Genomic DNA, 57671 nt, shown 5'->3' on the forward strand with positions numbered 1-57671 from the left:
ACCGCCGTAAGGGCGGAACCATAGGAGGCCGTTACCGCAGCAACGGATATACACCCACCCCCCTAAAACCCTAAGCCATATCCGGATCCCGAGCAGCCCGCAAAGAATTACTCTCCAACTCATACCGCAACTCATCCACGAACGCCGCCACCGACTCAGGCGTACGCAACGCATCAAGCTTCAACCCGCTGATCACCAGATCCACCTGCCCCGAATCCGGGTGATACAACTTCACTGTCAGCGAATGATCCCCATCCACTGAACACTCGCACGCCAAGGGCGAAAAACTCTGTTCGAGGCTGGCGCGCAACTGCGCAAGATTCATCATGGAGCCTGTTCCTTTAGCTGTTTCGAAGGGAGACGATCCCAAGCCGACAGGCTCGTATCGCACCCCAACAGACTAAGAACTGCCCCACCGTACCAAAACATCCATTTGCACCGTATCAACTAGTGCATTTGCACCTAACGTTGGCCCTTTCCGCTCCACTCTCCGGAGAACAGGCCACGCTCCCGCGCCCAGACAATCGCCTCGCTGCGACTGTGCACATCGAGCTTGGAATACACCGTCGCCACATGATTGCGCACCGTGTTCGGCGCCAGCTTCAGGCGTGCGGCGATCTCCTTGTCGGCCAGCCCTTCACAGATCAGCCCCAGCACATCGCGCTCACGCGCCGTCAGGTCAGTGAACGACACGCTCGGCAGTTGCGGCGAGTTGACCTTCTTCACGTTGGCCAGTTTTTCGATCAGCGTCCGGCTGAACCACGAAGCATCCTTCATCACCTCTTCAATCGCCGCCACCAGCTCCAGCTCGGTGCGCTTGCGTTCGGTGATGTCCATCAGCACCAGCAGATAGCACGGCGTGTCCTGGATATTCACGGTGTCGGCAGACACCGCGCACTCCAGCAGATCCGCATCCTTCTTGCGCACCCGGACGTCGACCCGATCAACCCGACCGCTTTTCGCCAGGGCGGTCAGCAGTCGGGCCCGCGCGCCATCGTCGTCGATGAAACTCAATTGAGTCACGGTTTTACCGACGACATCGTCACTCTCGTACGCCAGAGCGTCGAGGAACGCCTGATTGACATCGATCACCTGCTGCTCTTCGGCGGTGCAGATCAGAATCGGCACCGGCGTCAGGCGGAACGCCTTGGCAAAACGCTCTTCACTCTGACGCAGCGCCACCTCGGCCTTGTGGCGCAGCTCCATGTCGACGAAGGAAAACAACATGCAATCCTCATCATTGAGCACCAACGGTTGCCCGGCAACGATCACTTGCTTGCTGCCGCCATCGGGCAGGCGCAGTTGAGCCTGCATCTGCGGAATGGTCGCCACATCGCGCAGACGCTGGATCGCCAGATCCCTTTGCTCGGCCTGCTCGAAAATATCGATCTCATAGGCCGAAGTGCCGATCACCTGCTCGCGGGTGTAGCCGGTCATTTCCAGAAACCCCGGATTGACCTTGATGTAGCGCAAATCGCTGAGACGGCAGATGACCGCGGGCGCCGGGTTGGCGTTGAAGGTTTTCTCGAAGCGCTGCTCGGCGTTGGCCCAATCGGTGACATCGCTCATGATCAAGACCAGCGACTCCGGCTGCCCTTCGCGGTCGGTCAGCACCATGCTGCGCACGCTGTGCACCCAGACATGCTCGGGATCCTCCACGGCGCTCAGCTCGATCAACAGATCACTGAAGACTTCGCAACGGGCGACGCGGCTGATCGGATAGTTTTCCGGGGGGATCACGTGATTGTTGCGATAACGCAGAGTGAAACGCTTGGCATACTCATCGGCATTTACGCCCAGCTCACCGATCCGGCTGACACCGTGCATCGCCAGCGCCGCCTCGTTGGCCCAGAGGATGCTCTGATCGAGCTCCAGCAGAATCACCCCGTCGGACAGCCCGGCGATGATCTGCTGCAGCTGGCGACGGTTGGTTTCAGTGGTCAGGACTTCCTGGCTCATTGGATCTCCACAGGGAATGCACGTGTGAAGATTACGACCGCAGGCAATCGTGATCGTGCCGAACATAAATTCCCGCACCACCACAGTCCCCCTGTGGGAGCGGGCTTGCTCGCGAATGCGGTATTTCATTCAAATAATTTGTCGGCTGACACACCGCCTTCGCGAGCAAGCTCGCTCCCACAAGAGGGATCAAGGTTGGCCCGACATTTCCACCAACTCCCGCAACGTATCGAGAAACAGCCTGAGCACCGGCGAAGCATCATCAGCGCGGTAAGTCGCATACAACGGCACCTCCGGCAGCGCCGGCGTCAGCTTGCGGAACACCAGCCCCGCCGGAGCCAACTGCTCGATAGAAGCAGGCAGCAGCGCCACCCCGAAACCGGCCCGCACCAGACTGAGCAAGGTCTGCACCTCGATCACCTGCTGGCGGATCTGCGGGGTGAATCCGGCCTGAATGCAGCACTGATAAAGGAAGTTGGCGAACCGCGACTGCTTCAGTTCCAGCGCGACAAACGGCTCCTGCGCCAGATCCGTCGGGGCCAGCACCGCGCGCCTGGCTAACGGATGATCGGCCGGCATCACCACATGAATCGGCTCGTAGATCAGCAGTTCATTGCGCAACAGCGGATCGTCATAACCGACGCGGAACACGCAAGCGTCGATACGTTTTTCCTTCAGCGCCTTGACCTGCGCCGCCGGGGTCATTTCATGCAGCCGCCAGTTCACCTGCGGATAGCGCTCGCGAAACAGGTGCAGGGCCTTGGGCAGCACACCGACCATCACCGAACTGATCATGCCGATCTCCAGCTCACCGAGCTGCCCGCGCCCGGTCTGACGAGTGAGGTCCAGCGCCCGTTCCAGCTGTTCGAACACCAGCGGCGCCTGCTCCTTGAGCATCTGCCCCGCCGCTGTCAGCTCGACCCGATGGTGACTGCGCTCGAACAGCGGCGTGCCGAGTTCTTCTTCCAGCAGACGAATCTGCTGGCTCAGCGGCGGCTGGCAGATGTGCAAACGCTCGGCGGCGCGACCGAAATGCAGCTCATCGGCCAGGGCCATGAAATAGCGCAGCAGACGCAGGTCCATGGCGGCTTACCCCAGAGTCAGCGGCGTTGAACGCTGGCGCACGCCGGTCAGCGCGAACAAGGCGTTGGCAATCGCGGGTGCCACCGACGGACTGCCTAACTCGCCGACGCCACCGGGTTTGCCTGGCTCACCGTCCAGCACCACGATGTCCGTGGCGGGCATGTCCGACATGCGCGTCACGCGATAATCATGGAAATTGCTCTGCACCACCCTGCCCTGTTGAATGTCGAGCCGATCAAACAACGCATGGCCGAGGCCCCACATCAGGCCGCCGTAGATCTGCTCTTCGACGCCGCCAGGTGACACCGCCAGACCGCAATCGACCACGCAGGTCAGCTTCTCGACTTTCGGCTTGCCATCGACCGTCGCGACCCGCGCCACCACCGCGATAAAACTGGTGTAACCCTGATTGGTCGCAATCCCCAACGCAGTGCCCGGTGGCAGCGGCTGGCCCCAACCGGCGCGCTCGGCGGCCTGTTTCAGCACTGCCACATGCCGTGGCCGTTCCTGCATATTCGCCAGCCTGAACGCCAGCGGATCGGCGCCCGCTGCGTGGGCCAGTTCGTCCATGAAGCTCTCGATGGCGAACACGTTGGGAATGAAACTCACCGAGCGATACCAGCCACTGGGCACGTTGCTTTCGTGCTTGACCCAGTTCAACTGCAGATGCGGCGGACGGTAGGCGAAATCCCACGCGGTGATCGCTTCGGTGGTGCTGTAATCCATGTGATCCGGGCGCTCGAAATAGCCCGGCTCCCACTGCTCCGGCGAGGCCGGTGACACCGCGTGCAGTTGTAGCGCGCTGAGTTGGCCGTGGGCATCCAGCGCGCCTTTGACCCGGTGCAGCGTCGCCGGGTGATTGAACAGTGCGTGCATCTCGTCTTCGCGGCTGTTGAGCAATTTCACCGGCACGCCGGTCTGCTGCGCCAGATACGCCACCTCGAACAACCAGTATTTGGCCTCCCGCGCACCGAAGCTGCCACCGGACACCAGTTCGTTGATGGTGACCTTGCCATTGTCGATGCCGCACACGGTTTGCGCGGCTTCCAGCGCCGAGGACGGCACCTGCACGCCGCCCCAATAGGTGATTGCACTGTCCTTGACGTGCGCGGTGATGCAGATCGGCTCCAGTGGGTTCTGCACCTTGTACGGCATGCGGTAATCGGCTTCGAGCAGTTGCGCCGCGTGCGGCCATTGCGCGTCGACATCGCCATGCGTCATGGCCGTGACGCTTTGGCTGTGCGGGTCGGAAATAGCCGCAGCCTGGGCCTTGGTCAGTTCCGCGCTGTCGAACCCGGCCAGTGGCGAGTCGCTCCATTTGATCTCCAGCACCTTGCGGCCCTGCTGCGCCGCCCAGAACGTGTCGGCCAGCACCGCCACGCCTTCCAGGTTGCCGCCGAGTACATCGGGCCGCCCCGGAATCGCAAGCACCTGGCGCACGCCCGGCACCTGCAATGCCGCCGCCGAATCCACGCTGAGCACTTTCGCCCCGACTACCGGCGCGCGCTGAATCACTGCCACCAGCATCCCCGGCAACTGCACGTCGATGCTGTACTTGAAGCGCCCGCAGACCTTGGCCGCCGCGTCACGTTTGTGCCGCAGTTTGCCGATGTACTTGAACTGCGCCGGATCCTTCAGCGTGACATTGGCCGGCGCCGGCAAATGCGCCGCCACGCCGACCAGTTCGCCGTAGCCGAGGCTGCGTTTGCTGGACAGATGAACCACCCGACCTTCTTCGGAGCTGCAGCTGTCGGGGCCGACCTTCCATTGCTTCGCTGCCGCTGCGATCAACAACGCACGGGCGGTGGCCCCAGCCATGCGCAAGCGCTCGTATTCCAGCGACACACTGGTGCTGCCGCCAGTGGAGAAGACTTTCCAGACCGGGTGAATGTAGGTGTCGAAAAACGGATCTTCCGGGGTGATCACCTGCACGGTCATCGGGTTCACATCCAGCTCTTCGGCCACACACGCGGCCAGCGCTGTTTGCGTGCCGGTGCCGGAATCGTGTTTGTGCACCACCAGTTTCACCGTGCCGTCGGGGAAGATTCGCACCCAGGCGTTGGGCTCGAATTCCGTGGCCGGGGCCGGGGCTTTCGGGTCGCTGGCGGCGCTGCCGGATGGCAGGTACAAGGCAATCGCCAGACCCGAAGCCACCGTCGCTGCTTGCTTGAGAAACACCCGCCGGGACGGTTCGAGCAAGGTGTCGTCGCGCAGGCTCATCACGCCTCCTTCGGCGCGTTCGCCGCACGTTTGATCGCTTTGTTGATCCGCCCGTAAGTGCCGCAGCGGCAAATGTTGCCGGACATCGCATTGCGGATCGAATCGTCGCTCACCGCTGCGCCGGTGTTGAGCAGCGCGGCGGCGGACATGATCTGCCCGGATTGACAGTAGCCGCATTGCGGCACATCTTCGGCGACCCAGGCCAGTTGCAGCGGATGGCTTTCGTTCGGCGACAAACCTTCGATGGTGGTGATGCTGTGGCCCGCGACGGCGGCCAGCGGCAACTGGCAGGAACGCACCGCGACGCCGTCCAGATGCACGGTGCAGGCACCGCACAGGCCCATGCCGCAGCCGAATTTGGTGCCGGTGAGTTTCAGTTGGTCACGCAGTACCCATAACAAGGGCATGGAGGGGGACGCTTCATCCAGCTCGCGTCGTTCGCCGTTAACCGTGAATGCGATCATTGTCAGGCTCCAAAAGAGCGGCCCGTCTTTGTGCGGGCCTGGTCACCGATTATTGGAACCCCGGGCAAATCGCGGCCAGCGACGATTTCTGCCAACCGCTGTTAGCAGGACTAACAACATGTACAAGCGATACCCGTCAGTGCAGTCCATGAGTGCGTTCATCCACGCGGCGCGCAGTGGCAGTTTTTCCAGCGCGGCGCGCAAACTTGATCTGACTCACAGCGCGATCAGCCAGCAGATTCGCGCACTGGAAGATTTCATCGGTCAGCCGTTGTTTGTGCGTGAAGGCGGCGGCAGCAACCTCACCGACGCCGGGCAGCTGTTTGCCAGCGTGCTGGCGGACGGTCTGGCGCAGATCGACCGCGCACTGTCCTCGGTGAAAAACCGCAGCGTGGCGCAGCGCCTGACCCTGGATGTGGACAGCGAGCTGGCGCAGAGCTGGCTCAATCCGCGCCTGCCGCAGTTGCTCGATCAATTGCCGGATTACGAAGTGACGCTGCTGTCGATGCCGCGCAGTGATCGCAGCACGTTCGAGCGCGTGGACCTGGCGTTGCGTTACGGTTATGGCGATTGGGATGACTGCGAGATGACGCAGATCTGTGGTGATCGGGTGCTGGCGGTGGCTTCGCCGGCGCTGCTTGAGCGCTATGGTTTGCAGTTGCCGTTGAGTCCGGCGCAGATTCTGCAGTTGCCCTTGTTGGGCTATACGCGACGCTCGTGGATTCCGTGGCTGGACGCAGCTGGAATGCCGCCCGAGGAGCCACCGGCGCGGGTGATTTTCGATAATGCGGCGAACCTGATAGCGGCGGCTGAAGCGGGTGTCGGTGCAGGGCTGGTGCGTGGATTGCTGGCTGCCGATGCGTTGCGCAATGGGCGGCTGGTGGCGCTGAACGAGGCGCAGATTACCGCGCATTACAACCTCTACGCCGTGTGGCCGCACGGGCAGGCGGAGCGGGTGGCGCCGGTGGTTGAGGTGATCAGGCAGTTGGCTGCGCGTACACAGTCCTGACGCCATCGCTGGCAAGCCAGCTCCCACAGGTTTTTGTGGTGTGACACAGATCGGATCAACACTTCGATCACTGTGGGAGCTGGCTTGCCAGCGATGGGGCCGGCACATTCACCAAAAGACCAAAACCAAAACCATATCGCCCAAGTATCACCACCGCGCCCAATTAATATTGTACGAACCCTCCCCCGCCTTCCAATACTCGCCCTCAGCAACCACCCACCCGGGCCGGATGCGAACAGGCGAGGGAATGCGCGAGTGCTGCGCATAGAAATGGCCGATAGCCCGGGGCGTGGATGCCGAGAGCCGCAAGGCTCCCTTCCCCGCTATCAGGAGATCGACTTCAATGATCATCGATATCAGCTGCTATCCCACGGATCTCGTGGACCTCGCCTGGAGGCATGACGGTGACCCGTTCACCGGCGAGCGTTTGCTGGAGATGATGGATGGCCCGTACATGGTCAACGGCAAACCTCGCCGTATCGACAAAGCCTTCATCCAGCCGCCGCAGGGCAACACCATCTACACCTGGACCGATGGCGAACTCTCGGGCCGTGAATCCATCGACGCCTACATGGCCTACACCCTGAAAATGGTCCAGACCTACCCGGATCGTTTCATCGGCTGCTTCGTCTACAACCCGCGCTGCGGGGTGGAAAACGGCGTCGAGGCGATCGAGCGCTACGTCAAGGAGCACGGTTTCAAGATGGTGCAGATGCAGGCCAACATGCACGCCTACCGGCCTGACCGGGCGCTGGACTGGGTGCGCCCGTGCTTCGAGAAATGCGCCGAGCTGGGCATTCCGGTCAAGCTGCACACCGGCGACGGGCCGTACAGCATCCCGTCGGAATGGGTGCCGATGATCAAGGAATTCCCCAACGTGAATTTCATCATGGCCCACTTCGGCGTGCAGACCGGCGGCGTCTACGTGTTCGAACCGATGCAATGGGCGATGGAGCTGCCCAACGTCTATTGCGAATCGGGCTGGTGCCTGCAATCGCGGATCGTCGAGTTCGCCAAGGTCTTGCCAACGCACAAGATCCTGTTCGGCACCGACACCCCGCCGAACGAACCGGGCATGTGGCTGCGCCTGCTCGAAGTGCTCTGCCACGAACCGCCGCAAGGCCTGAACCTCGACGAAGACACGCTCGAGGAGTACCTGGGCAACAACACCGCGCGGATGATCGGCCTCGAACCGACCCCGCCGCCGCGTTCCGTTTCCGAAGCAGAGGCGCAACTCAAGCGCCCCGTCACCACGCAACTGGCCAGGAGCTGAACCGATGATCATCGACACCCATCTGCACCCCACCAACCTGGTCGACGAGGCCTGGCGCCACACCGGCGAACCGTTCACCGGCGAGCGCATGCTCAAACTGATGGACGGCCCGTACATGATCAACGGCAAACCACGCCGCATCGACATGGGTTTCATCCAGCCACCACCGGGCAACACCGGTTATCGCGACGGCAACCGCCGGGGCCGCGAGGGCGTGCGTGACTACATGTCGTATGTCGCCGAACTCTGTGTGAAGTACCCGGATCGCTTCATCGGCAACTTCAACTTCAACCCGCGCTGGGGACCGGAAAACGGTGCGGCGGAGCTGGAATTCCACATCAAGGAATACGGCTTCAAGATGCTCAAGCTGCACGCCAACATGCACGGCTATCGCCCGGACCGGGCGCTGGATTGGTTGCGCCCGGCGATGAAAGTCTGCGCCAAGTACAACATCGTCGTGCTGATCCACACCGGCGACGGCCCGTACACCATTCCGACGATGTTCTACCCGATCATCCGCGAGTTCCCAATGGTCAATTTCATCATCGGCCACTTCGGCATCCAGACCGGCGGCAACTACTCGTTCGAGGCCTTCTGGATGGCGATGGACACGCCTAACGTGTACTGCGAATCCGGCTGGTGCTTCCAGTCGAGGATCGTCGAGTTCGCCAAGGAACTGCCGCGCAACAAGATCGTGTTCGGCACCGACTCGCCGCCGAACGAACCGGGCATGTGGCTGCGCGAGCTGGAGGTGTTGTGCTCACCGGCACCGCAGGGCCTGGGCATCGACGAGGATCATCTCGAAGACTACCTGGGCAACAACATCGCCCGGTTGTGCGGGATCGAACCGACGCCACCGCCCAAGGATCTGGTTGAGGCCGACATACGCCTGACCACCACGTATCTCTGATACCGCTGTTCGCTGAAGCCATGCTGAACCCTTGTGGCGAGGGAGCTTGCTCCCGCTGGGTGGCGAAGCCGCCCCCAAAGAACAAGGCCTGCTGCGCAGTCCAGCGGGAGCAAGCTCCCTCGCCACAGGGATCTGCTCAGCACCTGAGTGAACAGTAGAGGCAACACAGCGACTTTACAGGCACGAAGATGACCCGGCGCTCCCTCGACCGGCAGGCCAACGGCTGCTCGATCGAACGCCTTCTCACCCCTGCGTGCCTGCTTTTTACGAGGTGAAACCATGACCCGTTCGACGCTCGGCGATTCTCAGGATTTTCACGTGTTCATCGACGCCTATCGCCGTGAGTACCCGGACGATGTGCTGACCATCACCCAACCCGTTTCTGCCGATCAGGACATCACCGCCCTGGTCGATGCCCTCGCCGCACAGGGCCGCGATCCGCTACTGATCTGCGAACACGTCGGCGGCCTCAAGGTGCCGGTGGCGACCAATCTGTTCGCCTCCCGCACCCGCATTGCCCGGTTGTTCGGCGTAACGCCTGCACAACTGCACGAAACCTTCCAGCGCCGCGCCAACCAGCCCATCGCCCCGCGCTACGTGGAAAGCGGCCCGGTGTTCGATGAAGTGTTCGAAGGCGAAGCCGTGGATCTGGCGCTGCTGCCGATGCTCAAGCATTTCGACAGCGACCGCGGCCCGTACATCACCAACGCGATCATCATCGCCGAGGACCCGCAGACCGGCATTGCCAACATGAGCTACCACCGCTCGATGCGCCACGCCCGCCAGTCCCTTGCGACCAGCCTGCACTCGCGTGGACACCTGTGGCGGATGCTGCAGACCGCCCGCGAGCGCGGCGAAGAATTGCGCGTGGCGATGGTGGTCGGCGCGCATCCGCTGTTCATGCTCGCCGCCGCTGCACGCCTGCCGTATGGCAGCGATGAACGTGCGGTGGCCGGCGGGCTGTTCGGTGCGCCGCTGGAACTGGTCAAGACCCCGCGCTACGGCATCGGCGTACCGGCTCACGCCGAATTTGTCCTGGAAGGCGCCATCGACCCGACGGCCTACGCCGAGGAAGGCCCGTTCGGTGAGTTCAGCGGTTATTCCTCGGATCGCTCGACCAACAACGTGCTGCGCGTCGACACCCTGTTGCGGCGCAAGGACGCCTGGCTGGTGGACGTGATGGGCGGCCGCTACGCCGAGCATCTGACCCTCGCCCGGCTGCCGCGCGAAGCGGAAATGAGCGAGAAGCTCAAGGCGCGTTTCCCCGCCGTCACCGCCGTGCACTACCCGAACTCCGGCACGCACTTTCATTGCTACGTGGCGCTGGATCAGAGCCGCGACGGCGAAGCGCGACAGATCATGCTGGCCCTGCTCGGCTGGGACCCGTACCTGAAAAACGTGATTGCTGTGGACAGCGATATCGACATCACCGACGACAGCCAGGTGTTGTGGGCGCTGGCCACGCACTTCCAGCCGCATCTGGATATTTTCGTGATCGATGGCTTGCCCGGCAGTCCGCTGGATCCGTCGTCATCGGTCAACGGCACCACTTCGCGCATGGGCCTTGATGCAACACGTGGCTCGGGCTTCGACGGGATCAAGGCGCAGCTGGATCAGGATGTGCTCGAACGTGCGCGGGTGTTGCTCAAAGGCCTGGCATCGTGAACCGCCAGCGGATGGTGGTGGGCATCAGCGGTGCGTCCGGCTTCATCTACGGCGTGCGTCTGCTGCAATTGCTCGCCGAGCTGAATATCGAAAGCCACCTGATCATCAGCCGTGCCGCGCTGCTGACCATGGCCCACGAGACCGATTACAAACTGGCCGATGTCACTGCGCTCGCCAGCCACTACCACCGCGCCGATGACGTCGCCGCCGGGATCGCCAGTGGCTCGTTCCGTTGCCTGGGCATGGTGGTCGCGCCGTGTTCGATGAGGACCCTGGCGGAGATCGCCACCGGCACGTCTTCCGGGCTGATCGGCCGCGCCGCCGACGTCACCCTCAAGGAACGCCGCACCCTGGTGCTGATGGCCCGCGAAACCCCGCTGACCCTCGCCCACCTGCGCAACATGACCGCCGTCACCGAAATGGGCGGGATCATCGCGCCGCCGGTGCCGGCGTTTTACGCGCGGCCCGAGAGTCTTGGGCAAATGGTCGATCACAGCCTCGGCCGGGTGCTCGATCTGTTCGGCCTCGACTCTGGCACCGCACAACGATGGCGAGAACACCAAGGATCCTGTGGGAGCGAGCTTGCTCGCGAAAGCGGTGGAACAGTCGCTATCACTGCTGAATGACACACCGCATTCGCGAGCAAGCTCGCTCCCACAATGAAGCAGCATCACCCGAATTCAGTGTGCACCGGTCAATCAAAGGAGCCTCATCATGAACACCCCCTTCAACGCCCCAACCCCCAACACCAAAATCCCCGTGACCATCCTCACCGGCTTCCTCGGTGCCGGCAAAACCACCCTGCTCAACTACATCCTCAAGGAAAATCACGGCCGCAAGATCGCCGTGATCGAAAACGAGTTCGGCGAGGTCGGTATCGACGGCGATCTGGTGCTCAGCTCCGAGACCGAAGAAATCTACGAAATGGTCAACGGCTGCGTGTGCTGCACCGCCGAGGTACGCGAGGATCTGGTGCGCATCGTCCGCGAACTGGTGGCGCGCCCGGTGCGCCTCGATCACATCCTGATCGAGACCAGCGGTCTGGCCGATCCATATCCGGTGGCACAGAGCTTTTTCATCAATGACCCGATTGCCGAGGAAGTCGAACTCGACGCGATCGTGACCATGGTCGACGCCAAGCACATCGCCCAGCACCTGGAGGACCTGCAACTGGATGGCGTCGACAATCAGGCGGTGGACCAGATCGTCTGCGCCGACCGCATCGTCATCAACAAGGTCGATCTGGTCAGCAGCGACGAGGTGGAAATCCTGCGCGGCAAGATCCGTGGTTTGAACGCCACCGCAGATCTGGTGACCTCCACCCATGCACAGATCGATCTGACGAAAATCCTCGGCATCGGCGCGTTCGAGTGCACGCAGAAGCTCATGGAAATCGGCGCCGAGCCTGAGCATCACGAGCATGACCACCACCATGAATCAGCAGACCACGAACACGACCCGAGCGTGTCATCGGTGGGCATCGCCGTGGACGGCGCCGTCAACCTGATGGCGTTCCACCGCTGGATCAGCGAGCTGCGCTCGTCCCAGGCCGACAACCTCTATCGCATGAAAGGCGTGCTCGCCGTGGCCAACGAGGACCAGCGCTACGTGCTGCAGGGCGTGCACAGCCTGGTGGAATTCCGCGCCTCGACCGCCTGGGGCACGGAGCCGCGTTCGAGCAAGATCGTGTTCATCGGCCGCGACCTGGACCGCGCGGCGCTGAACCAGGGCTTTGCCGCCTGCCTGGCAGGCTGAGCAAGGCACCGGAGCCGGTGGATGGCGGCTTCGCAGCACGAATGACTGAGACCACTCAATTGACGGTGACACCGAACCTGTGGCGAGGGAGCTTGCTCCCGCTGGGTCGCGAAGCGGCCCCTGAACAGCATGGGCCTGCTGCGCAGTCCAGCGGGAGCAAGCTCCCTCGCCACAGGTGTTTCATCACGGCGTCAATCAATTGATCGGCATCAGACGAATACCCCTCTGTACCGAATAACAACAGCTAGAGGTGATTCCCCATGTCGTCAGCCACTCCTTCCTCCACCGTGCACCCCGTCGACCGCATTCTGCCGGTACGACAGATGCTCACCCTCGGCCTGCAACACATGGCCGTCTCGTACATCGGCGCCATCGCCGTGCCGTTGATTGTTGCCAGCGCGCTGAAAATGTCCCACGCCGACACCGTGGTGCTGATCAGCACCACACTGTTCTGCTCCGGAATCGCCACTCTGTTGCAAACCGTTGGTTTCTGGAAATTCGGTGTACGTCTGCCGATTCTGCAAGGCGTGGCGTTCAGCAGCGTCGGCCCGGTGATCGCCATCGGCAGCGATCCCCAGGTGGGGTTTGCCGGGGTCTGTGGGGCGGTGATCGGCGCCGGGATCTTCACCATGCTGATGGCGCCGTTCGTGGGCCGATTGCGGCGGTTTTTCCCGCCGGTGGTCACCGGCTGCATCGTCACGGTGATCGGTTTGCAGCTGTTCCCGATTGCCTATGAGTGGGTCGGTGGCGGGCGTAACGCGAGCAACTTCGGCGCCCCGGCGTTTCTCGGTGTGGCGGTGGTGGTGTTGCTGACCATTTTGCTGGTCAATCGCTACGGCAGCCCGTTATTGCGCAACATGGCGGTGCTGGTGGGGATGCTGGTCGGTGCCGGTCTGGCCTACGGTCTGGGCATGGGCAATTTTCACAGCGTCGAAGAGGCGCCGTGGCTGACCGTGCCCTACCCGTTCTACTTCGGCCTGCCGACGTTCAGCCTGATCCCCATCGCGACCATGGTGGTGGTGATGATCGTGCAGATGGTCGAGTCGATGGGGCTATTTGTGGCCATTGGAGACATTGTCGACAAACCGGTGGAAGACCAGCAAGTAGTCAATGGCCTGCGCGCCAATGGCCTGGCCAGCACCATCGCCGGGATGTTCGCGGCATTCCCGTTTATCGCCTTCATGGAAAACGTCGGCCTGGTGATCCTGACTGGCGTGCGCAGCCGTTGGGTGGTGGCGGTCAGCGGCCTGCTGATGTGCTCGATTGCGCTGGTGCCCAAGGCCGGGGCGATCATCGCTTCGATGCCCACCGCAGCTTTGGGCGGTGCCGGCATTGCGATGTTCGGCGTGGTCGCGGCAGCGGGCATCCAGACCCTCGCCAAGGTCGATTACGAGCGCAATCGCTACAACGTCTTGATCGTCGGTTTCACCATCGCCGCCGCGCTGGTACCGGTGCTCGCGCCCACCCTGTTCAAACAAATGCCCGAGTGGTCACAGCCGTTCCTGCACAGCAGCGTGGTCATCGCCTGCCTGGTGTCGGTGCTGCTCAACGCGGCGCTCAACGGCGTCAGCGTGCCAGAAACCACACCCGGCAAATCCGCTTCGCACATTCTCTGACTGGAGCCTGCCCATGACTCAACTTCAAACCATCCTGATCAAAACCCCCGTAGCGGTGATGACCGGCCTGCGCGGCCCGCGTGCCCGTGCCGGGGCGGTGGACATTCGCGTGGTCAACGGACGCATCGCGGAAATGGCCGTCGACCTCCAGGCGCAACCCGGCGAGCGGGTGATCGATGCGCGCAACTGCGTGGTCTATCCGGGCTGGATCAACACCCACCATCACCTGTTTCAGAACCTGCTCAAAGCCGTGCCCGAAGGTTTGAATCAGGATCTGCAGGGCTGGCTGGCGAGCGTGCCCTACCCGCGTCTGAACCGCTTCACCCCGCAACTGGCACGGATCGCCGCCCGCCTGGGCATGGTCGAATTGCTGCTGTCCGGAGTGACGACGTGCGCCGATCACCACTACCTCTACCACGCCCACGGCAGCACCGAGACCGGCGACTTGCTGTTCGACCTCGCCGAGGAATTCGGCCTGCGCTTTGTGCTGTGTCGCGGTGGCGCGCTGGAATCCGCCAGCGCGCACCCGGGCTTCTCGAAAACCGCGCTGCAACCGGAAAGCCTCGAGCAAATGGTCGGCGACATCGAGCGGCTGAAATCGCTGTATCACCAGGACATCCCGGACGCCTTGCGCCGGGTGGTCGTCGCGCCCACCACGCCGACCTTTTCGCTGCCGCCGACCCTGCTGCGCGAACTGGCGCACACCGCCCGCGGCCTCGGTTTGCGTCTGCACACGCACCTGTCGGAAACGCAGAACTACGTGAATTTCTGCCGCGAGAAATACAACTGCCTGCCGGTGGAGTTCGTCGCCGAACACGAATGGCTCGGCCCGGACGTCTGGTTCGCCCACGCCGTGCACCTGCAACCCGGCGAAATCCGCATGCTCGCCCAGACCGGCACCGGCGTCTCGCATTGCCCGGTGAGCAACGCGCGCCTGGGCAGCGGCGTCGCGCCAGTGCCGCAAATGTATGAAGCCGGCGTACCGATTTCCCTCGGCGTCGACGGCGTCGCGTCCAACGAATCCGGGAGCATGGTCGGCGAAGCCAACACTGCGTGGCTGATCCACCGCGCCGAACAAGGCGCTTCGGCCACCACCGCCGAAGACGTGATCCACTGGGGCACGGCGGGCGGCGCGCAGGTATTGGGACTGGGCGCGGTCGGAACACTGGAAATCGGCCAAGCGGCGGATCTGGTGATCTACAGCCTTGATCATCCACGGTTCTTCGGTTTCCACGATCGCGCAGTTGCCCCGGTGGTCGCGGGGGAACCGATCACGGTGAAATACAGCCTGGTGGGCGGCCGGGTTGTGGTCGATAACGGCGTGATTCCGGGGCTGGATATCGAACGGATGCGCGCCGAAGCGTGGGAAGGAGTGCAGGCGATGATGAATATCGACGATTAATCCGCAGGCGATGCAAAACCCTGTGGGAGCTGGCTTGCCAGCGATGGCGGGCTTTCAGTCGACTGAGTAATAACGGGCAATAAAAAGGAGAGCTGGCAACCGCCATGCTCTCCTTTCGTTGTAGTGCTTTAAAAAATCACAAATCTGACATCGACTTAATTGCTAGCTCTATCCTTTCACGCGCGGCACTGGTCAGACGCTTAACGCCGAAAGTTTTGGCGATCTCCAAAGGCATGTCGCCAGCAGAGATTAAAGAGGCAACCATCAGCAGCTCTTCCGTGGCTATCTCCTCAACCGAACGGCCGTCACCCAAGGTCGCAGGTATTCGATATTTGTTCCAACCAGCAATATCATTTTCAGAATGCCAAACAAATTGACCATCCACAGGATCACTTTTCAAATGATGGTTTTGTTCTGTCAGATCAAGAACCCGCTCTCGAATGAGGCGCCCAGAGCGTTGAAAACCATGTGCGCGGGCTACGCGCTGTACCAACACTGAATCGAGGACAGGAGCCTCTTGCAACAACACATGTGCAATCAATTCAGCAAGAACTGAATCATATTCAGGAGAGTAAAACGCCTCTGCATTGATTCTGTCACCCACGCTTGTGAAGTCGGTGACACGATATTCATCTTTGATTGCTGGCGAGACCTGCAATGCAAACGACTTCGCTATCTTGAGGTCGGGAGGTAGTTCGCCAGAAGCCTCACCCTCGGATGCAGCAGCGATTTCCTCTTTTTCTAAGTCATTTGCCAATGGAGCGCTATGCACTAATGACAAATGAGGTATTGCAGATTCCTGCTCAACCGTTTTGCTAACAAGAGCAGATGCACGCGACTCTTCCAAAAGAGCTTCAAGCGATCCATGCAACCGATCCAGTGCACCAGACTTATCAATCCACCACTCTGTAGACCAGAGCCGAACCAGCTTCCAACCCAACCCTTGCAGGATTGCGCTACGAACCTTGTCACGATCTCGGGCGGTCGCCGCACTGTGATAGGTAGCACCATCACATTCAACACCAACCAGATAATCGCCAGGTCTGTCAGGATGGACAATACCTAGATCAATTCGGAAACGAGACACGCCTATTTGCGGTACGACTTGCCAACCTTTTCGTCTCAGCTCTTGAGCAACAGCTTCCTCAAAAGGCGAGTCATAACCGCCCACTGAACCCTGCACTGCCTCGGCAAGAGCCCTTGGCCCTCTCTGGGCAAATTCAATGAAGTGCTTCAAATCGCGAACAGCTCGAGCGTTGGTGCGATTCAAATCAATCATCGAAGAATCAAAAGAGGAGAAAACCATCATCTCCCTGCGTGCACGGGTTATCGCCACGTTCAAACGACGCCATCCGCCTTCTTTGTTCAATGGACCGAAGTTCATCGACATAACCTGCGCACCAGGGTCGGTTGGACCATATCCGATACCTAGCATGATCAAATCGCGCTCATCGCCCTGAACTGTCTCCAGGTTTTTTACGACGACGGGTTCGGCAATGTCATGCTGGAAGAACGGCTCAATCTGCGGAAACTGTTGCCGTGCCCTATCCAGCAGATCGTTGATCAGTCTTTGCTGGTCGCTATTGAGTGTGATGATCCCAATAGTATGACCGCTCGCTACAAACGCCGGATCCATCAATCGCTTCACAGTCTCGGTAACGATGGCCTCGGCCTCGGCCTGATTGTGCCTGCCCTTGCCTTTTGCGTAGACGCCATCAATACGTCGCCACTCCACAGCGCTGGCACGCGTTTCAGCCGCAGGGAAGGTGATGAGATTGCTGTCGTAGTAGCGATGGTTCGAGAATGCAATCAAGCTTTCATGGCGACTCCGGTAGTGCCAACTGAGGCTATGACTTGGGATACCTGCGCCCAGACACTCATCCAAAATGCTCTCCATATCCTCAGCAGTATCATCTTCTGCGGCAGACGCGGCGCGATTGAAAAAATTGGTTGGAGGCATCTGACGGGGATCACCCGCAATGACCACCTGCTTCCCCCTCGCGATTGACCCGATTGCATCCCATGGCGCAATTTGCGATGCCTCATCGAATATCACCAAGTCAAAAAGCGCGAGATCTGTTGGTAGATACTGCGCAATCGATAGAGGGCTCATCAGCATGCAAGGAGCGAGTTTCGACATGGCATCGCCCATCTCAACAGCAAGCTGTCGCACGGGTTTGTGCCGACGTGATTTTTGCAGCTCGTGCTTCAAGATGCCGAAACCACCTTGCTTGCCGATCTCGTTTTTCGACGGGATCAATCCACACAGCTTCGCTCGTATGTATCGGACAGTAAGCTTTGAAAGCTCCTCATCCAGACGTACAAACGCCTCAATATCGCTAGTGTGCTCTGCCGGCACGAAATTACGAAGCAGCGGTTCCGCGTCGATCATCACCCTTGCAAACCACCGTGCATAAGATGTTTCGAATGCGTCTACAGTCCCGCCCTCTGGCAACCCTTTGGTTGCCAATGCATCACTTAGCGGTTGAAGCCCGGACGCTATAGCCTCTTCACGCACCCGACACCAATCGCACCAGGCTTTCAGCTTCGTCTCATGCCGAGAAATAGCACTGGCCGCATCGAGCAATGACTCAATGGTCAATTTGCTCTCTACCGGGCGATTACTCAGTTCATTGAAGCGTTTGCTCATTTGACTAAACGTTTCCAATGCATCTTTCAACTGGTGAAGCGCTGCTGCGATAAAACCACCCCCGCCCAATAGCTCATTGGCTTCAGTGACCAGCTTTTGCGTGGCCCCCCGCAGTGCAATAAGATCTTCAGGGGATTCTGCGTTCGAGCTGATCAAGGTCCGCAGGCGTTCAGCGAGGTCCCAGGCTACTGCCATCGCGGATTGATCACTAGAAACTCCGCTCCATCCAGGCACAGCGTTTATATCTGCAGACAAGCTGTCCAGCGATATGAGCAGATCACGCATTTCGAAGAGTCTGGCAAGATCCTGCTCAACGTTTGGAAGTCCAACCGCTCCGCCCTGCCCCGCAAGGTTCTTAGCCACCTTTTTCTTGGCCAAAGTAGCGAGGAACCAAAACTTGGTCTTGCCCGTTTCCCAGTCGCTTTTGAGTTGTTCGAGATTGATGGTGCGGCAGGCTTCTGAGGCGTAACGCACCGACAGCGAGTGTTCAATTTCTTGGTAATTTGTGAGGATCTGCACAGCTTTCTTGGCTGCAACGATCTTGGCACTTGCATTCATCGTGAATGCAAAAGAGAGATCGATACCGTGCGTATCTACCAAAAGTGCAACAAACTGGCAAAGACGCTCGATGTCCTCCCCACTCGTAAAGGCTAGGGGAAGATCGGTGGCTCTCAACAAGTTGTTACAGGCAACCTTCAGCCGCTCAATGACGCCCGGCAGCTCCCTGGATACTGCAGCGATCGACTCTTGCCAGCCGTTTGACCATTCGGTGGGAGCGATGAGTGAGAAGTCACCTGACAGATCGCGGGCAGCCTGACTATTCAAGTCGAGACGCCGGGCAAGATCACGCAGGCGCGCGTAATCCTCCGCGTCGTGAGACGTTCCCTCTGGCCATGCAATACGCGGCAACGCAGCGTCCCCATCTCGAACGACACGACCTATAGCCTGATGGACTGTTAATCCATTAGGTTGCCGACGATGCAAGGTTTCCACGACTTCGTTCAATCGATTTCGTAGCTTGTGCAGTTTTGCCGTTTCTACGGCCCACTCTTCAGTGGTCAACGCATCGCGAACATCCCAAGCCCGCTCAAGTTGTTTAAGTACTTCAACTTTGGATGTTTTGCTGGAGTGCAGCTCAAGACAGAATTCGCCTAGCCCCTTTTCTTCTAGCCGACGATAGACAACATCCAAAGCGGCCATTTTTTCTGCTACGAACAAGACCCTGCGACCCAGGGCCAGGTTGTGAGCGATCATATTGGCGATAGTTTGGGACTTACCGGTACCGGGAGGTCCATCAAGAACGAAATCACAGCCACTGGCGGAGGCAACGACTGCAGCCAATTGGGAGGAGTCTGCCGGCAACGGTGTGAACAGATCGGCCGGGCTGACTTTTCTATCCAACTCGTGAGGCTGTGGAAACTCCCCCGATGTAGCAAAGCCCTCACCGCCGACACTTCTTTCCAACAAATGTTTGACCATCGGGCTCTTCAAAAGCTGCTCTGAGCGAGCAGCCAAATCCTGCCACATCAAATACTTCGCGAAGGAGAACGTTCCCAACACGAGTTCGGTGGTGACCTCGAAGCCCGGCACATCTCTGATGGCACGGCGCACTGTATTCCAGATTCCAGTGACATCAATGCCACTGTCGTCGGTCGGAAGCTCACCTTCAAGCCCAGGAATAACGAGTTCAAAGTCATGTCGTAACAGTTCGAGCAGGGTCAAATTGAAGCGAGGCTCGTCCTCAAGCAATGTCATCGTCACGCCGGACAACGCACTTTTACGATCAAGTTTTACGGGGAGCAAAATTAAAGGTGCGGAATAGGTTTTTGGGTCGTCTGCCGACTTTTTCCACTTTAAAAACCCGAGTGCAAGAAAGAGAGTATTGGCTCCGCCTTCATCGAGATCACTTCGAGCCTTCCGGTACAGGTCAATGAGCGCTACTTCGAGCTTAGTTTTCTCAAGGGTGGCCAGTACCTCACCACGAGACAATGCACTGCGAGCATATTCATCTCTGAGTGACTCGCGATTTTGTTGCTCATAGAGTGCCGCATCTCTACCTCCAGCCTCCAGATCCGGTATAGACACGATCCTGATGCGCTTGCCGCTGGCCAGTTGGTCTTCTAGCTCAGCGGGTTCAGGACAAATCAAGCGAACGCCTTTAGCACTATCCGGCAGATGTAGAAGTCGATTTCGAGTAGTCAGATCGAGAAGCTTGCGTTGCCACAGCGTCAGCTTACCGGTGGGAGTTTCTGACTCAGTAAGAGTCTCTACGTCAAAGCCCGGCAATTGTGGCGCAATCTCCAGTGCCTCGAGTGGTGCCTCCGACTCTTGAATCACATCTGATTTCGACACGGGGATTGACGTTGCCAAAGGACGGATGCGCTGCATGCGTGCTCGATGCATATCAATGGCCATGATGAAATCATCATCGTTGACCTGCCTTTCAGCTGTACTGATGGCCTGACTGAAACCTGGCACAGGAAATTGCGTTGCCAGAGTGGTTTCGAATACGAGAGCCTCTTTCAGGTCGATACGCTTTCGTACCGCGGAAGCCTCATCTGTAATCAGTTGAGAAAACTCTTGAGGCTGCAACCAAACACCTGCAAAAGCATGACCTTTCGTCAGCAACAGAAGTGCGTTCAGTCCGGCTTGCTCCAGTGCCGCGGCAAAAAGCAATGCTGTGTCCAGGCATGTTGCAACACCGCCCTCCAATATGAGGCTCGGAGTTCTGACTTTCTGACCGTGAGTCTCAAAGCTTGCCGGTGGCAGTGCGTAGCTCAATTTATGTCCGCAGACTGCAGACCATATTGCGGACGTGAGCTCCCAGGTTCTGGTTCTGGACTTACTTTCGTAACCGTTGATGCCATCCGGCTTGCCAGCCCGGCGCAGAACATCGGAAGCAGATTTGAGTATCCGATCTACCGCAGGGTCATTTGGCATTGCAAACGCCGGCAGCAGCTCTGGCATCGAGTTAACGCCACCCCACTCATTTCGTGCCAAAAGCTCAACCGGGAAGATTTGACTGTTGAGAACTTCACCGTTGCAATAGAGGCGCAGCGCAAGGGTCGCGCTGAGACTTTCCGTCAGATCGGCGAGATAAGCGGCATTCAGTTTCAAATTTCGTTCTGAAATATGTAGCGTCGACTCTTTGTTTAATCGATCCAGACGCCAAGTCTTGCCTTCAAGGAAGGGAGGGTCCGCGACAAGCTCCAGCTCAAGATCGCTGTAATCAGCTTCACCATCGTTGTGTACGGTCAGTTCTCTGAGGACCGGGACAGAATTTTGGTGAGAAGCAAAGCCAATCTTGCTGGCGATCACTCCCTCGATCTTGATGGTCATGAACCATTTTCTCCATTGGAAATTCGACGAAACGACTTCTGAGCGCTTAAAAATAGACGCCATACTCACCGACAAGGATAGATTTTGAAACTGCTTTTTAGATCAAAGGTAGAGATAGGGACGCTCCTACAGCCAAGTCCCTAGATTCATCCCATTAATGAACAAGAAAATCGCTTCTTTAACGCGTCTACATGCGTGAGTCATCAATCCATCTGCAACAAATCAGCCCCAACAAAATCGGTGCATTCGCGACTTCCGGGTTTCTCGACTAAGGTTACCCCCTCATCGGATTGAGCCCCTGCCAGCTTCACCGGGCTCTTGATCAAGGAGAGACTGATGACGTCGCGTCGCAACATCGAACAGACTTATCGCACCTGGTCCAGCCCGATTCTGCTGGAGCTGAAAAAGCGCGAACACCAAATGGCGCCGGTCGAGCGTCAGGCGCTGGAGAATGTTTTGGTCGAACGGCGGTTGCTGGATGTGGGCAACCCCAACGGCCCTGACAGACGCCAGGGCATTGCGGGCAAAAATGACCGGCCCGGTTGATCAGCGGATCAGACCGGGTTGATGTGCAACCCCAGTTTCAGCAGTTCCTTGCGCAGCATCGACGGTTTCACAAGCGCCATGCCCGCCTGCCATCGCAGCGGCAACAACCGATCCAGCTTCTGCTGGCTGAGCAGCGGCTCAGCCAGCAAACAACTCTTGCCGTCACGGATGCTGATGACGTTCAGCAGCCAGTCATCGCCCTGCCCGGCCATCCAGCGGCTGATCTCGACATGCCGTTTTTCAATCAGGGCATCGGCATCCCATACGGTCATCTGGGCGAAAACCTGCGGCAGGTTGCTTTCCGGATTGAATCGCTTCAGATCCGCCGCTAACGCTGCCTGCAGGTCTGCTTCGATGGCGGCCTGACATTCGAGGAAATACTGCTCGGGCCAATTCGCCGGCAGATTCGCCCGCGGCGCCAATATTTCATAAGCCTCGATATCCAGTTCGGTGGTCATCTGCCCGCTGAAGTTGAGTGTGTTGTCGAGGATTGCCGTGGCCAGTAATGCCGCGCTGTGCACGCTGATTCGCGGTAGCAGGCCGGTGCTTTGCCAGCGCTGAAAAACCAGCGTCGCCGCTGCGCCGATCGGGCGAATATCGGCGGCGCAACCCAGTCGCTCAGCCCAGTACCGTTCAAAACCGGGATGATGGTCAATGACCTCCACCACTTGGTCGAGCACCACCAGCGGATCGAAGTGTTGATAGTCGGACACATCGACCAGCACGAATTCGTCGTTTGCTTGTGGAGAGTAGCGGTGAAACTCGGCACCCCAGCTCAGAACGGTCGGCGACACGCTGCCGTTGGGTCTGGCACTGCTGACGGCACGGGCGGAAATGCCTTGCAGGTTGAGCAACTCTGCGTAAGCGATACAGCAGGCGTAGGCGTCGATGTCCAGATAGGACGCGCCGGAGGTGATGATTTTCATGGGGCGCAAACGTCGCACATTTCCATGACATTGGGGTGACATAAAAAGATCGCAGCCTGCGGCAGCTCCTACAGAGATGGATACAAATCCCCTGTAGGAGCTGCCGCAGGCTCGGGCCGCGATCGGACGATCTTTTGATCTTCAGGCCGCGGCTTTACCGGCGGCCACCATCGCCGAAGCCGCCAGCATCGCCCGCAACAACACTGCACACCCGGCCGCCAGATCGTCCGGCGCGGCGTTCTCGATTTCGTTGTGGCTGATGCCACCCTCGCACGGCACGAAGATCATCCCGGCCGGTCCCAGTTCAGCGAGGAAGATCGCGTCATGCCCGGCGCCGCTGACGATGTCCATGTGCGACAGGCCGAGGCCTTGCGCCGCGCCGCGTACCGCCTCGACGCAGCCCTTTTCAAAGTACAGCGGCGGGAAGTCGGCGGTCGGCGTCAGTTCATAGGTCAGGCCGTGTTCCTCGCAGGTAGCGTCGATGACCTGCTTCACCTCGGCGATCATCGAATCCAGCCGCGCCGGTTGCAGATGGCGGAAGTCGAGGGTCATGCGCACTTCGCCGGGGATGACGTTGCGCGAACCCGGATAAGCTTGCAGGCAACCGACCGTGCCGCAGGCGTGGGGTTGATGGCCGAGGGCGGCGCGATTGACCGCGCCGACAATCACCGAGGCGCCGACCAAGGCATCCTTGCGCAGGTGCATCGGCGTCGGGCCGGCGTGGGCTTCGACGCCGCGCAGTTTCAGGTCGAACCACTTTTGCCCGAGGGCGCCGAGGACCACGCCGATGGTTTTCTGTTCGTCTTCGAGGATCGGGCCTTGTTCGATGTGCGCTTCGAAATAGGCACCGACTTTATGCCCGCTGACTTTGCGTGACCCGGCGTAGCCGATGGCATTCAGGGCTTCGCCAACGCTGACGCCGTCGGCATCGACTTTAGCCAGGGTTTCTTCGAGGGTGAATTTCTCCGCGAACACCCCGGAACCCATCATGCACGGGGCAAAGCGCGAGCCTTCTTCGTTGGTCCAGACCACCACTTCCAGTGGCGCTTCGGTTTCCACGCCGAGGTCATTGAGGGTGCGCAGCACTTCGACCCCGGCGAGCACGCCGAAGCAGCCGTCGAACTTGCCGCCGGTGGGCTGGGTGTCGATGTGGCTGCCGGTCATCACCGGTGGCAGGTTCGGATTGCGCCCCGGGCGACGGGCGAAGATGTTGCCGACTTCATCCACCGTGACGCTGCACCCGGCGTCCTCGCACCACTGCACGAACAGGTCGCGGGCCTGACGATCGAGGTCGGTCAGGGCCAGGCGACAGACCCCGCCCTTGACCGTGGCGCCGAGCTTGGCCAGTTCCATGAGCGAGGCCCAGAGGCGGTCGCGGTTGATGTGCTGATGGGTGGATTGCAGAACGTCTACGGCTGCGTTCATGTTGATCTCCTCAGGCAGTTTCTTATGAATTGTTCAGATACATCTCTGGCGTTAGGCAGGCCGTCTTCGCGAGCAAGCTCGCTCCCACAAGGGAACGCATTCCAAATGTGGGAGCGAGCTTGCTCGCGAAGAGGCACGCATTCAAACCGGTGATTTCACAACCGAAGGCTGCGCCCGCATCACGCACAACCCGTAATAAATCACCCCACCCAGCGCCGAACCGGTAAACCAGCCGTAGCTGTAAAACCAGCTGAACGCATCGCTACCCAGCGACAGCAGGGTCAGCACCACCGGCACGCCAAACGCGGTAAACCCGGCCCAGTTCCACGCCGGATAGACGTCGTCGCGGTACAGCCCGGCCAGGTCCAGTTGCTGCTTCTTGATCAGGAAATAGTCCACCACCATGATCCCGGCGATCGGACCGAGCAGGCTCGAATAGCCCAGCAGCCAGTTGGAATACACGGTTTCCAGGCTGACATCGGAGACGATCAGCCCGAGCTTTTTCAGCAGCTCGTGGGCCATCAACGCCAGCCCGACGAAGCCAGTGAGCAACACCGCTTTGGTGCGGTTGATCACCTTGGGCGCGATGTTCTGGAAATCATTGGTCGGCGAGACGATGTTCGCCGCGGTGTTGGTCGACAGCGTGGCGATGATGATCAGTGCCATGGCCACCGCGACCCACAGCGGACTCTGGATATGGCCGATCAGGCTGACCGGATCCGACACCGTCACGCCAACCAGTTTCACCGAAGCGGCGGTCATTACCACCCCCAGCGAAGCGAACAGAAACATGGTCAGCGGCAGGCCGAAAATCTGCCCGAGGATCTGGTCTTTCTGGCTCTTGGCGTAACGACTGAAGTCGGGAATGTTCAGCGACAGCGTGGCCCAGAAGCCGACCATCGCCGTCAGCCCGGCGGCAAAGTAACTGACCACGCTCGCGCCTTCCGGGCGTTTCGGTGGAATCGCCAACAGCTCGGTCATCGACACATTGGGCATCGCCCACACCAGCAAGCCGATGCCCACTGCCACCAGCAATGGCGCGGACAGGGTTTCCAGCCACTTGATCGACTCGGCACCACGGATCACCACCCACAGGTTCAGCGACCAGAAGATCATGAAACCGATCACCTCCCCCGTGCCGCCAAGGGATTTCCAGCCCTCGAAGATCGAGCCGAGAAACAGGTGAATCGCCAGCCCGCCAAACATCGTCTGGATGCCGAACCAGCCACACGCCACCAGCGCACGAATCAGGCACGGCACGTTGGAGCCAAGCACGCCAAACGACGAACGCAGCAGCACCGGAAATGGAATGCCGTACTTGGTGCCGGGGAACGCGTTGAGCGTCAGCGGGATCAGCACGATGACGTTGGCCAGCAGAATCGCCATCAGCGCTTCACCGACGGTCAGGCCGAAATACGCAGTGAGCACGCCGCCGAGGGTGTACGTCGGCACGCACACCGACATACCGACCCAGAGCGCGGTGATGTGCCATTTGTTCCAGGTTCGTTCGCGCACCTTGGTCGGTGCCATGTCGTGGTTGTAACGGGGACTGTCGAGGACGTCGCTGCCGGCTTCGAGTTCGAACAAGCCGTCGCGCTCGGTCACTTGCGATCTGTTCTGTTGCATGGCTGCTCCATGGTTATTTTGATTATTTTTGCTCATCGGGTAGTGGGCGGACGCGCCGCACACCGGGCGATGGCCGGAGTACTTGCATGTGGACACGCACTTCACGAACCGGCCTGGCTTGTCAGCGCCAGCACTCAATAAACGTGCCGACTGTTGTGCCGAGTTTCCCGACCTGTCCGTATAGCGCTTTCAACTGTTTGATGTTTAAACGCTTTTATTCAAATTATTGAAGCATGTTGCTTACTTGTTTCATCTCTCGCCCAAAACACCAAGCCAAGTTACTCGAATAGCCAGGTTCAAAGTGGTGCACGGTTATTTCCAGCAAGGCGTCTGGGCCGCGACTTCTTAGCGTTCAAGCAGCTGATTTGCCATGACAAATCTCGCTCAAATCTGGTTCCTGTCAAGTGCGTCAAAATGGTGAAAGCCCTCACCATTTTGGTGATTTATAATTTTAATCTTTATATTTCAGTACCTTATGTACGTTATAAGCTTATAAAAAATAATCTTGCTCATTCGACTAACACCAGCTAGTTTTTATTCCTGACAGCGCTGGCAGGAATATATCTTCCAGCATCGACGTTTTATAAAACATATAGAACCGGTATAAGCCGGTCATGCCTGCGAGGTAGCTGCAATGTCTCTGTTGATCCGTGGCGCCACCGTTGTTACCCATGATGAAAGTTATCGCGCCGACGTCTATTGCGCCGACGGCGTGATCAAAGCCATCGGTGAAAACCTGGATATTCCCGCCGGTGCCGAAGCGCTCGACGGCAGCGGCCAATATCTGATGCCCGGCGGCATCGATCCACACACCCACATGCAACTCCCGTTCATGGGCACCGTGGCCAGCGAAGACTTTTACAGCGGCACCGCCGCAGGTCTGGCCGGCGGCACCACCTCGATCATCGACTTCGTGATTCCCAATCCGCAGCAGTCGTTGATGGAAGCGTTTCACCAGTGGCGCGGCTGGGCCGAGAAGTCGGCATCGGACTATGGCTTTCACGTCGCGATCACCTGGTGGAGCGAGCAGGTGCGCGAGGAAATGGCCGAGCTGGTCAGCCATCACGGGATCAACAGCTTCAAGCATTTCATGGCCTACAAGAACGCGATCATGGCTGCCGACGACACGCTGGTGGCAAGCTTCGAGCGCTGCCTGGAGCTCGGCGCGGTGCCGACCGTGCACGCGGAAAACGGCGAACTGGTCTATCACCTGCAACGCAAGTTGATGGCCCAGGGCATCACCGGGCCGGAGGCGCATCCACTGTCGCGGCCATCGCAGGTGGAAGGTGAAGCGGCGAGCCGGGCGATCCGTATTGCCGAGACCATCGGCACGCCGTTGTACCTGGTGCATGTTTCGACCAAGGAAGCGCTGGACGAAATCACCTACGCCCGCAGCAAGGGTCAACCGGTGTACGGCGAGGTGCTCGCCGGGCACCTGCTGCTCGACGACAGTGTCTACCAGCACCCGGACTGGCAAACCGCCGCCGGTTACGTGATGAGCCCGCCGTTCCGCCCGCGCGGGCATCAGGAAGCGCTGTGGCATGGCCTGCAAAACGGCAATCTGCACACCACCGCCACCGACCATTGCTGCTTCTGCGCGGAGCAAAAAGCCGCCGGGCGCGACGATTTCAGCAAGATCCCCAACGGCACCGCCGGCATCGAAGACCGCATGGCGGTGCTGTGGGATGAAGGGGTCAACAGCGGGCGTTTGTCGATGCAGGATTTCGTCGCCCTCACCTCAACCAATACCGCAAAAATCTTCAACCTCTATCCGCGCAAAGGCGCGATCCGCGTCGGCGCCGATGCCGACCTGGTGCTGTGGGACCCGCAAGGCACCCGCACCATTTCCGCCAAGACCCACCATCAGCAGGTGGACTTCAACATCTTCGAAGGCAAGACCGTGCGCGGCGTGCCGAGCCATACCGTCAGCCAGGGCAAAGTGGTCTGGGCCGACGGCGACCTGCGCGCTGAGCGCGGGGCCGGGCGCTATATCGAGCGGCCGGCGTATCCGGCGGTGTTTGATTTGCTGAGCAAGCGGGCTGAGTTGCACAAGCCCACAGCTGTGAAACGCTGATCCGATTCCCTGTGGCGAGGGAGCTTGCTCCCGCGTGGGTGGCGAAGCCGCCCCAAAACCAGGCAATGCGCTCATCCTGATACCCAGGAGTGAATGGTTTTGGGCCTGCTGCGCAGTCCAGCGGGAGCAAGCTCCCTCGCCACAGGACATGACGAAAACCACTGCCCATCAGAGGCAGAGAACCTCAATAACCGTGAGGCACAAAACCGTGATCGAGACCCTGAACCATCTCCCGCATCCGCACGAAAGCGCGGCCGCCCTCGCCGGTCATTTCACTGATCTGGCGCCACCGCTCAACGCCCGGCAGGCGCATCTGGAAGCCTCGCGCTGCCTGTATTGCTACGACGCGCCATGCGTCAACGCGTGCCCCAGCGAGATCGATATTCCGTCGTTCATCCGCAATATCCATCAGGACAACGTGCCCGGTGCGGCGCAGAAAATCCTTTCGGCGAACATCCTCGGCGGCAGTTGTGCCCGGGTCTGTCCGACGGAAATCCTCTGCCAGCAAGCCTGCGTGCGCAACAATGTGCAGGAATGCGCGCCGGTGCTGATCGGCCTGCTGCAGCGCTACGCCGTGGATAACGCGCACTTCACCGAGCACCCGTTCCAGCGCGCCGCCGCTACCGGCAAACGCATCGCCGTGGTCGGCGCCGGGCCAGCAGGTTTGTCCTGCGCCCACCGCAGTGCCATGCACGGGCATGACGTGGTGATTTTCGAAGCACGGGAGAAGGCTGGTGGCCTCAATGAATACGGGATCGCCAAGTACAAACTGGTCGACGACTACGCGCAGAAGGAGCTGGATTTCCTCCTGCAGATCGGCGGCATCGAAATCCGTCACGGGCAGAAACTCGGCGACAACCTGACCCTCAGCGAGCTGCATCAGCAGTTCGACGCGGTGTTCCTCGGCCTCGGCCTCAACGCCAGCAAACAGCTCGGTCTGGCCCACGAAGACGCGCCCGGCCTGCTCGCCGCCACCGACTACATCCGTGAACTGCGCCAGGCCGATGACCTGACGCAACTGCCACTGGCCGAACGCTGCATCGTCCTTGGCGCCGGCAACACCGCGATCGACATGGCCGTACAAATGGCCCGCCTCGGAGCGCGTGACGTGAATCTGGTGTATCGCCGGGGTGCGGCGGACATGGGCGCCACCGGCCACGAACAAGACATCGCCAAAGCCAATCAGGTGCGCCTGCTGACCTGGGCGCAACCGGAAGAAGTGCTGCTCGACGCGCAAGGCAAGGTGCGCGGCATGCGTTTCGCCCGCACGCAACTGGTCGACGGTCGTCTGCAAACCACTGGGGAGACCTTCGAACTGGCCGCCGACGCGATCTTCAAAGCCATCGGTCAGGCCTTCGACAGCAGCGCCCTCGCCGACCCGCTGGCCCGCGAACTCAAGCGTCAGGGCGATCGGATTCAGGTCGATGACAACCTGCGCACCAGCATCCCCGGTGTGTATGCCGGCGGCGACTGCACCAGCCTCGATCAGGATCTCACCGTGCAAGCGGTGCAGCACGGCAAACGCGCCGCCGAGGCGATCAACGCACAACTGATGCTCAACGTGGAGGCTGCGTAAATGGCCGATCTCTCGATTGTCTTCGCCGGTATCAAAGCCCCCAATCCGTTCTGGCTGGCCTCCGCGCCGCCGACCGACAAGGCCTACAACGTGGTCCGTGCCTTCGAGGCCGGCTGGGGTGGCGTGGTCTGGAAAACCCTCGGTGAGGACCCGGCAGCGGTCAACGTTTCGTCGCGCTACTCGGCGCATTACGGCAACAACCGCGAAGTGCTGGGCATCAACAACATCGAACTGATCACCGACCGCTCGCTGGAGATCAACCTGCGCGAAATCACTCAGGTCAAGAAGGACTGGCCGGATCGTGCACTGATCGTTTCGCTGATGGTGCCGTGCGTTGAGGAATCGTGGAAACACATCCTGCCGCTGGTGGAAGCCACCGGCGCCGATGGTATCGAGCTGAATTTCGGTTGCCCGCACGGCATGCCCGAACGCGGCATGGGCGCGGCGGTCGGTCAGGTGCCGGAGTATGTCGAGCAGGTCACTCGGTGGTGCAAGACCTATTGCTCACTGCCGGTAATCGTCAAGCTGACACCGAACATCACCGACATCCGCGTCGCCGCCCGCGCCGCCCATCGCGGTGGCGCCGATGCGGTGTCGCTGATCAACACCATCAATTCGATCACCAGCGTCGATCTGGAACACATGGTCGCCCTGCCCACCGTCGGCAGCAAAAGCACCCACGGCGGTTACTGCGGTTCGGCGGTCAAGCCGATTGCGCTGAACATGGTCGCCGAGATCGCCCGTGATCCGCAGACCCAGGGCCTGCCGATTTGCGGTATTGGCGGCATCGGCAGCTGGCGTGACGCGGCGGAGTTCATGGCGCTGGGCAGCGGCGCGGTGCAGGTGTGCACGGCGGCGATGCTGCATGGCTTTCGCATTGTCGAGGAGATGAAGGACGGCCTGTCGCGCTGGATGGACAGTCAGGGCTACGCCAATATCGCCGAGTTTTCCGGGCGCGCGGTGGGCAATACCACGGACTGGAAGTACCTGGACATCAACTATCAAGTGATCGCGAAGATTGATCAGGACGCGTGCATCGGTTGCGGGCGCTGCCACATTGCTTGCGAAGACACGTCGCACCAGGCGATCAGCAGCCTCAAGCAGGCCGATGGCACGCACAAATATGAAGTGATCGATGAGGAGTGTGTCGGATGCAATCTGTGCCAGATCACCTGCCCGGTGGCGGACTGCATCGAGATGGTGCCGATGGAAACGGGCAAGCCGTTTCTGGACTGGAATCATGATCCGCGCAATCCCTATCATGTCGCGGTCTGATTCTTAAGATCAAAAGATCGTCCGATCTTTTGACTTATGGCTCCAACCCGATCCCGCGCAAAATCACACTGGTCACCGTCTGCACCGCCCGCTCGAACTGCATGTCAGACAGCGGCTGATGCTCGTTCAGAATATTCACCTGATGATCGAAGTCGGCGTAATGCTGGGTCGAGGCCCAGATCATGTACAGCAGGCTAGACGGCTCCACCGGCAGAATCCGCTTGTCCTCGACCCACTGGCGGATCTTCGCTTCCTTCATTTTCGCCCAGTCGTACAGGCTGACATCCAGCGCCTCACCCAGGGTCGGCGCGCCGTGGATGATTTCGTTGGCCCAGACTTTCGAGCCGTGCGGCCGGCTGCGCGAGTGGTTCATCTTGGCACGGATGTAGCTGCTGAGCACCACCCGCGGATCGTCGAACATCTCGAAGCACAGCGCGTCCTGTTTCCACACTTCCAGCAGGTCGAACAGCACCGCGCTGTACAGCTCGCTCTTGGTCGAAAAGTAGTAATGCAGGTTGGAACGCGGCAGTTGCACTTCGGCAGCGATGTCGGCCATGGCGGTGCCGCCGAAGCCTTTTTCGGCGAAGACTTTTTCCGCCGCCAGCAGGATTTTCTCGACGTTACTGCGACGGATCTCGATCTTGTGATTGCCCATGAGGGCTCCCTGACAACAGCGTTGCCCAAGACTAGCATCCGCTCTGGGGCGCGGGCGACCGTTGCAAACAAAACTTCGTATGAAGGTCGGCGCATGGCTAAACTGACGCTTCTTTGTCCTGCCTCAGAGGTATCCGCGATGCTGTTCAAGAATGTCCTGACCACCACTGCCCTGCTCGCTTCGCTGTTCGCCGCATCTTCGGTTTTTGCCCACGCCCACCTGAAGAGTGCAACCCCGGCCGCCGACAGCACCGTCGCCGCGCCGGCCGATCTGCGCCTGACCTTTTCTGAAGGCGTCGAAGCCAGTTTCACTAAAGTCAGCCTGACCCACGACGGCGCCCCGGTCGCGATCAAACCGCTGACCACCGAAGGCGACAAGAAAACCCTGATCGTCACCCCGGCCGCACCTCTGAGTGCCGGTGAGTACAAGGTCGAATGGCACGCAGTGTCGGTCGACACACATAAGAGCGAAGGCGCCTACCAGTTCAAGGTTGGCCAGTAATTCATGAGTGAAGCGCTGGTGCTGTGCCGCTTTGTGCATTTCAGCGCGGCGTTGATGCTGTTCGGGGCCTGGCTGTTTCGACCGCTATTGCTCAAGACGCCGGTTCCAACACTGGATCGGCAATTGGCGTGTATCGCTCGCTGGCTGACGGCGATTGCCCTGGTCAGCGGCGTTAGCTGGGCGCTGCTGATCACCGCGAGCATGGCCGGTTCGGCGGCGGCAGCGTTCGATCCGCACACGATTGGCGTGGTGCTCGGCAACACCTTTTTCGGTCAGGTCTGGCGTTGGCATCTGCTGATCAACGCGCTGTTGCTGGCGTTGCTGTTCACCCCGTGGCGCTCGAACCTGGCGTTGCGCCTGGGCTTGAGTGCGCTGCTCCTGGCGACCCTGGCGCCAGTGGGTCACGGCGCGATGCTCGATGGGCTCAGCGGGCAACTGCTGATTCTCAATCAGATCGTTCATCTGACATGCGTGGCGGCGTGGCTCGGCGGGCTGTTGCTGCTGGTGTTGATCCTGCGACAGCCTGGCGAAGCGATGGGCACAATCCTGCAGCGCTTCAGCGGCGTCGGTTATGCGATTGTCGGCGGGCTGCTGATCACCGGGCTGATCAATGTGCGCGTGCTGACCGGGCAATGGTGGCCAACGCCGTTGTTCAGCGGGTTTGCGTTGATCCTGCTGATCAAGGCGCTGATGGTGCTGGGCATGCTTGGCTTGGCGCTGTTCAACCGCTTGCGAATTGATGATTGCCAGCAGCGCATGGGCGCGCTCAAGCGCAGTGTGGTGCTGGAGTGGTTGTTGGGGATGGGCGCTGTGGCGGCCGTTTCCCTGCTCGGTACCCTGCCGCCGATGATTGCTGCCTGAAGCCCCCTGTGGGAGCTGGCTTGCCAGCGATGGCGGTGTGTCAGGAATAGATATTTCGGATGTACCGACGTCATCGCTGGCAAGCCAGCTCCCACAGGGTTTTGTGTTGCTCAATGCGGTTGTGTGTCACCCGCTGCGGTGTCGATGCTGACCACCACCGACATCCCCGGGCGCAAGCGTTCCTCTTCCTGCTGCCCTTCATCAATGGTGATCCGCACCGGCACGCGCTGGGCGATTTTCACGAAGTTGCCGGTGGCGTTGTCGGCCTGCAACAGGGCGAACTCCGAACCGGTGCCGGGCGAGATGTGCTGCACGTGCCCGGTGAACTTGCGGTGGTTCAGCGCATCGACAGTGAAACGCACCGGTTGCCCGACACGCACGTTGTCCATCTGGGTTTCCTTCATGTTGGCGATCACCCATTTCTGGTTCGGCACCAACGCCATCAGTTGCGCACCGGAGTTGACGTAAGCGCCCAGGCGCACGCCGATCTGCCCGAGCTGGCCGTCACGCGGGGCGACGATGCGGGTGTTCGACAAGTCGATCCGCGCCAGTTGCACCGCCGCTTCAGCGCTGGCCACCGCGGCTTCCAGCGAGCCGCGATTGACGATCACCGTCTGCAGGTCCTGCCGGGCGATTTCCAGATTGGCCTTGGCCTGCGCCACCGCTGCAATGCTCTGCGCATTGGCCGCGAGCGCTACGTCCATCTCGCGCTTCGACACCGAGCCGTCACTTACCAGCTCCTTGTTACGCCGCAGATCCGCCTCGCTTTTGCGCAACTGCGCTTCGCTGTCGGCCACCACGGCCTGACGCAACTTGATCGTCGCTTCGGCGCTGTTGCGTTGCTGCACCACGTTGGCCAGCGCGGCTTTCTGCACCGCCAGTTGCGCCAGCGACTGATCGAGGCGCTGCTGATAAATCCGGTCATCGAGTCGCACCAGCAAGTCGCCGGTCTTCACGTACTGGAAGTCCTGCACCGGCACTTCGAACACGTAACCGCTGAGCTGCGGGCCGATGATCGTCACCTGGCCGCGCACCAAGGCGTTTTCGGTGGTCTCGACCGCGCTGCTGAACGGCGGCAACTGCCAGGCGTAGAGCACGATCAGCACGCCGACGATGGCAATCGCGGCAAAACCCAGCGACGAGATGATCCGCACCCGCAGCGAACGCGGCTCGGTGTTCGGCGAGGGCGGCGGCGCCACGCCTTCCGGGGTGGCGGCGATGGCATTGGTGGTTGTGGTGGTCGGTTCGGTCATGAATTGGAGGCACCGCTAGGAGGTACGGAAGGCGCTGGGTCGACGGCTTTGGTGGTGCTCATCAGCCACAGCGCACGAATGGACAGCCAGATCATGGTCAGCACCGCAATCACGGCGATCAGCATGAATACATCGTTATAGGCCAGCACGTTGGCTTCGCGAGTGGCCGCGTTGGACAGACTGCGAATCCCGGCCAGATTGCGCAGGCTCGGGTCGGCCAGCAAGGATCCGTAAGCCGAGCCGCCGCTCTGCACACGGGCAGCCACCAACGGATCGGACAGCGTCAGGTGTTCGACCAGATGACTGGAATGGAATTTCTCGCGCACGATCTGGAACGTGCCCAACAACGCCGCGCCCAGCAGGCCACCGAGGTTGTTGCAGATCCCGAAGAGCACCGAAAAACTCACCAGATTGCGTGGGTTGGTCAGCACGTTGCGGGTGCCGAAAACCATGGTCGGGCCAAGAAAAAACGTGCTGCCGAAGGCCAGCAGAAACTGGCTGAAATACAGGTTTTGCGGGCGGGTCAGGTTGTTGGAAAAACTGTCCATCACGGAACCGGTGGCCATCAGCGCCAGCGAGATGATCAGCGGCATCAGCAAGTGCTTGGGATCGATGGTCAGTGCACTGGTTGCCAGCCCGGCGACGCTGCCGATCAGCATTACCACGTACAGGCTGTGCAACTGTTCATAGCCCATGTTGAGGTTCTGCATGAAGCCGACGGCGCCAGTGGATTGCTCTGAAGTGACCATGCGAATCAGGGTCACCGCCAGCGCTAGACGGATCATCGTGCCGCTGCCGAGCCAACGGGTCATCAGCATCGGGTTGCTGCGATTGTGCTCGATCGCCAGACCGGCGAGGATCAACGCAATCGAGGCGGCCAGCGCATAGCCAATCCAGTTCGCCTCCAGCCACCAGTCGATGCGCCCCAGCGACAACACCGCACACAGCAGTGCCACGCCGCTGGCGAGGATGGCGAAGGTGAGAAAGTCCAGCGGTTCGAAGGTTTTGAAGCGGTCACCGGGCGGCAACTTGAGCATCAAAACGCAGCCCAGCGACAGCAACGCCATGCCCAATTCGAACAGGTACAAGCCGCGCCATTCGGCAATTTGCAGCAAGTCTTCGGAGAACAGGCGCGCCAGCGGCAGGGCCAGTTGCGAGGCGCCCAGCCCAAGCACCAGTGCCTTGAGCCGCCACTTGGCCGGGAACGCCTGGATCATGTAATACAGGCCCAGCGAACTCAACGCCGCGCCCACCATGCCGTGCGCCGCCCGCACCGCGATGGCCGAACTCAGGTCGTTGACGAACAGATGACCGAAGGTCACCAGCGCATACAGCACCAGAAACACTTCGGTGAACGCGCGCAGGCCGAACTGCTGGCGAAACTTCACCAGCAGCAGGTTCATCGACACGTTGGTCATCACGTACGCGGCCGGCAGCCAGGCCATCTCCGCCGTGGTCGCGCCGAGCGCGCCTTGCAGATAAGGCAGGTTGGCGACCACCAGCGAGTTACCCAGACCGCCGGTCACCGCCACCAGCAGCCCGACCAGCGCATAGGCCAGCCGCTTGCGGTTGGAGTGCAGCGGCGTCGAGGGGGAACCGGGCAGACTGGGCTTCTCGTGCGGCTGCCAGGTGCGCGGGGCGTATCGATCCATTGAGAGGCCTTGTCTGGGGATGTCTGAGTTTGCCGCAATCAACGACAAAACACACATCCCCTGTAGGAGTGAGCCTGCTCGCGATAGCGCAGTGTCAGTCAGCATCAATGTTGAATACTAAACCGCTATCGCGAGCAGGCTCACTCCTACAGGGTCAAATGCTGGGCCGGGGTTTTGTGTCAGGCGCGCAGCAGCATGTAGGCCGCGACCACCAGGCACACACTGGCAAACCCCACCTGCAACGCCCGCGCCGGCACCCGGGCGCATAATTTGCGGCCGATGATCATGCCGACGATGCTGGCGACAATGAACGCCGCGCCAAGGCTGTCGATGCGCACCCCGGCATGGAACGCGCCGATCACGCCAATCGCCGAAATCAGGCTGATGACCATCAGCGAGGTCGCAACGATGCCGCGCATCTGCACATCGGTCAGTTGCTTGAACGCCGGGACGATGAGGAAGCCACCGCCGACGCCGAGCAAGCCCGAAACCACACCGGTCACCGCACCCAGCGCCGCCAGGGTCGCGGTGCATTTGGCGGTCCAGTCGAAACGACCGGTCTGCTCGTTGAGCATGCAGTTTTTCTGTCCCCAGCTCGCGTGGCCGTGGTCGCTTGGCCCCGCTTGCGCACGCTCACGACGCAGCATGCGCCAGGCCACCATGACCATCAGCAGGCTGAAAAGGATCATCAGGATCTTCTCCGGCAACTGGTGCGCAAAATAGATGCCCAGTGGCGAAAACACCGCGCCGAGCGCGGCAATCAACAGCGCCGCGCGGTAGCGCACCAGACCATGACGCAAACCGTCGATCGCTCCGACTGCCGCCGCACTGCCGACGGCGAACAACGCCACGGGCGCGGCCTGGGTCATGCTCCAGCCGAGGCCCAGCACCAGCGCCGGCACCGCGAGAATCCCGCCGCCCGCCCCGGTCAGCCCGAGAATCAACCCCATCACCACGCCAAACAGACTTGCCAGCAACATAGGGAGTTCTCAGTCGACTTTGGACAAACCGGTCAGCCACTCGCGGCCCTTGAGCATGCCGTTCCAGTAGAACCACGGCAGCAGCGTCGCCTTGAGAAACCACGCCGAGCGGCGCGGCACGGTCGCATCGAGGGCGAAGGTCGGCAGCAACTTCCCGCCGTAGCCGAACTCGGCGAGGATCACCTTGCCCTTCTCCACCGTCAGCGGGCACGAACCGTAGCCGTCGTACTTCAGTGGCAACGGCTGTTGTTTGCGCAGGGCCAGCAGGTTTTCCGCGACCACCACAACCTGCTTGCGCACGGCGGCAGCGGTTTTCGCATTGCTGGTGCCACAGATATCACCGAGGCCGAACACCTCGGGGTAACGCAGATGCTGCAGGCTGTGCGGATTGACTTCGCACCAGCCGGCGGCGTCGGCCAACGGGCTCCGGGCGATGAAGTCCGGCGCGACTTGCGGCGGCACCACGTGCAGCAGATCGAAGGTTTTCGCCTGTTTGGTGAGGTTACCGTCAGCGTCCTTGACCTCGAACCACGCGGTTTTCGCCGGGCCGTCGACCTTGACCAGATTGCTGTTGAAGGCCAGTTGTGCGTTGTACTTTTCGATGTACTTCATCAGTGGCGGGACGAAAGTCGCGACACCGAACAGCGCGGCGCCGGCCAGATTGAACTCGACGTTGATGTTGTTCAGCACACCGGTTTTGCGCCAGTGATCACACGACAGGTACAACGCCTTCTGCGGTGCCCCGGCGCATTTGATCGGCATCGCCGGCTGAGTGAACAGCGCCTTGCCGCCGCGCAGTTTCTGCACCTGATCCCAGGTGTACTGCGCATGCTGATAGCTGTAGTTGGAGGTCACGCCGTGCTGGCCGAGGCTTTCCTGCAGGCCTTCGATCTTCTCCCAGGCCAGCCGCAGGCCGGGGCAGACGATCAGGTTCTGGTAAGTGACGGTGCGTTGATCGTTGAGGGTGAGTTGACGAGTGTCGGGATCAATCGCGGTGACTGCCGCCTGAATCCAGGTGGCCTGACGCGGCATCACCTTGTTCATCGGCCTTGCGGTGTCCTTGACGTCGAAGGCGCCACCGCCAACCAGCGTCCACGCCGGTTGGTAGTAATGCTGGGCGCTCGGCTCGATCACGGTGATGTTCAGCGTGGGATCACGCTTGAGCAGACTGGCGACGAAGCCGATGCCGGCGCTGCCGCCGCCGATGACCACGATGTCTGCACTGATGGATGGGCCCCAGTGTTGATCGTTCATTGCTTGTTCCTTATTGCTGCACGCAAGGATTTTCCGGCCATTGCACAAATCCATTGTAGGAGTGAGCCTGCTCGCGATAGCGGTATGTCAGTCTGTGAAGATGTTGGCTGATACACCGCTATCGCGAGCAGGCTCACTCCTACAGTAATTGTGTGGTGGCTGACATTTATTGATGGCCCAGACTTTTCAGCACCGCCCCGCAATACAACCCGGACAGGGTCTTCATCACCTGAATCACTTCAGGGCTGGCCAGTCCGTAAAAGATGTACTTGCCTTCGCGACGGGTCGCCACCAGCCCTTCATCACGCAGGATGCCCAGTTGCTGGGACAGCGTCGGCTGGCGCACGCCGGTCATTTTTTCCAGCTCGCCGACGTTGCGCTCGCCCTGAGTCAGCTGACACAGGATCAACAGACGATCCTCATTGGCCAGCGCCTTGAGCAGCGCGCAGGCCTTGGAGGCGGACGCCCGCAACTGGGCGACTTCACATTCGGTCAGACTGGATTGCATTTGCACGATGCCTTGAACGTCACTTAAGCTGTGAACATTATGTTTTTAGATAAAGTGTTGCAACCCATTTCCCTTGTTCAGGTTGGTGTCCATGCCCGCGCAGATTGAAGCTTTCCTCGACCCTGCCTCCTCAACCTACAGCTACGTGGTCTTTGAAGCCGCTGGCGGGCAGTGTGCAATCGTCGATCCGGTGCTCGATTACGACGGCGCCGCCGGACGCACCTGCACCATGCAGGCCGATAAAATCATCGCCTTCGTCCGTGAACACAGTTTGCAGGTGCAATGGCTGCTGGAAACCCACGCCCACGCCGATCACCTGTCCGCCGCGCCGTACCTGCGCCGCGAACTGGGCGGCAAGATCGCCATCGGCCAGTCGATCAGCAAGGTGCAGAACGTGTTCAAGGCGCTGTTCAACCTGGAACCGGAATTCTGCGTCGACGGCTCGCAGTTCGATCACCTGTTCGCGCCGAACGAGTCGTTCATGATCGGCAATCTCAAGGCCACCGCCCTGCACGTCCCCGGCCACACCCCGGCAGACATGGCCTACCTGATCGATGGCGAACAGATTCTGGTCGGCGACACGCTGTTCATGCCCGACGTCGGCACGGCTCGCTGCGACTTCCCCGGCGGTGACGCGCATCAGCTGTTCAACTCGATCCACAAACTGCTGGCCTTCCCGGCCAGCGTCAAACTCTACGTCTGCCACGACTACCCGCCCGAAGGCCGCGCTGCGCAGTGTCAGACCACCGTCGGTGAGCAGCGCAAGAGCAATATTCATGTGCATGACGGGATTGATGAGGCGGCGTTTGTCGAGATGCGTACCAAACGTGATGCGGGGTTGGGCATGCCGACTCTGTTGCTGCCGGCGATTCAGGTCAATGTGCGGGCCGGCAACCTGCCGCCGGCGGAAGGTAATGGCGTTGTCTACCTGAAGATTCCGATCAACAAAATGTGAGTTCAATTGCCCAGATGATCATTCGCTCCCTCATTTAAAGGAGCGCTCTGGACCGTGCCCTAGCCAAAATGCCACTACCGTGTAATATCCGGAAACCTAAACCGCTACGGTAGACTCCCTGCGATTACAAATGCGCAGGTGAGCAATAACACGGACATCGTCGAAGTCACACTTCGTCGAGAAGACTTTTTGCAGGGAAACCATGAGTCAAACTTCTCCACAGGGGCAGCCCCCTGAGCTCGAACCTGAAACATTCAATCGCCATCTTTCTATTTCCCGTCGCGCAATCGCCTACTTGTCATCCAAAATCCTTGAGGCACTCAAAGCCATTGACGGGCGATCCTTCTTCGAGGGTAGAGAAAAAGGAATCAAGCTTGGCAATGACGCGGGCCTGCTTGCCGGAAAGGTTCTCGGCTACGCTGAGGGTTATGCAGAGGGGCGCGCCATTCTAGAGATTAACGACCTGCGCTCAGCCGCATCCTTGCCAGGAGAGGATCACTCCCTTTTTGACAATGAACTCATGCCCATCACCGATGATATCAAGCAGAAAATGCGCGACGAGGTGTGGGAAAAACTTGATGAGAAAGAACAACCGAGCGATCAGCAGTGGGCAATGATCTTTGCTGACACGACCTGTACTTCAGTGATCGCTGGCGCGGGCTCCGGGAAGTCCACGACGTTAGCCTTGCGTGTTGTGCTTAAACACTTTCACCTGGGCATCCCCCTTCATCACATGCAGGTGACTACCTTCACCACTGAGTCTAAAAAAGACTTGCAGAAAAAGATGGTGAAGATTTTCAAATCGTGGGGCAAAGACCTGAGTGAGAATCAAACTAAGAGTTTGGTGCGCACCTTTCACAGCAAAGTATTCGGCTTCATGAAAGCGTTCTCGGATGCGCCTATCGACTATTTCGATTTCTTGGGCGCAAAAAAATCAGGTGAGGATGAGGACGAGCTGGAAAACCCCTTCTCGTCAAAGATCACGAATGAGCAAGGATTGGTTCTTTCCCAAGTATTCAATAGCCTTTACGAGAAAGACCTGACGTTCAAAAAACACATCCTGGATCTCTACCAATCGATCGTTTTCGTCAAGCCGGATCCTATGTCTGAGTCCATGCGAAACAAAAAAAATCAGATTCTCGGCAAAATGTCCGATAAGGATGAAGCTGTCTGCGATGAAATTGAGGCCGCATGGGTAGAGTTGGGTCTATGGCCAATTCCAGGTGTGGCCGAGCGTCGAACGTTCAACATCGAAAGAAAACCCTTCATAGCCCACGGTTACTTGGATGAGTTGGAAACACTGGTAATTCTTGGTTGGCCGGACACGAAAAACCAGTCGGGCGAAATTCCTAGGCGCGAAGGCCAGACAGTGAATCTCAAACAAGAGAGCTGGAGCCGCCAGGCGATGATTGGAGAATGTTATCGGGGGAAAAAATACATTCTCATCAATAACGTTATGGCCGCAAAGACACTGATGGGCAATGCCGAGCACATGATCGTTCAGGATGCCGGTTTTGATTATCACTTGCCGGGCACGACTATCAAGGAAACGAAGCTGACCGAAGTGTTCTTTGCCGAAGCCAACTACATCGAGAACCTGGGGTTGGATGTCGTCCAGGCGATCGGTTCATTAGATTTTACGCCGGGCGACCCACGCGAGCCTTTCTACCTCGCCTTGCAGATCTATTGGCGCGGCTTTCATGATTATCTGGAAAGCATGTCGCCCAAAAGATTGATCACCTTCAACAAGGCATTCGCACTGTTTGGCGAACACAATCCGGAAAATATTAAGCGCATTCCAACAGCCGAGCTAGACGGCATGCGACACCTCATGATTGATGAGTTCCAAGACGTGTCCGGCTTGAATATTTCCTGGGTCCGGCAATGCTGCAAAGAGATCCGTAATCGTAATCAAGGCCTGCCCCGATTGGGCAACAGCCTGATGGCAGTCGGCGACGACTGGCAAAGTATCTATGGCTGGCGCGGTAGCTCACCCCAGTATCTGATGGACTTCCATAAGCATTTCCACGCCCATACGCGCAACACTCTGTACATGCAGAACAACTACCGTTCCCATCAGACAATCATTGATGCTGCCGAACAAGTTGTCCGTCCCACCACAACCGATAAAGCCAAGCATGGGATTGCAGCGAACGAAAAAGTCGTTAATCAAAAGACACCCGTATACATGCACTACGTGGCTAAAGATAAAAAAATCGTCGAGCCGGACGAAACGATTCTGCGACTCGTCAGACAAGCCTATGACGACGGTCATAGCATATTGATGGTGTTTCGCGTTGGTGATGTTGAAAAAGCATACAGAACAGCCCTACGAGGCCTATTGCACGAAGCGCAAAAAAAACAGCGCAACGTCAAACTGATGACCTTTCACAAGTCCAAAGGATTGCAGGCGCAATCTGTTTTCGTTATCGGTGATTGCTTCTATAACCCGACGAAATCCAAACGCAACGACATTTACAACCTCACCCAACTGGGCGACAAATCTCCAGCGCCTTATGACAACGCTCAATCAGATGAGGCACTGCGTTTAGCTTACGTAGGCATTACTCGCGCCGAACTCAGATGTCATTGGCTGGTTGACCGCGAGGTCACCGCGACGACCAAACAAAGCGGAAGTAATGCTTCGGGGTATGCCGATCTTAAATCCGGATGCTACAAAAAGTGGACTGATCACGAAACATCCGGAGTTTCAGCTCTTTCCCCGCAATAAGGTATTGATCCAGAGGCGGCGAAAGTGTCAGCGCTAGGTGCCCAGCGTCAACCCATTCGCCGGCAACGGCAACGCGGTTTTATACCGCACCTGCTTCAAGGCAAAACTTGACCGAATATTCGCCACACCCGGCACCTTGGTCAGAAAATCCATCATGAACCGCTCCAGCGCCTGAATCGTCGGCACCAGCACCCGGATCAGATAGTCCGGGTCGCCGGCCATCAGGTAGCACTCCATCACCTCGGGGCGGTCGGAGATCGCCTCTTCGAAATGCTGCAACGCCTCCTCGACCTGTTTCTCCAGGCTGACGTGAATGAACACGTTCACGTGCAGGCCCAGCAGATCGGCATCCAGCAGCGTCACCTGCTCGCGAATCAGGCCTAATTCTTCCATCGCCTTGACCCGGTTGAAACACGGCGTCGGCGACAGGTTCACCGAGCGCGCGAGGTCGGCGTTGGTGATGCGCGCATTCTCCTGAAGGCTGTTGAGAATGCCAATGTCGGTACGGTCCAGTTTGCGCATGAGACAAAACCACCTGTTTTTTATGTTTATGCAGAATTTCTATCTGCAAATGGTCTCCAGCGCAACGAAACAGAGAGAAATATTCTTCTTGGCCGGGCCTATGATTGTTGTAGGACAAGATTTCTTTCACCCAAGAATGATTGCCAGCTCACTACAAGAAATTCACAAGATCGAGCGTAGAAGCCATGACCCAAGCGTATGAACCGCTGCGTCTGCACGTCCCTGAACCCTCGGGCCGCCCAGGCTGCAAAACCGACTTCTCCTACCTGCATCTGACCGATGCCGGCACGGTGCGTAAACCTTCCATCGACGTCGAACCTGCCGACACCGCCGACCTGGCGCGTGGGCTGATTCGCGTGCTCGACGACCAGGGCAACGCCCTCGGCCCCTGGGCTGAAAACGTGCCGGTCGAGATCCTGCGCAAGGGCATGCGCGCCATGCTCAAGACGCGGATCTACGACAACCGCATGGTGGTCGCCCAGCGTCAGAAGAAAATGTCGTTCTACATGCAAAGCCTTGGCGAAGAAGCCATCGGCAGCGCCCAGGCCCTGGCCTTGAACATCGACGACATGTGCTTCCCGACCTACCGCCAGCAAAGCATCCTGATGGCCCGCGACGTGCCGCTGGTCGACCTGATCTGCCAGTTGCTGTCCAACGAGCGCGATCCGCTCAAGGGCCGGCAGTTGCCGATCATGTACTCGGTCAAGGACGCCGGTTTCTTCACCATCTCCGGCAACCTCGCCACCCAGTTCATTCAGGGCGTGGGCTGGGGCATGGCCTCGGCGATCAAGGGCGACACGAAAATCGCCTCGGCCTGGATCGGTGACGGCGCCACCGCCGAATCGGATTTCCACACCGCCCTCACCTTCGCCCACGTTTACCGTGCGCCGGTGATCCTCAATGTGGTCAACAACCAGTGGGCGATCTCGACCTTCCAGGCCATCGCCGGCGGTGAAGCCACCACCTTCGCCGGACGCGGCGTCGGTTGCGGCATCGCCTCGCTGCGGGTCGATGGCAACGATTTCTACGCGGTCTACGCCGCTTCCGCCTGGGCTGCCGAACGCGCCCGCCGTGGCCTCGGCCCGACCATGATCGAATGGGTCACCTACCGCGCCGGCCCGCACTCGACCTCCGACGATCCATCCAAATACCGTCCTGCCGACGACTGGAGCCACTTCCCGCTGGGCGACCCGATTGCCCGCCTGAAGCAGCACCTGATCAAGGTCGGCCACTGGTCGGAAGAAGAGCACGCCGCCGTCAGCGCCGAGCTTGAAGCCGAAGTGATTGCCGCGCAGAAACAGGCCGAACAGTACGGCACCCTCGCCGGCGGGCAGATTCCGAGCGCCGCAACCATGTTCGAAGACGTCTACAAAGAGATGCCGGAGCACTTGAAGCGCCAGCGTCAGCAGTTGGGGATCTGACATGAACGATCACAACAACAATATTCAGTTGGAAACCGCCATGACCACGACCACCATGACCATGATCCAGGCCCTGCGCTCGGCCATGGATGTGATGCTTGAGCGTGACGACAATGTGGTGGTGTTCGGTCAGGACGTCGGCTACTTCGGCGGCGTGTTCCGTTGCACCGAAGGCCTGCAGACCAAGTACGGCACCTCGCGGGTATTCGACGCGCCGATCTCCGAAAGCGGCATCGTCGGCGTGGCCGTGGGCATGGGCGCTTACGGCCTGCGTCCGGTGGCCGAGATCCAGTTCGCCGACTACGTCTACCCCGCTTCCGACCAGATCATTTCCGAAGCCGCACGCCTGCGTTATCGCTCGGCCGGCGAGTTCACCGCGCCGATGACCCTGCGCATGCCCTGCGGCGGCGGGATCTACGGCGGCCAGACCCACAGCCAGAGCATCGAGGCGATGTTCACTCAGGTCTGCGGCCTGCGCACCGTGATGCCCTCCAACCCGTACGACGCCAAAGGCCTGCTGATCGCCTCCATCGAAAACGATGACCCGGTGATCTTCCTCGAGCCGAAACGCCTGTACAACGGCCCGTTCGACGGCCACCACGACCGCCCGGTAACCCCGTGGTCGAAACACCCGCAAGCCCAGGTGCCGGACGGTTACTACACCGTGCCGCTGGATGTTGCCGCGATCACCCGTCCGGGCAAGGACGTGACCGTGTTGACCTACGGCACCACCGTCTATGTCTCGCAAGTCGCCGCTGAAGAAAGTGGCGTGGATGCCGAAGTCATCGACCTGCGCAGCCTGTGGCCGCTGGACCTGGAAACCATCGTCAAGTCGGTGAAGAAAACCGGCCGCTGCGTGGTGGTACACGAAGCTACCCGCACCTGCGGTTTCGGCGCCGAGTTGGTGTCGCTGGTGCAAGAGCATTGCTTCCATCACCTGGAAGCGCCGATCGAACGCGTCACCGGTTGGGACACCCCCTACCCGCACGCGCAGGAGTGGGCGTATTTCCCAGGGCCGTCCCGAGTGGGCGCGGCGTTGAAACGGGTCATGGAGGTCTGAATGGGCACGCACGTTATCAAAATGCCGGACATCGGCGAAGGCATCGCAGAAGTAGAACTGTCGCAGTGGCACGTCAAGGTCGGCGACCTGGTGGTTGAAGACCAGGTGCTGGCGGACGTGATGACCGACAAGGCGATGGTCGACATTCCGTCGCCGGTGCACGGCAAGGTGATTGCCCTCGGCGGTCAGCCGGGTGAAGTGATGGCGGTCGGCAGTGTACTGATCAGCATCGAAGTGGAAGGTGCCGGAAACCTGAAAGAGTCCGCCGCACCAGCACCGGTTGCTGCGAAAGAAGCACCTGCTGCGCCGAAAGTTGAAACAGCTGCCGAGAGCAAACCTGCGGCCGCTGCTGCTGCTGCTGCGCGTCCGGCTCCGGTTTGCCAAGGCCCGATGGTTGCCCGCGAGGCCGATGAACGTCCGCTGGCCTCGCCGGCCGTGCGCAAACATGCGCTGGATCTGGGCATTCAATTGCGTCTGGTCCGCGGCACTGGCCCGGCCGGCCGCGTGTTGCACGAAGACCTCGAAGCCTATCTGGCGCAGGGGCAGTCGAACGCTTCGGCACCGGTCGCCGCCGCTTACGCCCAGCGCAACGACGAAGAACAGATTCAGGTGATCGGCATGCGCCGCAAGATCGCCCAGCGCATGCAGGACGCCACCCAGCGTGCCGCGCACTTCAGCTACGTCGAGGAAATCGACGTCACCGCCATCGAAGAACTGCGCGCGCATCTGAATGAGAAACACGGCGCCAGCCGGGGCAAGTTGACCTTGCTGCCGTTCCTCGTCCGCGCCCTGGTCGTGGCCCTTCGCGACTTCCCGCAGATGAACGCCCGTTACGATGACGAAGCCCAGGTCATCACCCGCCTCGGCGCGGTGCATGTCGGTGTCGCCACGCAAAGCGATGTCGGCCTGATGGTGCCGGTGGTGCGACACGCCGAAGCGCGCAGCCTGTGGGACAGCGCCGCGGAAATCTCGCGTCTGGCTAACGCCGCACGCAATGGCAAGGCCAGCCGCGATGAGCTGTCCGGCTCGACCATCACCCTGACCAGCCTCGGTGCGCTGGGCGGCATCGTCAGCACCCCGGTGCTGAACCTGCCGGAAGTGGCAATCGTCGGCGTGAACAAAATCGTCGAACGCCCGATGGTCGTCAAAGGCCAGGTGGTGATCCGCAAGATGATGAACCTCTCCAGCTCCTTCGATCATCGCGTGGTCGACGGCATGGACGCGGCGCTCTTCATCCAGGCCATCCGTGGTCTGCTCGAACAACCCGCGACCCTGTTTGTGGAGTGATGCCATGCAAACCTTGAACACCACGCTGCTGATTATCGGTGGCGGCCCCGGCGGTTACGTCACGGCGATTCGCGCCGGACAACTGGGCATTTCGACGATTCTGGTCGAAGGCCAGTCGCTCGGTGGTACCTGCCTGAACATCGGCTGCATTCCGTCCAAAGCGTTGATTCACGTGGCCGAGCAGTTCCACCAAACCCGCCATCACAGCCAGCATTCGGCGCTGGGTATCAGCGTTTCGGCGCCGACCCTCGACATCAGCAAAAGCGTCGAGTGGAAGGACGGCATCGTCGATCGCCTGACCACCGGCGTCGCCGCACTGCTGAAAAAGAACAAGGTTCAGGTCATCAATGGCTGGGCCAAGGTCATCGATGGCAAAACCGTGGAAGTCGGCGACACGCGCATCCAGTGCGAGCATCTGGTGCTGGCGACCGGTTCGACCAGCGTCAACCTGCCGATCCTGCCGATCGGCGGGCCGATCATCTCTTCCACCGAAGCGCTGGCACCGAAGTCCGTGCCCAAACGTCTGGTGGTGGTGGGCGGCGGTTACATCGGTCTGGAGCTGGGCATTGCCTATCGCAAGCTCGGCGCCGAGGTCAGTGTGGTCGAGGCGCAGGATCGTATCCTGCCAGCCTACGACGCCGAACTGACCCAACCGGTGCACGAAGCGCTGAAGCAACTGGGCGTGAAGCTCTATCTCAAGCACAGCGTGCTGGGTTTCGACGGCACCTTGCAGGTGCGCGACCCGAACGGCGACACACTCAATCTGGAAACCGATCAGGTGCTGGTGGCGGTCGGTCGCAAGCCCAATACGCAAGGCTGGAACCTCGAAGCGCTGAACCTGGACATGAACGGCTCGGCGATCAAGATCGACAGCCGCTGCCAGACCAGCATGCGCAACGTCTACGCCATTGGCGACCTGAGCGGCGAACCGATGCTCGCGCACCGCGCCATGGCTCAGGGCGAGATGGTTGCCGAGCTGATCAGCGGCAAATCCCGCGAATTCAACCCCACCGCCATCGCCGCCGTGTGCTTCACCGACCCGGAACTGGTGGTGGTCGGCCAGACTCCGGACGAGGCCAAGGCTGCGGGGCTGGACTGCATCGTGTCGAGCTTCCCGTTCGCCGCCAATGGCCGGGCGATGACCCTGGAGTCGAAAAACGGCTTCGTGCGGGTGGTCGCGCGGCGCGATAATCATCTGATTGTCGGCTGGCAGGCAGTGGGCGTTGGGGTTTCCGAGTTGTCGACCGCGTTCGCGCAAAGCCTGGAAATGGGCGCGCGCCTGGAAGACATCGGCGGCACCATCCATGCGCATCCGACCCTGGGTGAAGCAGTGCAGGAAGCGGCGTTGCGGGCTTTGGGGCATGCGTTGCACCTGTAACGCCCAGCTTCTGTGGCGAGGGAGCTTGCTCCCGCTGGGCTGCGTAGCGGCCCCAAACCCTGCCATTGCGGTACATCTGATGCACCGCGATGGCCGGCTTTACCAGTGCTGCGCACTGGAGCGGGAGCAAGCTCCCTCGCCACAAAAGAGCAGAAAGATTGAGGAATGATGGGAATTTAATAAGCAAGCTACGATTTTTGCCTATCCCCCCATCGTCCGGGCTGCGAAACCGCTCAAGAATGAAGTATTGTTGTGCCCATCCAAAAAAACGTCAGAAGCCTTGAACCGTTTCGACGGTTGTTCAGTGATAGAGGGTGTCATGGGTAACGAAAGCATCAATTGGGACAAGCTGGGTTTTGACTACATCAAGACCGACAAACGCTATCTGTCGTACTTTCGCAATGGCGAGTGGGACAAAGGCACCCTGACCGAAGACAACGTGCTGCACATCAGCGAAGGCTCGACGGCCCTTCACTATGGCCAGCAGTGCTTCGAAGGCTTGAAGGCCTATCGTTGCAAGGACGGCTCGATCAACCTGTTCCGTCCGGACCAGAACGCCGCGCGCATGCAGCGCAGCTGCGCCCGCCTGCTGATGCCGCACGTCTCCACCGAGCAGTTCATCGAAGCGTGCAAGGACGTGGTTCGCGCCAACGAGCGCTTCATCCCGCCATACGGCACCGGCGGCGCGCTGTACCTGCGTCCGTTCGTGATCGGTGTGGGTGACAACATCGGCGTGCGCACCGCTCCGGAGTTCATCTTCTCGGTATTCGCGATCCCGGTTGGTGCCTACTTCAAGGGCGGCCTGACCCCGCACAACTTCCAGATTTCCAGCTTCGACCGCGCCGCCCCACAAGGCACCGGTGCGGCCAAGGTCGGTGGCAACTACGCCGCCAGCCTGATGCCGGGCTCCCAGGCCAAGAAAGCGCACTTCGCTGACGCCATCTACCTGGATCCGCTGACCCACAAGAAGATCGAGGAAGTCGGTTCGGCCAACTTCTTCGGGATCACCCACGACAACAAGTTCATCACCCCGAACTCGCCGTCGGTGCTGCCAGGCATCACCCGCCTGTCGCTGATCGAACTGGCGAAAACCCGTCTGGGTCTGGAAGTGGTGGAAGGCGACGTGCTGATCGACAAACTGTCGGACTTCAAGGAAGCCGGTGCTTGCGGTACGGCTGCGGTGATCACGCCGATCGGTGGCATCAGCTACAACGACCACCTGCACGTGTTCCACAGCGAAACCGAAGTCGGCCCGGTCACCCAGAAGCTCTACAAAGAGCTGACTGGTGTGCAGACCGGCGACATCGAAGCGCCAGCAGGCTGGATCGTCAAGGTTTGATCTGACGGCCAGAGGTACAAAAGCCCTCCATCAAGTGATTGATGGGGGGCTTTTTATTGGAAGTAAGATCAAAAGATCGCAGCCTGCGGCAGCTCCTACAGGAGATCTGTGTAGGAGCTGCCGAAGGCTCGGGCCGCGTTCGGACGATCTTTTGATTTTCTATTTCACCGCAATCCGCTTCCCGCCCCGCGCGGCTATCCCGCTTGCCTGCCCGTTCTGCTGCTTGCCCGTGCGCGCCTGGGTAATCAGCCCGGGAATCAACTCCCCTTCCGGCAGATTCTTCCAGAACCGCACCGGCAAATGCCCTTGCATGACCTTCTCGTTCAACCGCGCCGGGTTGAAGATGTGGCTGTAGTACGTCAGCCATAGCTCGCCGTGCGGGTCATCGATGTTCTGCGCCAATTGCTGCCATTCCACCGGGCACTGGCGCTGATGAATCAATTGCTCGCCGTCGTAATACACCCCGTCACGCGGAGTGGCAATCAACCAGCGATGCCGGCCCATGCGTCTGACGAAATGTTCGCTGGCGCTGTGCAGGATGTCGTGGGCCGGTTCGTGCCACGCCACGTATTGCGGGCCTGGCTGATCCTGCGGGCGTTCGATGAACCGCACGAATGCGTGCAAATGGTGGGCTTCGCGGTGAACCTGCTTGATTCGCCGCTGCAACTCGCTGCCGAGTTTGTCACCGGCCATCATCGCCGTACGGTCGCCGTGACTGACGCGCCATAGCACTTCATACAGCAGACTCCAGCGCTGGTCGCCACGGTACTGCGCCGCTTGTTCCAGGGTGTCGAGCAGTGCGCGGGGGATGCGTACCTGAAACGGCCCCTGCCCCTCGGGCACCGAAACGTCACTGGCAAACAGATCGCTGACACCCTCCGACGCCCAGCTCACCAGACTCGGGTCGACTTCATGGCTGAGCAGCCAGCGCGCCTGTTGGCGCCAAGTGTCGAACAGGTCGTCGCAATCGAGATTGATCATCCCCATAACCCCATCTGCTGCGGCTGCGGCCGGTCGCGCAGTTGCTGGTAGAGCATGTGGCTGGTGACCTCCGCCTGCTGCGGGTGGTAATCGCTGGTGATGATGAACGGCTTGGCCTTGGCCAAAACACAGCGCATGCGTGCCACGTCTTCGTAGCGAATGCGCCGTTGCTGGCGCAATTGCACCAGACGTTCGGTGGTGCGCAGGCCGATGCCCGGAATACGCGCGATCAACGACGGCTCGGCGCGGTTCAGATCCAGCGGAAACACCTCGCGATTCTGCAGCGCCCAGGCCAGTTTCGGGTCGATGTCCAGCGCCAGATTGCCCGGCCCCTTGAGCAATTCATTCGCGCTGTAGCCGTAACTGCGCAAGAGGAAATCGGCCTGATACAAACGGTGCTCGCGCATCAGCGGAGGCGCGGCCAGCGGGACGCTTTTCGGGCTGTCGGGGATCGGGCTGAAGGCCGAGTAGTACACGCGCCGCAAGCGGTAGTTGCCATACAACGACTGCGCGCTGTGCAGAATCGTGCTGTCGTCAGTGTCATCGGCGCCGACGATCATTTGCGTACTCTGCCCGGCGGGGGCGAATTTTGCCGAACGCGGTTCGTTGAGCACCGTTTGCACGCCGGTGTAGATGGTGTTCATCGCCTGCTTGATCGAACCGATCTGCTTCTCCGGCGCCAGGGTTTGCAGGCTGGTGTCGGTGGGCAGTTCGATATTGACGCTGAGACGGTCGGCGTAGCGCCCGGCCTCCTCTATCAACGCCGGGTCGGCCTCGGGAATGGTCTTGAGGTGGATGTAGCCACGAAATTCGTGCTCTTCGCGCAACAGCTTCGCCACCCGCACCAGTTGCTCCATGGTGTAGTCCGCCGAGCGGATGATCCCTGAACTGAGAAACAGCCCGCTGACGCAGTTGCGCCGGTAGAAATCCAGGGTCAGCGTGACCACTTCCTCGGGGGTGAAACGGGCGCGCGGCACATCGCTGGAACGACGGTTGACGCAGTACTGGCAGTCGTAGAGACAGAAATTGGTCAGGAGGATTTTAAGTAACGATACGCAGCGACCATCCGGCGTGTAGCTGTGGCAGATGCCCATGCCATCGGTCGAGCCCAACCCGCTCTTGCCTTCGGAGCTGCGCTTGGGCGCACCGCTGCTGGCGCAGGAGGCGTCGTACTTGGCGGCGTCGGCGAGAATGCTGAGCTTGTCGATGATTTGCATGGCGCGGGCTCTTTACTGTGTGGATATACAGTATAGGTCCGAGCACGGGGTTACAAGGTGCTAGAGCGCACCTCGTCGGGCGGAAGCTCAAGATCAAAAGATCGCAGCCTTCGGCAGCTCCTACATCGATTGAGATTTATCGGAGGTTCGTGATTACTGTAGGAGCTGCCGAAGGCTGCGATCTTTTGATTTTCGCGTCTAACGGCAACTCAAGACCAAACCGCAGGCCCATTTCCTTTCGCCCCGCCACGGTCAGCGCCAACGCCCGACTGTCCAGATCCTGCGTCACCCATTTGCGTTTCAACGCCATCTGCAACAACGCCGCGCCCAACGAACCGCCCAGATGCGGCCGGCGCATGCTCCAGTCCAGGCACGGGCAAGCAAACTTGCGGCGCAGAGTACTCAAATCCTGAACCTCGATACCCAAACCCTCGAACAACGCCTCGCCACTGTCGCTCAGCCGATAAGCGCGCTCGTCGGTTTCCACCAGCCATCCCGCCTCAAGCATGCGGTCGTGCAGCAACACCGCCAGCGTGCCGGCCATGTGGTCGTAGCAGGCGCGGGCGAATTGCAGGCGATCCGGGGTGTGCGGCTTGAAGCTCGGCGCGGCGTTCTGGCCGATCACCATCAACGCTTCCAGCGCCTGCGCCACGCGCTGATCGGCGAGGCTGTAATAACGATGGCGGCCCTGCACATGCAGGCGCACCAGCGATAGATCCTTGAGTTTGGCCAGGTGTGCACTGGCGGTGGAAGCGCTGACCTCGGCAACGGCGGCCAATTCAGTGCTGGTGCGGGCGTGGCCGTCCATCAGCGAGCAGAGGATCTTCGTGCGTGCCGGTTCGGCGATGGCGGCCGCCACCTGCGAAACGCCGATGTCTTGATGTTCTGCGTGCATATTTCGCTCCCCGACGAATCGTCGTCGCTGCGAACTGAAGATACTCGCATCACTTTCCCGACGACAAGGCTGTGCACCATGGACCCGATCATCGCTGCGACGCATGCCGATCCCTACCCCTACTACGCCAAACTACGCGCCGAGGGCGGACTGACCTTTGATCATGGCTTGAAGCTGTGGGTCGCCAGCAGCGCCCGAGCAGTGTGTGCGGTGCTGACGCATGCCGATTGTCGGGTGCGACCGCTGCAGGAGCCGGTGCCCAAGGCGATTGCCTCGGGGCTGGCCGGCAAGGTGTTCGGGCAGTTGATGCGGATGAACGATAGCGAACGTCAACGCTGTCCGCGCTCTGCGGTGGAACCGGCGCTGCAGTTGATCGATGACAACCTGGTACGCACGCTGGTGGCGGCGCGATTGATGACGGCGGACGCCGATGGCTTATATAAGGCAATGTTTCGCGGCCCGGTGTGCGTGGTCGCGGCGCTGCTAGGCTTCACCCCGGCGCAGGGCCGGGCGATCAGTGAGCTGACCGCGGATTTCGTCGCCTGCCTGTCGCCGCTGAGCAATGACCTGCAACTGGCGGCGGCGCATGCGGCGGCGGAGCAATTGCACGGTTACTTCATCGAGTTGCTGGCCGAAGCCGATAGCGATTTGCTCAAGGCTATCGAGCAGCGATTTGCCGGTGACGGGGAAAGCCTGATCGCCAACCTGATCGGTCTCTGTTCGCAGACGTTTGAAGCAACTGCCGGGCTAATCGGCAATGCACTGTTAGCGCTGCGACGTCAGCCCGAGTTGCGCGATGCCTCTGTGGACGCGCTGTTGGCCGAGGTTCAGCGCTTTGATCCGCCAGTGCAGAACACTCGGCGGTTTGTCGCGCAGACTTGTGAGATCGATGGTGTGCGGCTTGAGGCCGGCGAAGTGATTCTGTTGCTGCTGGCCTCGGCCAATCGCGATCCTTTGTTAAATGAGGAGCCTGAGCGATTTGTGCTGGATCGGCCGACTCGGCGCAGTTTCAGCTTTGGCCGCGGGCGGCATCAGTGTCCGGGGCAGAAGTTAGCGCTGAGCATTGCCGCTGCGACTGTCAGAGAAATCCTTGATCAGGGTGTGAATCTGCAACAACTGACGTGGCATTACCGCCCATCCCTCAATGGGCGGATACCACTGTTCAGCGCAGTACAGCCTTAAGCGCTGCGCAGCTCGATGGTCAGGTGCGACAACTCGTGCACCGGCGCCAGCCGCTCGCGAATCGCCTCCGCCGTCACACCCGCCGCCGCGACCACACTGACAATCGCCGCCCGCGACTGCGGGCCGACCTGCCAGACATGCAGATCGCTGATGCGCACATCGTCAGAGGTTTCCAGCAGCTCGCGGATCTCCGCTGCCACCGGCTCGTCGGTGGTGTCGAGCAGCACCGCGGCGCTGTCGCGCATCAGGTTGTAAGCCCACTTCGCGATGACAATCGAGCCGACAATCCCCATCACCGGGTCCAGCCATACCCAGCCCAGATAACGGCCGGCCAGCAACGCGGCAATCGCCAGCACCGAGGTCAGGGCGTCGGCCAGCACATGGACGTAGGCCGAACGCAGGTTGTTGTCGTGATGGTGATGATGGTCGTGGCCGTGATCATGCTGATGGCCGTGGTCATGGCCGTGATGGCCCATCAGCAGGAAGGCGCTGAGGATGTTTACGCCTAGCCCGACGATGGCAATCACCGTCGCTTCGCCGAATGCCACCGAGGTGGGTTCAAACAGCCGAAAAACCGACTCGCCGGCAATGCCCAGCGACACCAGACCCAGCACCATGGCTGAGGCGAAACCGGCCAGATCGCCGACCTTGCCGGTGCCGAAACTGTAACGGCGGTTGTTGGCATTGCGCCGGGCGAATCCGTAGGCCGCCGCAGCGATGCCCAACGCGCCGGCATGGGTCGCCATGTGGAAACCGTCGGCCAGCAGGGCCATCGAGCCGGTGAGGTAACCGGCGGCGATCTCGCCGATCATCATCACGAACGTCAGCGCCACCACCCACAGGCTGCGGCGAGCGTTTTCGTCGTGGGACGCACCGAGGAACTGGTGATCGTGGCTGAAACGCTCAGCGTTTGGGATCAGACTCATGATGCGCGTGCTCTACTTGGAATAACGGCGGATGGTTTGCAACAGATCTTCGGCGCCCTGGGCGCGCTGTTCGTCAGTGAGGTCGGGATGCGCCACGTGCTCACGGGTGTGGGCCTCGATGAACTGCTCCATCAACCCGTTGACCGCCCCGCGAATCGCCGCCACCAGGTGCAAGGTCTTGGAACAATCGGCATCGCCCTCCAGAGCTTTCTCCACGGCCTGCACCTGCCCGGCAATCCGCCGTACGCGGTTGAGCAATTCGTCTTTGTGTTCGTGAATATGCGACATACCTATACCCCCTACCCCTATATGGCGCGCATGGTCGCCGATGGCTTGGGCAATCGCAAGTTCGGTGAGCATTCAAGGGATGAACGGGATGCTGAAAGCGGCCTCAATCCCTTTATAGCAGCGAGCCTGCTCCCATGATTGTCCGGTGGTGCGCTCGAGTTCAGCGTCCAACACAAATCCCCCGGTGGGAGCGGGCTTGCTCGCGAAGGCGGTGTGTCTGCTAACAAAGATGCCGGATGTGCCGGCCTCTTCGCGAGCAAGCCCGCTCCCACAATTGTCCGGTGGAGTGCTCAGGTTCATCGCCCATCATAAATCCCCTGAGGGAGCCAGCCTGCTGGCGATGGCGGACTGAAAAATGCAGCATCATTTCGGCATCATCCAGCAGGCTACATCGCCTTGCGCCTCTGCCTACAACTACGCCAGAATCCGCCGGCTTGTGCGGTTTGGGGGGCGTCGGTAACGTGGTTCGCGTCACTGAATGGTCAGTGATCGGGTTTAGTCGCTCGGTGTTACCTCAAGTTCGCAAGCTGTTATTCAGTCAGGCATCTCTACGCCTGCGCTCAATGGCGGCTGTGCGCAGGGCGCTCTCGGGCGCGCCGGTAATGCTTGGGTACTGGTCGACTAACCTGCGTACAGCTGCCACCTATTGTTTAGTCGCAAGTACGTGTCAGCCTCATTGAGGTTACCCAGCAAATGTTTAAAGTGACGCCAAATCCGCCTGAAGCGGACGCAATACCTGACCCCGAATCAACGTCCCCCTACTCCGACCCCAATTCCAGAAAACTTCACGAAGCCGCCGAACGCGCCCTCGACAACCTCGAGCCCCCGATCAGAAACTGAAAAGCGTCCCTGTGGCGAGGGAGCTTGCTCCCGCTCGGCTGCACAGCAGTCGAAAATCCGGACTCGATTCAGAACGATGGGGCTTGGGGTCGCTTCGCAACCCAGCGGGAGCAAGCTCCCTCGCCACAAGGAAAACGGCGCAAAGGAGAATTTCACATGAACAATAAAACAGATGCCCTCGTCGTCGCCGCATTAGTCGCCATGGGCCTCAACGAACGGGATCGACGCTGGGCGCAGAACGCATGCCTGGTGTTGTTTGCAAGCGAGCGGGAAACAATTGTGGCCTCGGCCGTGAACGCTCTAGGGAAACTTGATGGGCTTGAAATGGAGGCTGTGCTGCCAGCGCTGCAGCGGGTGAAACGCCGTTTTCCGTCACTTACAAGGAAAGTGGCTGAGACGCTGGACGCGATGGCAATTGCAGCCTGATTTACCGCGAAGACGCCCTTTCTGCTATCGAATATCCGAAGGTCGAACCCGGGAAAGCAGGCTAATCCATGAAGAATTACTCACCCGACTCCAAGCGCTTCTTCAAGCGTCTGCTCGCCTGACTGATGCGCACACTTACTCAGTCAAGCCTCAACGATTTACTTAACCGCTGGAAAAGTTAATTAAGCGTACGAAGCGCTAAGCTGTAAGCCTTTAGGATTGAGGTCTCAGCATGGAGTGCCACATTCGCCTCGCCACGAGCAGAGATGCAGCAGCGATAAGCCGCGTAGTTATCGCCGCCCTGCGGGGGTCAAATTCACAGGACTATCCCCCTGATGTGATCGCTCAGGTTGAGCAGAACTTTTCTCCTGAAGCCATCACCACACAGCTTACGAAGCGTAAGGTCTTCGTAGCCTTATTGAGCGAAAACGTTATCGGTACCGCCGGTCTCGACGGTGATGTCGTCAGAAGTGTTTTTGTTGACCCAGCTCACCAAAAAGGGGGTATCGGGCGGTACTTGATGGATTTCATTCATACAACTGCTGCCAGCGCAGGTATTGGAACTGTACGTGTGCCATCGTCGATTACAGCTGAAAGGTTTTATACCGCGTTGGGTTATCAAAAAATCCGCGACGAGTTTCATGGGGCGGAGCGCACAATCGTTATGGAGAAGCGGCTGTAGGGTTAGCCCAAACTGTTTACCCAATTCTGCCCGGCGATCGAGTTATGCAACAAGCAAGGCAAATACCTTGGCGAGTTCAACCACGTAACTGGGGAAAGGATCGATCCCGCAGCCCCAAAAGATCGACCCCAAAGTAAAGAGAGGGATATTTATGTATTTATGGATTAGCGGTTTTCTAAAAGGTGACGTCGAGGATGACGCCTTAAAATATGAGCTGACAGTCAAACCTCAATTCGAGCCTGAGGTTTTGGCTGTCCTAGGCTGGAAGAACCTTGACGAAAGTCCGGATGGCGAACGGCTGCTTACAGAAATCCAAACTCTACAAATTGCCAAAGAACTGAACGAACAGCGGCCGACAGAACTTGACCTGTTTATTGGCGTATGGGGGTAACTTTGGCAGTGAGCCTCATCTATCAAGATCCATCACTCAGCCATGATGAAGCCATAAGACATCTTGCCAGCGACCTCGACGAAAATGTCATTTGCGCGCTGGTGTCTATCGGTCTGAATGAAACCAACAGAGCCTGGGCTCAAGACACCTGCCTGAAATATCTCACCAACAAAACTGAAGCGATTGTGGCGTCTGCCGTCACCGCGCTTGGCCACATCGTTCGACGCCATGGCGAGCTAGATATAAAAACCGTCCTGCCCGCGCTCGAAACCGATCAGAGCAAGTTTCCTGCTCTAAAGGGAATCATTGAGGACACGCTTGACGATATCGGCACGTTCGCCTGACCCGTCGAACGAACGCTCAAACTACAGAGATTGGGATGAGGGTCTTGGCCCCTCATCCGAACGGCCTCAACACTTGCCCCCTCAATCCTCCCTCGTCAAAACCTCCAGCAATTCAATCTCAAACACCAGATTCGAATTCGGCGGAATCTTGCCCATCGTTCGTTCGCCATAGCCCAAATGCGCCGGCACCAGCAGTTTGCGCTTGCCGCCCACTTGCATGCCCATCAGCCCCTGATCCCAACCCTTGATCACCCGGCCAGTACCAATCACGCACTGGAAAGGTTTGCCACGGCTGTGGGAAGAATCGAACTCGCTGCCGTCTTCCAGCCAGCCGGTGTAATGGGTGGTA

General features: G+C 59.8%; 48 protein-coding genes and 1 pseudogene (1 of these 49 running past the window's edge). 27 read left to right on the plus strand and 22 right to left on the minus strand.

Annotation, left to right across the window (positions count from 1 at the left end; all coding sequences use genetic code 11):
* Window positions 1–70: 70 nt before the first annotated feature.
* From PMI25_RS12360 to PMI25_RS12380, 5 genes are all read right to left on the minus strand, one after another.
* Window positions 71–328 (minus strand): DUF1652 domain-containing protein, encoded by a 258-nt coding sequence (locus PMI25_RS12360; RefSeq protein ID WP_007965229.1) that lies wholly within the window; start codon window positions 326–328, stop codon window positions 71–73.
* A 134-nt stretch (window positions 329–462) separates the two neighbouring features.
* A complete protein-coding gene (locus PMI25_RS12365; RefSeq protein WP_007965230.1) occupies window positions 463–1959 on the minus strand; it encodes a helix-turn-helix transcriptional regulator in 1497 nt (498 codons plus the stop codon).
* A gap of 189 nt (window positions 1960–2148) precedes the next feature.
* Window positions 2149–3042 (minus strand): LysR substrate-binding domain-containing protein, encoded by an 894-nt coding sequence (locus PMI25_RS12370; protein ID WP_007965231.1) that lies wholly within the window; start codon window positions 3040–3042, stop codon window positions 2149–2151.
* Window positions 3043–3048: 6 nt separating this feature from the next.
* Window positions 3049–5262, minus strand: a complete 2214-nt coding sequence (locus tag PMI25_RS12375) for a xanthine dehydrogenase family protein molybdopterin-binding subunit (RefSeq protein ID WP_007965233.1) — start codon at window positions 5260–5262, stop codon at window positions 3049–3051.
* On the minus strand, window positions 5262–5726 hold the full coding sequence (locus PMI25_RS12380; RefSeq protein WP_007965234.1) for a (2Fe-2S)-binding protein: 465 nt from the start codon (window positions 5724–5726) through the stop codon (window positions 5262–5264). Before PMI25_RS12380 ends, PMI25_RS12375 begins: the two co-directional genes overlap by 1 nt.
* Before the next feature lie 118 nt (window positions 5727–5844).
* Between PMI25_RS12380 and PMI25_RS12385 the strand changes: the two genes are divergently transcribed.
* The 8 genes from PMI25_RS12385 to PMI25_RS12420 all read left to right on the plus strand — a co-directional run bounded on the left by PMI25_RS12385 (window position 5845) and on the right by PMI25_RS12420 (window position 15356).
* On the plus strand, window positions 5845–6735 hold the full coding sequence (locus PMI25_RS12385; protein ID WP_007965236.1) for a LysR substrate-binding domain-containing protein: 891 nt from the start codon (window positions 5845–5847) through the stop codon (window positions 6733–6735).
* A 343-nt stretch (window positions 6736–7078) separates the two neighbouring features.
* Entirely contained in the window at window positions 7079–8008 is a 930-nt protein-coding gene (locus PMI25_RS12390; protein ID WP_007965237.1) for an amidohydrolase family protein, read from the plus strand.
* Window positions 8009–8012: 4 nt separating this feature from the next.
* Window positions 8013–8918: an amidohydrolase family protein gene (locus PMI25_RS12395; protein WP_003224037.1), complete on the plus strand. Its 906-nt coding sequence runs from the start codon at window positions 8013–8015 to the stop codon at window positions 8916–8918.
* A 279-nt stretch (window positions 8919–9197) separates the two neighbouring features.
* Window positions 9198–10583 (plus strand): UbiD family decarboxylase, encoded by a 1386-nt coding sequence (locus PMI25_RS12400; protein ID WP_007965240.1) that lies wholly within the window; start codon window positions 9198–9200, stop codon window positions 10581–10583.
* An 11-nt stretch (window positions 10584–10594) separates the two neighbouring features.
* Complete coding sequence (locus PMI25_RS12405) at window positions 10595–11209, plus strand: UbiX family flavin prenyltransferase (protein WP_007965242.1); 615 nt, start codon at window positions 10595–10597, stop codon at window positions 11207–11209.
* A gap of 88 nt (window positions 11210–11297) precedes the next feature.
* Complete coding sequence (locus PMI25_RS12410) at window positions 11298–12338, plus strand: CobW family GTP-binding protein (protein WP_007965243.1); 1041 nt, start codon at window positions 11298–11300, stop codon at window positions 12336–12338.
* A 260-nt stretch (window positions 12339–12598) separates the two neighbouring features.
* Window positions 12599–13954, plus strand: coding sequence for a nucleobase:cation symporter-2 family protein (locus PMI25_RS12415; RefSeq protein ID WP_007965244.1), 1356 nt, complete (start codon window positions 12599–12601; stop codon window positions 13952–13954).
* Window positions 13955–13967: 13 nt separating this feature from the next.
* On the plus strand, window positions 13968–15356 hold the full coding sequence (locus PMI25_RS12420) for an amidohydrolase family protein (protein WP_007965246.1): 1389 nt from the start codon (window positions 13968–13970) through the stop codon (window positions 15354–15356).
* Window positions 15357–15492: 136 nt separating this feature from the next.
* On the opposite strand, the gene PMI25_RS12425 is transcribed toward PMI25_RS12420, so the two are convergent.
* Window positions 15493–21345, minus strand: a complete 5853-nt coding sequence (locus tag PMI25_RS12425) for a DUF3320 domain-containing protein (RefSeq protein ID WP_007965248.1) — start codon at window positions 21343–21345, stop codon at window positions 15493–15495.
* Window positions 21346–21681: 336 nt separating this feature from the next.
* On the opposite strand from PMI25_RS12425, the gene PMI25_RS12430 reads away from it, so the two are divergent.
* On the plus strand, window positions 21682–21891 hold the full coding sequence (locus PMI25_RS12430) for a hypothetical protein (protein WP_007965250.1): 210 nt from the start codon (window positions 21682–21684) through the stop codon (window positions 21889–21891).
* A gap of 8 nt (window positions 21892–21899) precedes the next feature.
* Here PMI25_RS12430 and PMI25_RS12435 read toward each other — a convergent pair whose 3' ends face one another.
* The 3 genes from PMI25_RS12435 to PMI25_RS12445 all read right to left on the minus strand — a co-directional run bounded on the left by PMI25_RS12435 (window position 21900) and on the right by PMI25_RS12445 (window position 25868).
* Window positions 21900–22817 carry a DHH family phosphoesterase gene (locus tag PMI25_RS12435; RefSeq protein ID WP_007965252.1) on the minus strand — a complete coding sequence of 306 codons (918 nt, stop codon included), beginning with the start codon at window positions 22815–22817 and terminating at the stop codon, window positions 21900–21902.
* 141 nt (window positions 22818–22958) lie between these two features.
* Window positions 22959–24242, minus strand: a complete 1284-nt coding sequence (locus PMI25_RS12440; RefSeq protein ID WP_007965254.1) for a Zn-dependent hydrolase — start codon at window positions 24240–24242, stop codon at window positions 22959–22961.
* Window positions 24243–24383: 141 nt separating this feature from the next.
* On the minus strand, window positions 24384–25868 hold the full coding sequence (locus tag PMI25_RS12445) for an NCS1 family nucleobase:cation symporter-1 (RefSeq protein ID WP_007965256.1): 1485 nt from the start codon (window positions 25866–25868) through the stop codon (window positions 24384–24386).
* A gap of 634 nt (window positions 25869–26502) precedes the next feature.
* Between PMI25_RS12445 and hydA the strand changes: the two genes are divergently transcribed.
* From hydA to preA, 3 genes are all read left to right on the plus strand, one after another.
* Entirely contained in the window at window positions 26503–27942 is a 1440-nt protein-coding gene (gene hydA, locus PMI25_RS12450; protein ID WP_007965259.1) for a dihydropyrimidinase, read from the plus strand.
* A gap of 208 nt (window positions 27943–28150) precedes the next feature.
* Window positions 28151–29518, plus strand: coding sequence for an NAD(P)-dependent oxidoreductase (locus tag PMI25_RS12455; RefSeq protein WP_007965262.1), 1368 nt, complete (start codon window positions 28151–28153; stop codon window positions 29516–29518).
* Window positions 29519–30793 (plus strand): NAD-dependent dihydropyrimidine dehydrogenase subunit PreA, encoded by a 1275-nt coding sequence (gene preA, locus PMI25_RS12460; RefSeq protein ID WP_007965265.1) that lies wholly within the window; start codon window positions 29519–29521, stop codon window positions 30791–30793.
* Window positions 30794–30827: 34 nt separating this feature from the next.
* On the opposite strand, the gene PMI25_RS12465 is transcribed toward preA, so the two are convergent.
* Window positions 30828–31448, minus strand: coding sequence for a TetR/AcrR family transcriptional regulator (locus PMI25_RS12465; RefSeq protein WP_007965266.1), 621 nt, complete (start codon window positions 31446–31448; stop codon window positions 30828–30830).
* 138 nt (window positions 31449–31586) lie between these two features.
* Between PMI25_RS12465 and copC the strand changes: the two genes are divergently transcribed.
* Window positions 31587–31949, plus strand: coding sequence for a copper homeostasis periplasmic binding protein CopC (copC, locus tag PMI25_RS12470; protein ID WP_007965268.1), 363 nt, complete (start codon window positions 31587–31589; stop codon window positions 31947–31949).
* A 3-nt stretch (window positions 31950–31952) separates the two neighbouring features.
* Window positions 31953–32810 carry a copper homeostasis membrane protein CopD gene (gene copD, locus PMI25_RS12475; RefSeq protein WP_007965270.1) on the plus strand — a complete coding sequence of 286 codons (858 nt, stop codon included), beginning with the start codon at window positions 31953–31955 and terminating at the stop codon, window positions 32808–32810.
* Between the two features lie 110 nt (window positions 32811–32920).
* Here the strand turns inward: copD and PMI25_RS12480 are convergent, their stop codons facing one another.
* The 5 genes from PMI25_RS12480 to PMI25_RS12500 all read right to left on the minus strand — a co-directional run bounded on the left by PMI25_RS12480 (window position 32921) and on the right by PMI25_RS12500 (window position 38457).
* Window positions 32921–34063, minus strand: a complete 1143-nt coding sequence (locus PMI25_RS12480; protein WP_007965271.1) for an HlyD family secretion protein — start codon at window positions 34061–34063, stop codon at window positions 32921–32923.
* Window positions 34060–35715 carry an MFS transporter gene (locus PMI25_RS12485; RefSeq protein ID WP_007965274.1) on the minus strand — a complete coding sequence of 552 codons (1656 nt, stop codon included), beginning with the start codon at window positions 35713–35715 and terminating at the stop codon, window positions 34060–34062. The genes PMI25_RS12480 and PMI25_RS12485 overlap by 4 nt, the downstream gene beginning before the upstream one ends.
* A 179-nt stretch (window positions 35716–35894) precedes the next feature.
* Window positions 35895–36695 (minus strand): sulfite exporter TauE/SafE family protein, encoded by an 801-nt coding sequence (locus PMI25_RS12490; protein WP_007965276.1) that lies wholly within the window; start codon window positions 36693–36695, stop codon window positions 35895–35897.
* 9 nt (window positions 36696–36704) lie between these two features.
* The gene (locus tag PMI25_RS12495) at window positions 36705–37949 is read right to left on the minus strand and encodes an NAD(P)/FAD-dependent oxidoreductase (RefSeq protein ID WP_007965279.1); all 1245 of its coding nucleotides are present in this window, start codon (window positions 37947–37949) and stop codon (window positions 36705–36707) included.
* Between the two features lie 166 nt (window positions 37950–38115).
* Complete coding sequence (locus PMI25_RS12500) at window positions 38116–38457, minus strand: ArsR/SmtB family transcription factor (protein WP_007965280.1); 342 nt, start codon at window positions 38455–38457, stop codon at window positions 38116–38118.
* A gap of 91 nt (window positions 38458–38548) precedes the next feature.
* On the opposite strand from PMI25_RS12500, the gene PMI25_RS12505 reads away from it, so the two are divergent.
* The gene (locus PMI25_RS12505) at window positions 38549–39412 is read left to right on the plus strand and encodes an MBL fold metallo-hydrolase (RefSeq protein ID WP_007965282.1); all 864 of its coding nucleotides are present in this window, start codon (window positions 38549–38551) and stop codon (window positions 39410–39412) included.
* 202 nt (window positions 39413–39614) lie between these two features.
* Window positions 39615–42143: a UvrD-helicase domain-containing protein gene (locus PMI25_RS12510; RefSeq protein ID WP_007965284.1), complete on the plus strand. Its 2529-nt coding sequence runs from the start codon at window positions 39615–39617 to the stop codon at window positions 42141–42143.
* Window positions 42144–42176: 33 nt separating this feature from the next.
* Here the strand turns inward: PMI25_RS12510 and bkdR are convergent, their stop codons facing one another.
* Window positions 42177–42665 carry a Bkd operon transcriptional regulator BkdR gene (gene bkdR, locus PMI25_RS12515; RefSeq protein ID WP_007965286.1) on the minus strand — a complete coding sequence of 163 codons (489 nt, stop codon included), beginning with the start codon at window positions 42663–42665 and terminating at the stop codon, window positions 42177–42179.
* Between the two features lie 185 nt (window positions 42666–42850).
* On the opposite strand from bkdR, the gene PMI25_RS12525 reads away from it, so the two are divergent.
* The 5 genes from PMI25_RS12525 to PMI25_RS12545 all read left to right on the plus strand — a co-directional run bounded on the left by PMI25_RS12525 (window position 42851) and on the right by PMI25_RS12545 (window position 49150).
* Window positions 42851–44086: a 3-methyl-2-oxobutanoate dehydrogenase (2-methylpropanoyl-transferring) subunit alpha gene (locus tag PMI25_RS12525; protein WP_007965287.1), complete on the plus strand. Its 1236-nt coding sequence runs from the start codon at window positions 42851–42853 to the stop codon at window positions 44084–44086.
* 1 nt (window position 44087) lies between these two features.
* Window positions 44088–45146, plus strand: a complete 1059-nt coding sequence (locus PMI25_RS12530; RefSeq protein ID WP_003224000.1) for an alpha-ketoacid dehydrogenase subunit beta — start codon at window positions 44088–44090, stop codon at window positions 45144–45146.
* Window positions 45147–46433 (plus strand): dihydrolipoamide acetyltransferase family protein, encoded by a 1287-nt coding sequence (locus PMI25_RS12535; RefSeq protein WP_007965288.1) that lies wholly within the window; start codon window positions 45147–45149, stop codon window positions 46431–46433.
* 4 nt (window positions 46434–46437) lie between these two features.
* Window positions 46438–47811 carry a dihydrolipoyl dehydrogenase gene (lpdA, locus tag PMI25_RS12540; RefSeq protein WP_024164452.1) on the plus strand — a complete coding sequence of 458 codons (1374 nt, stop codon included), beginning with the start codon at window positions 46438–46440 and terminating at the stop codon, window positions 47809–47811.
* Window positions 47812–48130: 319 nt separating this feature from the next.
* Window positions 48131–49150, plus strand: a complete 1020-nt coding sequence (locus PMI25_RS12545; protein ID WP_007965596.1) for a branched-chain amino acid aminotransferase — start codon at window positions 48131–48133, stop codon at window positions 49148–49150.
* A gap of 159 nt (window positions 49151–49309) precedes the next feature.
* On the opposite strand, the gene PMI25_RS12550 is transcribed toward PMI25_RS12545, so the two are convergent.
* From PMI25_RS12550 to PMI25_RS12560, 3 genes are all read right to left on the minus strand, one after another.
* The gene (locus PMI25_RS12550) at window positions 49310–50131 is read right to left on the minus strand and encodes a TIGR03915 family putative DNA repair protein (protein ID WP_007965598.1); all 822 of its coding nucleotides are present in this window, start codon (window positions 50129–50131) and stop codon (window positions 49310–49312) included.
* The gene (locus PMI25_RS12555; protein WP_007965600.1) at window positions 50128–51348 is read right to left on the minus strand and encodes a putative DNA modification/repair radical SAM protein; all 1221 of its coding nucleotides are present in this window, start codon (window positions 51346–51348) and stop codon (window positions 50128–50130) included. Before PMI25_RS12555 ends, PMI25_RS12550 begins: the two co-directional genes overlap by 4 nt.
* 136 nt (window positions 51349–51484) lie before the next feature.
* Window positions 51485–52243: an ArsR/SmtB family transcription factor gene (locus PMI25_RS12560; RefSeq protein WP_007965601.1), complete on the minus strand. Its 759-nt coding sequence runs from the start codon at window positions 52241–52243 to the stop codon at window positions 51485–51487.
* 78 nt (window positions 52244–52321) lie between these two features.
* On the opposite strand from PMI25_RS12560, the gene PMI25_RS12565 reads away from it, so the two are divergent.
* Window positions 52322–53425: a cytochrome P450 gene (locus PMI25_RS12565; RefSeq protein WP_007965603.1), complete on the plus strand. Its 1104-nt coding sequence runs from the start codon at window positions 52322–52324 to the stop codon at window positions 53423–53425.
* Here the strand turns inward: PMI25_RS12565 and dmeF are convergent.
* Together dmeF and PMI25_RS12575 are read right to left on the minus strand one after the other, a co-directional pair.
* A complete protein-coding gene (gene dmeF / locus PMI25_RS12570; RefSeq protein WP_007965605.1) occupies window positions 53422–54351 on the minus strand; it encodes a CDF family Co(II)/Ni(II) efflux transporter DmeF in 930 nt (309 codons plus the stop codon). The two genes, PMI25_RS12565 and dmeF, sit on opposite strands and share 4 nt — an antisense overlap.
* A 12-nt stretch (window positions 54352–54363) precedes the next feature.
* Window positions 54364–54639, minus strand: a complete 276-nt coding sequence (locus PMI25_RS12575; RefSeq protein ID WP_007965606.1) for a metal/formaldehyde-sensitive transcriptional repressor — start codon at window positions 54637–54639, stop codon at window positions 54364–54366.
* A 693-nt stretch (window positions 54640–55332) separates the two neighbouring features.
* Here PMI25_RS12575 and PMI25_RS29915 point away from each other — a divergent pair.
* The 5 genes and pseudogenes from PMI25_RS29915 to PMI25_RS12600 form a co-directional block, all read left to right on the plus strand.
* Window positions 55333–55467 (plus strand): annotated as a pseudogene (locus PMI25_RS29915) (DUF6124 family protein); the annotation flags it as partial.
* 168 nt (window positions 55468–55635) lie between these two features.
* Window positions 55636–55905, plus strand: coding sequence for a hypothetical protein (locus PMI25_RS12585; protein WP_007965608.1), 270 nt, complete (start codon window positions 55636–55638; stop codon window positions 55903–55905).
* A 232-nt stretch (window positions 55906–56137) separates the two neighbouring features.
* A complete protein-coding gene (locus tag PMI25_RS12590; RefSeq protein WP_007965610.1) occupies window positions 56138–56587 on the plus strand; it encodes a GNAT family N-acetyltransferase in 450 nt (149 codons plus the stop codon).
* Between the two features lie 151 nt (window positions 56588–56738).
* Window positions 56739–56978, plus strand: coding sequence for a pyocin S6 family toxin immunity protein (locus PMI25_RS12595; protein WP_007965612.1), 240 nt, complete (start codon window positions 56739–56741; stop codon window positions 56976–56978).
* 8 nt (window positions 56979–56986) lie between these two features.
* Window positions 56987–57322: a hypothetical protein gene (locus PMI25_RS12600; RefSeq protein ID WP_045122048.1), complete on the plus strand. Its 336-nt coding sequence runs from the start codon at window positions 56987–56989 to the stop codon at window positions 57320–57322.
* Window positions 57323–57403: 81 nt separating this feature from the next.
* Here PMI25_RS12600 and PMI25_RS12605 read toward each other — a convergent pair whose 3' ends face one another.
* A protein-coding gene (locus PMI25_RS12605) for an FKBP-type peptidyl-prolyl cis-trans isomerase (protein ID WP_007965615.1) crosses the window boundary here: on the minus strand, window positions 57404–57671 show its 3' portion. The gene runs 71 nt beyond the window's last position; only the last 268 of its 339 coding nucleotides appear in the window; the start codon falls outside the window, past its right edge; its stop codon occupies window positions 57404–57406.

Source organism: Pseudomonas sp. GM30 (assembly GCF_000282275.2).
Taxonomy (GTDB): domain Bacteria; phylum Pseudomonadota; class Gammaproteobacteria; order Pseudomonadales; family Pseudomonadaceae; genus Aquipseudomonas.

Excerpts from the sequence above, each read along its gene's own strand:
- PMI25_RS12360 (WP_007965229.1), bottom strand. The coding sequence starts at position 328 with ATGATGAATCTTGCGCAGTTGCGCGCCAGCCTCGAACAGAGTTTTTCG.
- PMI25_RS12365 (WP_007965230.1), bottom strand. The coding sequence starts at position 1,959 with ATGAGCCAGGAAGTCCTGACCACTGAAACCAACCGTCGCCAGCTGCAG.
- PMI25_RS12370 (WP_007965231.1), bottom strand. The coding sequence starts at position 3,042 with ATGGACCTGCGTCTGCTGCGCTATTTCATGGCCCTGGCCGATGAGCTG.
- PMI25_RS12375 (WP_007965233.1), bottom strand. The coding sequence starts at position 5,262 with ATGAGCCTGCGCGACGACACCTTGCTCGAACCGTCCCGGCGGGTGTTT.
- PMI25_RS12380 (WP_007965234.1), bottom strand. The coding sequence starts at position 5,726 with ATGATCGCATTCACGGTTAACGGCGAACGACGCGAGCTGGATGAAGCG.
- PMI25_RS12385 (WP_007965236.1), top strand. The coding sequence starts at position 5,845 with ATGTACAAGCGATACCCGTCAGTGCAGTCCATGAGTGCGTTCATCCAC.
- PMI25_RS12390 (WP_007965237.1), top strand. The coding sequence starts at position 7,079 with ATGATCATCGATATCAGCTGCTATCCCACGGATCTCGTGGACCTCGCC.
- PMI25_RS12395 (WP_003224037.1), top strand. The coding sequence starts at position 8,013 with ATGATCATCGACACCCATCTGCACCCCACCAACCTGGTCGACGAGGCC.
- PMI25_RS12400 (WP_007965240.1), top strand. The coding sequence starts at position 9,198 with ATGACCCGTTCGACGCTCGGCGATTCTCAGGATTTTCACGTGTTCATC.
- PMI25_RS12405 (WP_007965242.1), top strand. The coding sequence starts at position 10,595 with ATGGTGGTGGGCATCAGCGGTGCGTCCGGCTTCATCTACGGCGTGCGT.
- PMI25_RS12410 (WP_007965243.1), top strand. The coding sequence starts at position 11,298 with ATGAACACCCCCTTCAACGCCCCAACCCCCAACACCAAAATCCCCGTG.
- PMI25_RS12415 (WP_007965244.1), top strand. The coding sequence starts at position 12,599 with ATGTCGTCAGCCACTCCTTCCTCCACCGTGCACCCCGTCGACCGCATT.
- PMI25_RS12420 (WP_007965246.1), top strand. The coding sequence starts at position 13,968 with ATGACTCAACTTCAAACCATCCTGATCAAAACCCCCGTAGCGGTGATG.
- PMI25_RS12425 (WP_007965248.1), bottom strand. The coding sequence starts at position 21,345 with ATGACCATCAAGATCGAGGGAGTGATCGCCAGCAAGATTGGCTTTGCT.
- PMI25_RS12430 (WP_007965250.1), top strand. The coding sequence starts at position 21,682 with ATGACGTCGCGTCGCAACATCGAACAGACTTATCGCACCTGGTCCAGC.
- PMI25_RS12435 (WP_007965252.1), bottom strand. The coding sequence starts at position 22,817 with ATGAAAATCATCACCTCCGGCGCGTCCTATCTGGACATCGACGCCTAC.
- PMI25_RS12440 (WP_007965254.1), bottom strand. The coding sequence starts at position 24,242 with ATGAACGCAGCCGTAGACGTTCTGCAATCCACCCATCAGCACATCAAC.
- PMI25_RS12445 (WP_007965256.1), bottom strand. The coding sequence starts at position 25,868 with ATGCAACAGAACAGATCGCAAGTGACCGAGCGCGACGGCTTGTTCGAA.
- hydA (WP_007965259.1), top strand. The coding sequence starts at position 26,503 with ATGTCTCTGTTGATCCGTGGCGCCACCGTTGTTACCCATGATGAAAGT.
- preA (WP_007965265.1), top strand. The coding sequence starts at position 29,519 with ATGGCCGATCTCTCGATTGTCTTCGCCGGTATCAAAGCCCCCAATCCG.
- PMI25_RS12465 (WP_007965266.1), bottom strand. The coding sequence starts at position 31,448 with ATGGGCAATCACAAGATCGAGATCCGTCGCAGTAACGTCGAGAAAATC.
- copC (WP_007965268.1), top strand. The coding sequence starts at position 31,587 with ATGCTGTTCAAGAATGTCCTGACCACCACTGCCCTGCTCGCTTCGCTG.
- copD (WP_007965270.1), top strand. The coding sequence starts at position 31,953 with ATGAGTGAAGCGCTGGTGCTGTGCCGCTTTGTGCATTTCAGCGCGGCG.
- PMI25_RS12480 (WP_007965271.1), bottom strand. The coding sequence starts at position 34,063 with ATGACCGAACCGACCACCACAACCACCAATGCCATCGCCGCCACCCCG.
- PMI25_RS12485 (WP_007965274.1), bottom strand. The coding sequence starts at position 35,715 with ATGGATCGATACGCCCCGCGCACCTGGCAGCCGCACGAGAAGCCCAGT.
- PMI25_RS12490 (WP_007965276.1), bottom strand. The coding sequence starts at position 36,695 with ATGTTGCTGGCAAGTCTGTTTGGCGTGGTGATGGGGTTGATTCTCGGG.
- PMI25_RS12495 (WP_007965279.1), bottom strand. The coding sequence starts at position 37,949 with ATGAACGATCAACACTGGGGCCCATCCATCAGTGCAGACATCGTGGTC.
- PMI25_RS12500 (WP_007965280.1), bottom strand. The coding sequence starts at position 38,457 with ATGCAATCCAGTCTGACCGAATGTGAAGTCGCCCAGTTGCGGGCGTCC.
- PMI25_RS12505 (WP_007965282.1), top strand. The coding sequence starts at position 38,549 with ATGCCCGCGCAGATTGAAGCTTTCCTCGACCCTGCCTCCTCAACCTAC.
- PMI25_RS12510 (WP_007965284.1), top strand. The coding sequence starts at position 39,615 with ATGAGTCAAACTTCTCCACAGGGGCAGCCCCCTGAGCTCGAACCTGAA.
- bkdR (WP_007965286.1), bottom strand. The coding sequence starts at position 42,665 with ATGCGCAAACTGGACCGTACCGACATTGGCATTCTCAACAGCCTTCAG.
- PMI25_RS12525 (WP_007965287.1), top strand. The coding sequence starts at position 42,851 with ATGACCCAAGCGTATGAACCGCTGCGTCTGCACGTCCCTGAACCCTCG.
- PMI25_RS12530 (WP_003224000.1), top strand. The coding sequence starts at position 44,088 with ATGAACGATCACAACAACAATATTCAGTTGGAAACCGCCATGACCACG.
- PMI25_RS12535 (WP_007965288.1), top strand. The coding sequence starts at position 45,147 with ATGGGCACGCACGTTATCAAAATGCCGGACATCGGCGAAGGCATCGCA.
- lpdA (WP_024164452.1), top strand. The coding sequence starts at position 46,438 with ATGCAAACCTTGAACACCACGCTGCTGATTATCGGTGGCGGCCCCGGC.
- PMI25_RS12545 (WP_007965596.1), top strand. The coding sequence starts at position 48,131 with ATGGGTAACGAAAGCATCAATTGGGACAAGCTGGGTTTTGACTACATC.
- PMI25_RS12550 (WP_007965598.1), bottom strand. The coding sequence starts at position 50,131 with ATGATCAATCTCGATTGCGACGACCTGTTCGACACTTGGCGCCAACAG.
- PMI25_RS12555 (WP_007965600.1), bottom strand. The coding sequence starts at position 51,348 with ATGCAAATCATCGACAAGCTCAGCATTCTCGCCGACGCCGCCAAGTAC.
- PMI25_RS12560 (WP_007965601.1), bottom strand. The coding sequence starts at position 52,243 with ATGCACGCAGAACATCAAGACATCGGCGTTTCGCAGGTGGCGGCCGCC.
- PMI25_RS12565 (WP_007965603.1), top strand. The coding sequence starts at position 52,322 with ATGGACCCGATCATCGCTGCGACGCATGCCGATCCCTACCCCTACTAC.
- dmeF (WP_007965605.1), bottom strand. The coding sequence starts at position 54,351 with ATGAGTCTGATCCCAAACGCTGAGCGTTTCAGCCACGATCACCAGTTC.
- PMI25_RS12575 (WP_007965606.1), bottom strand. The coding sequence starts at position 54,639 with ATGTCGCATATTCACGAACACAAAGACGAATTGCTCAACCGCGTACGG.
- PMI25_RS12585 (WP_007965608.1), top strand. The coding sequence starts at position 55,636 with ATGAACAATAAAACAGATGCCCTCGTCGTCGCCGCATTAGTCGCCATG.
- PMI25_RS12590 (WP_007965610.1), top strand. The coding sequence starts at position 56,138 with ATGGAGTGCCACATTCGCCTCGCCACGAGCAGAGATGCAGCAGCGATA.
- PMI25_RS12595 (WP_007965612.1), top strand. The coding sequence starts at position 56,739 with ATGTATTTATGGATTAGCGGTTTTCTAAAAGGTGACGTCGAGGATGAC.